At 69.9% G+C, this 57,671-nt stretch carries 35 protein-coding genes and 3 pseudogenes (1 of these 38 running past the window's edge); 21 read left to right on the top strand and 17 right to left on the bottom strand.

The genetic code is table 11. The annotated features are described in order from the left end of the window. From RM446_RS19350 to RM446_RS19325, 5 genes and pseudogenes are all read right to left on the bottom strand, one after another. Positions 1-1,242 carry the beginning of an ATP-binding protein gene (locus RM446_RS19350; RefSeq protein ID WP_311546830.1) on the bottom strand. The gene continues 1,389 nt to the left of window position 1, outside the view, so the window shows 1,242 of its 2,631 coding nt (coding positions 1-1,242); it begins with the start codon at positions 1,240-1,242; the stop codon falls past the left edge of the window. A 421-nt stretch (positions 1,243-1,663) separates the two neighbouring features. Further along, positions 1,664-4,183 carry a GmrSD restriction endonuclease domain-containing protein gene (locus RM446_RS19345; RefSeq protein WP_311546778.1) on the bottom strand — a complete coding sequence of 840 codons (2,520 nt, stop codon included), beginning with the start codon at positions 4,181-4,183 and terminating at the stop codon, positions 1,664-1,666. A gap of 69 nt (positions 4,184-4,252) precedes the next feature. Next, positions 4,253-5,962, bottom strand: a pseudogene (locus RM446_RS19340) (UvrD-helicase domain-containing protein); the annotation flags it as partial. Continuing rightward, complete coding sequence (locus RM446_RS19335; protein WP_398695512.1) at positions 5,961-7,088, bottom strand: serine/threonine-protein kinase; 1,128 nt, start codon at positions 7,086-7,088, stop codon at positions 5,961-5,963. The gene RM446_RS19335 and the pseudogene RM446_RS19340, both read right to left, overlap by 2 nt. Before the next feature lie 326 nt (positions 7,089-7,414). Then, a pseudogene (locus RM446_RS19325) lies at positions 7,415-8,285 on the bottom strand (tyrosine-type recombinase/integrase); the annotation flags it as partial. 1,123 nt (positions 8,286-9,408) lie between these two features. On the opposite strand from RM446_RS19325, the pseudogene RM446_RS19320 reads away from it, so the two are divergent. Then, positions 9,409-9,573 (top strand): annotated as a pseudogene (locus tag RM446_RS19320) (IS5/IS1182 family transposase); the annotation flags it as partial. A gap of 319 nt (positions 9,574-9,892) precedes the next feature. Here RM446_RS19320 and RM446_RS19315 read toward each other — a convergent pair. From RM446_RS19315 to RM446_RS19300, 4 genes are all read right to left on the bottom strand, one after another. Further along, the gene (locus RM446_RS19315; RefSeq protein ID WP_311546771.1) at positions 9,893-10,594 is read right to left on the bottom strand and encodes a response regulator transcription factor; all 702 of its coding nucleotides are present in this window, start codon (positions 10,592-10,594) and stop codon (positions 9,893-9,895) included. Beyond that, on the bottom strand, positions 10,591-11,730 hold the full coding sequence (locus RM446_RS19310; protein ID WP_311546770.1) for a sensor histidine kinase: 1,140 nt from the start codon (positions 11,728-11,730) through the stop codon (positions 10,591-10,593). Before RM446_RS19310 ends, RM446_RS19315 begins: the two co-directional genes overlap by 4 nt. Before the next feature lie 105 nt (positions 11,731-11,835). After that, positions 11,836-14,370, bottom strand: coding sequence for an ABC transporter permease (locus RM446_RS19305; RefSeq protein WP_311546769.1), 2,535 nt, complete (start codon positions 14,368-14,370; stop codon positions 11,836-11,838). Next, on the bottom strand, positions 14,367-15,077 hold the full coding sequence (locus tag RM446_RS19300; protein ID WP_311546768.1) for an ABC transporter ATP-binding protein: 711 nt from the start codon (positions 15,075-15,077) through the stop codon (positions 14,367-14,369). Before RM446_RS19300 ends, RM446_RS19305 begins: the two co-directional genes overlap by 4 nt. A 732-nt stretch (positions 15,078-15,809) precedes the next feature. On the opposite strand from RM446_RS19300, the gene RM446_RS19295 reads away from it, so the two are divergent. Together RM446_RS19295 and RM446_RS19290 are read left to right on the top strand one after the other, a co-directional pair. Then, positions 15,810-16,313 (top strand): hypothetical protein, encoded by a 504-nt coding sequence (locus tag RM446_RS19295; RefSeq protein ID WP_311546767.1) that lies wholly within the window; start codon positions 15,810-15,812, stop codon positions 16,311-16,313. Between the two features lie 751 nt (positions 16,314-17,064). Further along, a complete protein-coding gene (locus tag RM446_RS19290; protein WP_311546766.1) occupies positions 17,065-17,814 on the top strand; it encodes a metal-dependent hydrolase in 750 nt (249 codons plus the stop codon). A 148-nt stretch (positions 17,815-17,962) separates the two neighbouring features. On the opposite strand, the gene RM446_RS19285 is transcribed toward RM446_RS19290, so the two are convergent. Both RM446_RS19285 and RM446_RS19280 read right to left on the bottom strand, forming a co-directional pair. After that, positions 17,963-18,634, bottom strand: a complete 672-nt coding sequence (locus tag RM446_RS19285) for a LysE family translocator (protein ID WP_311546765.1) — start codon at positions 18,632-18,634, stop codon at positions 17,963-17,965. A 242-nt stretch (positions 18,635-18,876) separates the two neighbouring features. Then, positions 18,877-19,266: a hypothetical protein gene (locus RM446_RS19280; RefSeq protein WP_311546764.1), complete on the bottom strand. Its 390-nt coding sequence runs from the start codon at positions 19,264-19,266 to the stop codon at positions 18,877-18,879. Between the two features lie 214 nt (positions 19,267-19,480). Here RM446_RS19280 and RM446_RS19275 point away from each other — a divergent pair, with 214 nt between their 5' ends. Beyond that, positions 19,481-20,146, top strand: a complete 666-nt coding sequence (locus RM446_RS19275) for a response regulator transcription factor (RefSeq protein ID WP_311546829.1) — start codon at positions 19,481-19,483, stop codon at positions 20,144-20,146. Continuing rightward, positions 20,143-21,333 carry a sensor histidine kinase gene (locus tag RM446_RS19270; protein ID WP_311546763.1) on the top strand — a complete coding sequence of 397 codons (1,191 nt, stop codon included), beginning with the start codon at positions 20,143-20,145 and terminating at the stop codon, positions 21,331-21,333. The genes RM446_RS19275 and RM446_RS19270 overlap by 4 nt, the downstream gene beginning before the upstream one ends. Before the next feature lie 73 nt (positions 21,334-21,406). On the opposite strand, the gene RM446_RS19265 is transcribed toward RM446_RS19270, so the two are convergent. The 3 genes from RM446_RS19265 to RM446_RS19255 form a co-directional block, all read right to left on the bottom strand. Beyond that, positions 21,407-21,985: an NADAR family protein gene (locus tag RM446_RS19265; protein ID WP_311546762.1), complete on the bottom strand. Its 579-nt coding sequence runs from the start codon at positions 21,983-21,985 to the stop codon at positions 21,407-21,409. 131 nt (positions 21,986-22,116) lie between these two features. Then, positions 22,117-22,977, bottom strand: a complete 861-nt coding sequence (locus RM446_RS19260; protein WP_311546761.1) for a S1 family peptidase — start codon at positions 22,975-22,977, stop codon at positions 22,117-22,119. Between the two features lie 288 nt (positions 22,978-23,265). Next, positions 23,266-23,472 carry a hypothetical protein gene (locus RM446_RS19255; RefSeq protein WP_311546760.1) on the bottom strand — a complete coding sequence of 69 codons (207 nt, stop codon included), beginning with the start codon at positions 23,470-23,472 and terminating at the stop codon, positions 23,266-23,268. A 283-nt stretch (positions 23,473-23,755) separates the two neighbouring features. On the opposite strand from RM446_RS19255, the gene RM446_RS19250 reads away from it, so the two are divergent. The 5 genes from RM446_RS19250 (at position 23,756) to RM446_RS19230 (ending at position 32,039) form a co-directional block, all read left to right on the top strand. After that, positions 23,756-25,558, top strand: coding sequence for a DNA/RNA helicase domain-containing protein (locus tag RM446_RS19250; RefSeq protein WP_311546759.1), 1,803 nt, complete (start codon positions 23,756-23,758; stop codon positions 25,556-25,558). Positions 25,559-25,897: 339 nt separating this feature from the next. Then, positions 25,898-30,112: a BREX system serine/threonine kinase PglW gene (gene pglW / locus RM446_RS19245; RefSeq protein ID WP_311546758.1), complete on the top strand. Its 4,215-nt coding sequence runs from the start codon at positions 25,898-25,900 to the stop codon at positions 30,110-30,112. A gap of 197 nt (positions 30,113-30,309) precedes the next feature. Continuing rightward, positions 30,310-30,579 (top strand): hypothetical protein, encoded by a 270-nt coding sequence (locus RM446_RS19240; RefSeq protein ID WP_311546757.1) that lies wholly within the window; start codon positions 30,310-30,312, stop codon positions 30,577-30,579. Further along, complete coding sequence (locus RM446_RS19235; protein ID WP_311546756.1) at positions 30,572-31,180, top strand: DUF6879 family protein; 609 nt, start codon at positions 30,572-30,574, stop codon at positions 31,178-31,180. The genes RM446_RS19240 and RM446_RS19235 overlap by 8 nt, the downstream gene beginning before the upstream one ends. A 13-nt stretch (positions 31,181-31,193) precedes the next feature. Continuing rightward, positions 31,194-32,039, top strand: a complete 846-nt coding sequence (locus RM446_RS19230) for a DUF6082 family protein (RefSeq protein ID WP_311546755.1) — start codon at positions 31,194-31,196, stop codon at positions 32,037-32,039. 584 nt (positions 32,040-32,623) lie between these two features. On the opposite strand, the gene RM446_RS19225 is transcribed toward RM446_RS19230, so the two are convergent. Next, positions 32,624-33,286: a hypothetical protein gene (locus RM446_RS19225; RefSeq protein ID WP_311546754.1), complete on the bottom strand. Its 663-nt coding sequence runs from the start codon at positions 33,284-33,286 to the stop codon at positions 32,624-32,626. Between the two features lie 168 nt (positions 33,287-33,454). On the opposite strand from RM446_RS19225, the gene RM446_RS19220 reads away from it, so the two are divergent. From RM446_RS19220 to RM446_RS19190, 7 genes are all read left to right on the top strand, one after another. Beyond that, the gene (locus tag RM446_RS19220; RefSeq protein WP_311546753.1) at positions 33,455-34,270 is read left to right on the top strand and encodes a helix-turn-helix domain-containing protein; all 816 of its coding nucleotides are present in this window, start codon (positions 33,455-33,457) and stop codon (positions 34,268-34,270) included. Then, positions 34,263-34,451 (top strand): DUF397 domain-containing protein, encoded by a 189-nt coding sequence (locus tag RM446_RS19215; RefSeq protein ID WP_311546752.1) that lies wholly within the window; start codon positions 34,263-34,265, stop codon positions 34,449-34,451. Before RM446_RS19220 ends, RM446_RS19215 begins: the two co-directional genes overlap by 8 nt. A gap of 154 nt (positions 34,452-34,605) precedes the next feature. Next, entirely contained in the window at positions 34,606-38,322 is a 3,717-nt protein-coding gene (gene pglX, locus RM446_RS19210; RefSeq protein ID WP_311546751.1) for a BREX-2 system adenine-specific DNA-methyltransferase PglX, read from the top strand. 304 nt (positions 38,323-38,626) lie between these two features. Further along, positions 38,627-42,388 carry a phage resistance protein gene (locus RM446_RS19205; RefSeq protein ID WP_311546750.1) on the top strand — a complete coding sequence of 1,254 codons (3,762 nt, stop codon included), beginning with the start codon at positions 38,627-38,629 and terminating at the stop codon, positions 42,386-42,388. A gap of 43 nt (positions 42,389-42,431) precedes the next feature. Beyond that, a complete protein-coding gene (gene pglZ, locus RM446_RS19200; RefSeq protein ID WP_311546749.1) occupies positions 42,432-45,254 on the top strand; it encodes a BREX-2 system phosphatase PglZ in 2,823 nt (940 codons plus the stop codon). Position 45,255: 1 nt separating this feature from the next. Then, positions 45,256-46,593 carry a BREX system ATP-binding protein BrxD gene (gene brxD, locus RM446_RS19195; protein WP_311546748.1) on the top strand — a complete coding sequence of 446 codons (1,338 nt, stop codon included), beginning with the start codon at positions 45,256-45,258 and terminating at the stop codon, positions 46,591-46,593. Then, on the top strand, positions 46,590-48,749 hold the full coding sequence (locus RM446_RS19190) for a DEAD/DEAH box helicase (protein WP_311546747.1): 2,160 nt from the start codon (positions 46,590-46,592) through the stop codon (positions 48,747-48,749). Before brxD ends, RM446_RS19190 begins: the two co-directional genes overlap by 4 nt. A gap of 219 nt (positions 48,750-48,968) precedes the next feature. Here the strand turns inward: RM446_RS19190 and RM446_RS19185 are convergent, their stop codons facing one another. Further along, entirely contained in the window at positions 48,969-50,204 is a 1,236-nt protein-coding gene (locus RM446_RS19185) for an allantoate amidohydrolase (protein WP_311546746.1), read from the bottom strand. Between the two features lie 85 nt (positions 50,205-50,289). Further along, entirely contained in the window at positions 50,290-51,345 is a 1,056-nt protein-coding gene (locus tag RM446_RS19180) for an Lrp/AsnC family transcriptional regulator (protein ID WP_311546745.1), read from the bottom strand. A gap of 127 nt (positions 51,346-51,472) precedes the next feature. Between RM446_RS19180 and RM446_RS19175 the strand changes: the two genes are divergently transcribed. The 4 genes from RM446_RS19175 (at position 51,473) to RM446_RS19160 (ending at position 57,449) form a co-directional block, all read left to right on the top strand. Beyond that, on the top strand, positions 51,473-53,047 hold the full coding sequence (locus RM446_RS19175; RefSeq protein WP_311546744.1) for an AbgT family transporter: 1,575 nt from the start codon (positions 51,473-51,475) through the stop codon (positions 53,045-53,047). 104 nt (positions 53,048-53,151) lie between these two features. Then, positions 53,152-54,336 (top strand): amidohydrolase, encoded by a 1,185-nt coding sequence (locus tag RM446_RS19170; protein WP_311546743.1) that lies wholly within the window; start codon positions 53,152-53,154, stop codon positions 54,334-54,336. A gap of 12 nt (positions 54,337-54,348) precedes the next feature. Beyond that, positions 54,349-55,611 carry a Zn-dependent hydrolase gene (locus tag RM446_RS19165; protein ID WP_311546742.1) on the top strand — a complete coding sequence of 421 codons (1,263 nt, stop codon included), beginning with the start codon at positions 54,349-54,351 and terminating at the stop codon, positions 55,609-55,611. 446 nt (positions 55,612-56,057) lie between these two features. Beyond that, on the top strand, positions 56,058-57,449 hold the full coding sequence (locus RM446_RS19160; protein WP_311546741.1) for an FAD-binding oxidoreductase: 1,392 nt from the start codon (positions 56,058-56,060) through the stop codon (positions 57,447-57,449). The last annotated feature ends 222 nt before the right edge of the window (positions 57,450-57,671 follow it).

Here is a 57,671-nt window from a genome sequence, read left to right as displayed (position 1 = left end):
CAGGAACGATCTCACGAGATCGTGCAGGCGGTACTGTCCGGTCCGCTCCGCCCCCTCGATCAGGTGGCGGTCATAGAGGTCTTCCAACCGCTCGGTGGCGCATGAGAGGGGAAGATCGGCCAGTGCGGCAGCGGCGGCGGGCGTGACCACCGAGGCCGGGTGGTGCGCGATGAGCCGCGCGAACTTGCGAAGCTCGTCGGGAAGCTCGCCGTAAGAGAGCTCCAGCATGTCCTCGACCGGACGCTGGGACGCGGGCAAGCGATCGCGCAGGTCGGTCACTGTCGCCATGGGGCGGTGTGCCAGCCACGTGGCTGCGAGGACGAGGGCGAGCGGTAGGTTGCCCAGCGCCCGCACCACGTCGGCGATGGATTCGGAGTCCGCCTTTGCCGGGTGGTCGCCCAAAGCGTCGATGAACATCCGCTCGGCGTCGCTCTCGGGCGGGGGCGACAGCGAGACCGCCTGGATACCAGGAAGAGCCAGGCGGGCGCGGGAGGTGAGGATGAGAGCCGAGTGCCCCTCGCCCGCGAGTAGGGGTCGGGCCTGGTCGGCGTCAGCGACGTTATCGATCAGCACGAGCAGTCGGCGGCTGTTCAGCTCGGCCCGCCAACGCGCCTGGAGCGCCTCTTCCTGTGCGGGCAGCGCACTGTTGTCCTCGACTAATTGGAGCAGCAGGGCCCTGATCGCCTCAACGGGACGGTAGGGCTCCTGGCCGGACGTATGCGCGCGCATGTCGAGGAATAGCACCCCGTCAGAAAACCGGCTGCCGAGGTCGTACGCGAGCCGCACGGCGAGGCTGGTCTTGCCGACCCCGCCCATGCCGTCGATGGCGTAAATCTTGGCGGAGTTGCCACCGTCTGCATCGATATGGGCGCGCAACTGCGCCAACTCGGCCAGGCGGCCGGTGAAGCCGGGAAGCGTGGGCGGAAGTGCATTGACCGGACCCGTGTTCGGGCGTGCGCGGGGATAGCTATGGCTGTGTTGGTGCACGACCTCACGAACATGAGGGTCGTCAGTCGACCCATCCTGGGCGGCATCGGCGCTGTCGAGGCGAGGGACACGTTCGGACAGGTAGGCCAGGACAGCAGCGATGGCGAGGAGAACGACGAGTAGTCCGACGAGCCACCACAGGATCACCTGCTGGCCTGTGACGATGTTGGTCACCGCGCCGGCGAGTCCGGTGATGATCGAGGCCGCTGCCAGGAGCAGCCCACGCCGTCGGCCAGTGTCGCCTCGTGTCCGCATCGACACACCGGCTCCCTTCGCCTACGCCTTCACGTATTAGAGCACTCCGCGAGCGCACGCGTTCCCGGCCGTTGCGGTGCCGGATGGACGCCATGCGGCGGCGTCGACCGTCCGGCCGCGATGCGGTGCTGTCCCTATCGAATGTGTCGGCAAGGGTGCCTCGCGATGGCGGAGCCGTGTCGTCGGGACCACCGAATACGCGACACCGGTCAGCCCGCCCACAACTCGCTGCTCAGCCGGAAGCCAAACACCTCCCCCGAGCCGCGCCCAGCAACAACGTGTGCAGCAACGCCATCCGCCGGTGCCGGCTCGTGGTGCATCCACCACGAGCACGCCGGTGCAGCGGCAGTAGTCCAACCGGCAGGGTTGCAATGCCTGTTCCGAGCCGGGCCCTACCGGCCGCCGGCGGTGCAATCGCCCGTCATCGCCTCGCCTGGTCCATGAACCACATCAGCGCATCCCGGAGTCTGTCTGCGCCCCCGGCGGAAAGCGCGCTCATGGGGAAGCTCGGACGAAGGTCGAGTTTGACATCGGAGATGCCTACCTTCGGAATCAGATTCAGCAGGCCGAGCAACTCGCGGCGCAAGCTGATGTCGTCGAACGGCTCGCGCCGGCTCAGGTGCTGGAAGACGACCTCGACGCGGCCGCCCAGTGGATAGAAGACGACCGGCCACAGGTTGTGCTGCGCCGGTGTCTCCGCCCAGACGAGGGGGAAGCAACTGGTGTCGGTACCGCTGCCGTAGGTCACGGTTCCACCGCGGGCCTTCCAGTGGTCCAACAACGCGAGCACCGCTTCGGCGGTCTCCGGCGCCTGGTTCTCTCGCAGCAGCTCGTGAAACCTGTGCTCCCGCTCCTCCAGGGTGCCGTTCGTCCGCAACGGCGCGTCCTCGACCTCCGATGTGTCGAGTCCGATCAGGTCGGCCAGATCCGCCGCGGTCAGGCGCTGGGCCGGGTCGGCGCGGCCCTTGTCGTCGAACACCACGCCTTCCTCTTCGAGTACCTGTTTCGGATCGTCGGTGCGCCCGTCCAGCCACCGGAAGTCCGTGGCGATCATGCCTTTGGCGTTCAGCACGCGATAGGCGCTGGCGATGTCGGGTCGAGACGTGATGTGGCTGCTCACCGCCTGTGGATGACTACCGATGAGCTTGGCGAGGTCGCCGTAGGTCGTCCAACCGCCCGCGGGCAGTGCGGCCGCGGCGTTGTGCAACATCACCCATTCCGGGCGGTCGTCCACCAGCTTGGCCGCATCAGGCAGCGGTCCCGGCCACAGGCTCTGGGCCCTGCAGGCCAGATCATCGGCGCGGTCGGATATCTGCTGGGCTCCCCACCGCGGCGCCGCGGCGATCCGGTGGTTCATCGCGAGCGCACTGGTGGCGAATATCTGCTGCTTGCGCTCGAAGGGATCATTGGACAGGCTCGCGTTCTGCCCGGTCAGGGTGATGTTTCCGAGCGTGTGCAGCAGGCGTTCGTGGACCTCCTTGGGATCTTCGCCGGGAGAGTCCGCCGCCAACTGGTCGAGCCATTCCCGCGTGGGTGTCTGCGGCATGACATGCTCGATCGTCAGTGCCGCGTTGAGGAAGTCGACCGGCTCCGGAGAGTCGTAGCTCTGCTCCAGGCGCCGCAGCACGAACGTGCGCTGGTCGGCCCGGCCCTGCCAGTAGAACGGCCGCTGCCGGATCGCGTCGCGCAACTGCTCGTCCGACGGCCAGTAGTGCCGTTTGCGGGACAGGTAGAGCCTGACCGCTTCCGCCGCGGGCCGACCGTCCTCAAGCTCCCGCGGGGCCGCGTTGAAGATGCGGTTGAGGTTGTTGGTGTGGATGCCGCAGAGCATCCGGCGGACCATGAAGCTTTCGACGTATCCGAGCGCCTCGACGACCTCTCCGCGGGTGGTCTCCCCCCGGTCCGCCAGGTCCAGCAGGTGCAGCACTAGGGGATAGGCGGTCTGTCCGCCCCACGCCTTCAGATGGCTCAGCGGGGCCTTCAGCTCAGCGGGAGCGCGGTCGGGATCGATGATGCTTTGCAGCCGCTCCCCGCGGCGCTTGAAATTCTGCAACTCCGCGCGCAGCCCGTCCTCGCCGCCCGCCTTCACCAACTCGGCGAAACGCTTCTTCTGATTGGCGTAGATGTCGCCCTGCTTCACCTTGTCCTTGCCGCCGATCACCAGATCCAGCCAGAAGAGCTGCACGAGGTCGGTCGGCCCGAGCATCCGCTGCAGCGGCAGCCAGATGTCGTCATACACGTGCTGACCCTGCTGGGGCAGCAGCATGAAGATGTGGTTGCGCAGCAGATCGGCCTGCGTGAGCTTGACACCCGTGTCGTTGAGCGACTCGAAGATCCGGTAGACGTTGTCGGCCTTGTCCGCGGTGATTTCGACGACGGACAACCGCGCGCTCAGGACGGATTCCATCCGGGCCGCGTATTCGGGGGTGACCTCGGCGCCCGCCAGCTTGGAGCTGAACGAGCGGTAGGCCTTCCCGATGGGGTCGGCGCCCCCGGCCGTGGCGTTGCGCTCGATGCAGTCGACGAAGGCCTGCCGGTCGGCCTGGGTGGGCAGCAGCCGGTAATGCGCCGAGCCGGACTGGAACTTGTTGATCAGGTACTTCTCGTTGATGCGGTCGCAGGCCTGGGAATCGTCGCGCGCGAGCCGGTCACGCACGGCACATAGCGCGAGGAGGATAGTGGTGAGGCGCTGCTGACCGTCCACGACGACCCATTCGGGGAACCCGCCGGCCGACAGGTCCTTGGGCGCGAGGACGAGGGATCCGAGGAAGTGCGGAAGGCGGTCCGCGGCATCCTGCGGTTCATCGGCGAGTTCGGCGATGTCGTCCCAGAACCGGTCCAGCTCCTTGCTCCCCCAGGTGTAGGGACGCTGGTACAGCGGCACCTGGAACTGCTTCTCACCCTGCAGGAGTGAAGCCACATTGTTCTCTTTGGCGTGCATGGGGGTCTCCTAGCAAAGAGGGTGTCCGACCACCGTGCGGGCGGCCATACGGTCGGGACGACTGCCGCGTCAGAACAGGGCGCCGCCTGGCGAGAACAGGGCGCCGTCTACCGGGGCGTCGTCGGGGGCGGCGTTGCCGGGGAGGAACGGGCTCGGGGTTCCGTGCCAGGTGATGGTGAGGGTGTCACGGGCGCGGGTGGCGGCTACGAAGACGAGGGAGCGGGCCCGTTGGACTTCCCGCTGGTAGCGGGTTGTGTCGTCACGATGCTGCTCGACGTGGCGGCCGGGGACGAGGCCCTGGGCGACTCCGGCGACGGCCATCCGGCGGTACTCCAGCCCCTTGAAGCGGTGGAGGGTGCCGACGTGGACCGCGTCGTCCAGGCGCGGACCCTCCGGGCCGATGCCCGCCGCGCGGATGCCCTCCTGGGCGAGGCGCCGCTCGACCTCGCCGACCATGTCGCGCGTCGGGACGGCCACGCCGATGGACGTCTGCTCCTGTTCCTCGGCCTCCTCCCCGTCGCCCCCCGCGGCCTCCGCTGCGGCCGCGGCCCGCTCATGGTCCTCCCGCTGCCAGGCCGCCACCGTCTCGGCGAGCGCGTCCAACTCCCCCTGCCAGGTGTCGAACCCGCGCATGTCGGGCCGCGGCCCCTTCAGCAGGGAGCGGTAGCCGCCGAGCGTCTCGGTGTTGTCGTCGAGGTTGTCCCACTCTTCTTCGCCCAGCAGCCCGAGCGCCGCACCGAGGATCTGCCGGGTGGTGCGGTAGCTGAGGGTGAGCCGGGCCGAGCGGCCGCGGATGTTGATGCCGAGGCTGCTCAGCGACGCGTAGTTGTCGTAGATGCGCTGATGGGTGTCGCCGACGAGGAAGATGTCGTTGTCGTCCGCGCGCACCAGCGCCCGCAGCAGCTTCCAGTGCGCCGGGCTGAGGTCCTGCGCCTCGTCGACGACGACATGCCGGTAGGGGTAGCGCAGGTTCGCCCACGACTGCTCCAGATGCTGGAGCATCTGGGCGCCCTCGCGCTCCTGGCGCTCCTCGAACGCCGCGATCTTCATCGCCTGCTCAGACTGGATCCGTGCGGCCAGCTCCGCGACTTGGCGGTGGGTCCACAGCCCTTTCTCGTCCAGCCGCATGCTGAACCGCTCGGCGAGCTGCCAGATCTCCGCCCGTTGCGCCCGGCTGATCCGCTTGCCGCGCCCGGCCCGGCGCGCCCGGAAGTAGTCGGCGCGCGAGTTGATCGCCTGGCCGAGGATGACCTGGTTCCACTCGGCGTGCAGGAACTCCGGGTCCCACTGGCTCTCGCCCAGTTCGGCGAGCATGTCCTCCCACTCGCGCAGGGCCTTGCCGTCGTCGATCCACCGGCGCTGCCCGGTGCGGCCTGTCTCGGCGACGATCTGCGTGGCGAGTTTGTCGATGTTGACGATCTCGACCCGGTCGACGACCGCCTGCCCGCCCAACTCCAGCAGCCGCTTGCGCAGGTCGGCCGCGAGGTTCTTGTTGAACGTCGTGAGCAGGATCTGCTTGGTGTGGCCGAGCGGCAGGCGCTCGGCGAGGTGGGCGACCCGGTGCAGGGCGACGATGGTCTTGCCCGTCCCCGGGCCACCGCTGACGCGGGCCGGTCCGCGGTGGTCGCGCCGGGCCAGTTTGTGCTGGGTCGGGTGCAGGAAGACCTTCCACCGGCTGAACCGGTCCTCGATGGCCACCTGGATGTCCGTGTCCTCGCTGGTGACACGCGTCGCCGGGCGGGCGAGCGCCGCGGTGTAGTCGGATGTGTCCACCGGGTCACGCGTAGGCGCGGCGCAGCCGTTCGGCTGTCCTCACCACGACCGGGGTATTCGGCATCTGCGACCTGGTGCGGCCGACGTGGCGCGGGCGCCGCACGGGGCGGGCGATGACCCTGTCGTCCGGCTCGTCGGCGCCGGGCACATAGGTCTCGCGGGCCAGCGCGGTACGGGCAGCGGCGGGCGAGCGGCCGGAAACGGCCAGCCGCTCGGCGAGGAGCCGGCGCACCTCGGTCAGCGGCGGGCGGCCGGCGGGGGCGTGCGCGAGCATCCGGGCGATCAGCGGGGAAAGTTCAGCGGGGGCGCCATCGAGGTCGGGAGGAACATCCTCGCTGGTCAGAGCTGCGATGACGGCCGGGATGGCAGGGCGCTGGTAGGGGTAGTGCCCAGTGGCGGCGTAGAGCAGGGTCGCGCCGAGCCCGTAGACGTCGGCGGCGGCCGTGACGTCGGCGGGAGAATCGGCCTGCTCGGGGGCCATGCAGACCGGGGTACCCACGGTCGCGCCGGTGGTGGTCAGCTCGCCGCCGGGACCGCCGAGGGCGACGAGACCAAAGTCGATCACGCGCGGGCCTTCGGGGCCCATTAGCACGTTGCTCGGTTTCAGGTCGCGGTGCAGCAGGCCGGCGGCGTGAATCGCGTCGAGGGCGTCGGCGAGGACCAGGCCGAGGGCGGCACCCGACTCCGCGCCGAGCGGGCGGTAGCGCTGCACGTAGTCCCGCAAGGACAGGCCGCGGACGAACTCCATGGCCAGCCACGGCGGATCGTCGTCGGGAGAGGCGGCATCAAGCAGCGCGGCCGTGCCGGGGTCCTGCACCATCTGCATGGCCGCGATCTCGCGCGCGAAGCGCCCGCGGAGATCCTTCCGCTCGGCGTGCGCGTCGAGCAGGACTTTCACCGCGACGTACTCACCGTCCTCGGTGAAACCGGCGTAGACACGACCCATGCCGCCTTCACCGAGCCGACCGCGCAGCGTGATACCACCCAGCGCGCGGGGATCGGCGGGAGCGAGGTCTTCCACGGGATACCTGCCAATCGGGCGGGGAAACGTGGTGGCCCCGGCGACAGCGCACTGACCCCGGGACCGGCATGGGAAAGACTCTAGTGGTGCATCCGGACATGGCGCTGCCATGCCGACAATCATCCAGGGTGGCCCCGAGTCGACCGGGGGACTCGTGCACCCCGAAGGGTGCACCACATTGCCGAAGGTGGTGCACTACCAGGGTGCACATCTCGCTATCCATCCCGGCGCAACCGCGCGCAACCCGATCCACACCTCGCCGACAGCCTGGGGATACTCGCATTCCCGCAGGTCAACGAATTACCACTGGGCCCTTCGATCCCCGTCATCCGCTCCAAAACGGACAAAAGCCAGGTCAGACGGGGTTTCCCGGAGACCTGGCTTTCTCTTTTTCAGGGGGCTTGAGACGGCCCGCGTGCCAGTTTCTTGCCAGAAGCTCAGACGGGCGCTCCGGCGGCCGGAGGGTCGTCCTCGTCGCCGTCGTCGGTGGCGTCACCGTCCGTGGAGCTGTCGGAGTCACCCGAGCGCTTCAGCTCATCGGCCGCCCGCTCCCCCAACACGTCGGCGATGTCCCGACCCCGGTCGTCACGCGCGTGCAGGTAGACCTGCGCGGCGCGGGTGCTGGAGTGCCCCATTCGGTTCATGAGTTCCGCAGGAGGCACCCGCTTCCGCCGCGTAGGTGTTGCCGGTGTGCCGAAGGTCGTGCAGGTGCACGTCTTCCAGACCGACCGCTGCGCAGGCGTCCGCCCAATACTTCGAGAAGTTCGCCCGCCGGAGCTGGTTCCCCTTGACGCCGACGAAGACGAACCCGTTGGGACCGGGCGCCGAGTAGTCGCGCAGGTGGCGTTTCAGGTCATCGATGATGAGTCCAGGCAGCGGGACCGTGCGGAAGCCCGCCTTGCTCTTGGACTTTCCGGGCAGCAGCTCAGAGACGTCGTAGACGGTTTCGCGGATGGTCACCGTGCGCGCGTCCACGTCGAGCCAGCGCCGCCGCAGGCCCGCAAGTTCGCCCCAGCGCAGACTGCCGAACGTCGCCAGGAGCACGAGCGCGCGGTATCGCGGGTTGATGGCGTCGGCGAGCTTGAACACCTCGGCGACCGACAGGACCGGGCGTTCCTCGGCGTGCTCTTGGCCGGCGCCCTCGATCTGGCAGGGGTTCGTGCGGATCAGCTCATCCCGAACGGCGGTGTTCAGGATCGACCGCATGAGCCGGTACGCCTTGGCAACGGTGGGTTTGCCGACCTTGGACTTGCGCCGAGCGGTGCGCCACTTGCGGACGTGCGCCTCTTTGATGTCGCTCAGCGCCATGTCACGTCGAGCTGGGCGCGGCGTTTGAGCGCTTCGCCGACCGCGCGGAGTAGGCGGTGTTCGCGCGGCGGGACGTCGGGATCGGTCGGACGGGCGAGTTCCCAGGCGTGGTTGCCGGATGAGACCGTTGCGAGCGAATATGACAGGAATTACGTCGGAGATGCCGTCGGTGCATTCCCATCCCCGGGCTTCGAGAAGTTGAGTGATTTTTGTGCGAAAACTCATGCCCCTGCGCCTTCCTTCCGGGTGGGCAATTCTGTTCAATATCTTCGTTGAGTTCCCCGAGGCGAAACCTCCAACCCCTGATGAGTACGATATTTACCTATGTCAGGATATTCTCTCAATTCAAAGAATTACGTACGGTGTCGATGGCTGGAAAGTGCAAACGGTGGGTGATTTGATCGATCTCGGCTGGTACCCTGATGGTGACCCACGGGGAGTTTATCGACTGTCTCTTGTTCGTAGAACCTGGGACGACGTTCCAATCTCATTTGAGCACAGAGACTGTTATGTAATCGGAAGGGCGATTGACGCAGTAATGCGGATGCTGGTCGAGGGGAAATCGCCGGAGGCGATTGTCCGAGTGCTCCGGAATCCACGCTTCCTCGGGGCAGAATGATCAGACGGCCCTGTTCCGTCAGCGCATATGCGAGACAGCAAGGTCGACCAGGAGATCGTTTGCCACGTAACTGCCAACGTGCGGCAGTAAAGCTCTTGCAAAGAGTATCGGCAGCGGTTGGGAGTTGGTCGCCGCGCTGAACCACCGTTCAGAGTTTGAGGACTTCCGCGTACGGTCCGAATTCGGAGGCGAGGGTGAGGCGGCCGAGGTTCTGGTATTCGCGTTGGACGGCGTGGATGAGGTTGGTCGTGGTGACCGGGTGGCCGGAGTCGGCGGCGAAGTAGGCGGCGGTGACGGCGATCGAGCGGACCCGTCAGTTCCAGGGTCATTGCAAGATCGAGATCTGTCCGGGTTGATCACGTGAGGCCGAGCGCCGACAGTGAGCTGATTTCATCCTGAGCGTCCAGGTCACAGCCCCGTACCGGCCCTACGAAACCGCCCCTGACACAAAGAAGCCCCTGGTAAATGAGTTAACGACCAAGTCAACCCGAACCAGGGAATCCGATGCTGTTCTACTGTGCATGCCTGCCGTTGTCACGCCGGACGCTGAACCTCGCCGCACGCACCATCCGCGCCCACCGGCACGCCATCGGATCTCGATGGCGCCGACTGGATGCGGGCCAGCAGGCCCTGCTCGTCCTCGTTCACCTACACAAAGGCGAACACTTCTTCGGCACGCTCGGCGCGGCCGTCCAGGCCACCCGCTTCGTCGTCCTGGCCACGCATCCCACGCTGCGGGAGGATTCCGACCGCATCGACGACGCCGAGGAGGCACTCGATGACAGCGTCGCCGTCGATGATCCACGGGTGGCTCACGTGGCCCTCGAGCGGCACGCCTTCGAAAGTAGCTACCACCGAGGCGTCGCTGCCCACCATGCAGCAATCGACCTTCGTATGGATCGTCGAGGAGGACGACTCCTCCAGTAAGGAGCAGATCGGCCGAACCGTCGAACGCGTCTGTTGCGTCCATCGGCCACCGCTCGCGATGTCACTCGCCGGGGCTGACGAGTCCGGTCTCGTATCCGATGATCACGAGCTGGGCGCGGTCGCGCGCGTTCAGCTTGCCGAGGATGCGACTGACGTGCGTCTTCGCCGTGAGCGGCGACATGTAGAGCGACTCGCCGATCTCGGAGTTGGTCTTGCCACGTGCGACCTCGGCGAGTACTTCGCGCTCGCGCTCGCTCAGAACATCGAGAGGACCCGAGTCGCCGGGACGAATGATCGGTCGGCGAACGACGTCGGCGACCAACCGCTTCGCCATCGCCGGTGAGATGAGGACGTCACCGTCGGCGGCGGCGGCGACAGCCTCGAGCAGGAGTCGCGGTGGGGTGTCCTTGAGCAGGAAACCGGAGGCACCGACTCTGAGTGCCTCGTAGACGTACTCATCGAGCGCGAAGGTGGTGAGCACGAGCACCTTGGTGGCGCTGAGCCGTGCATCGCCGCAGATCGCTCGCGTCGCGTCGAGCCCGTCCATGCGAGGCATGCGGATGTCCATCAGGACGACGTCGGGTCGTGTCCGCCGGGTCTCGGCGATCGCCTGCGCGCCGTCGCCGACCTCACCGACGACCTCGATGCCGGGTTCGCTGGCGAGCAGTGCTGCGAACCCGCGGCGCACCAACTCCTGGTCGTCGACGAGCAGCACGCGGATGTCGCGCCTCGCCACGGCAGGCGCGTCGAGCCGAGGGGTCATGCCTCCCACCCGCCGGGTACTTGGTATGGCACGAACGCGTGCACCGTGAACCCGCCGTTGTCGGTGGGTCCGGCGTGGACGGTGCCACCGAGGAGCTCCGCTCGCTCGCGGATCGCGACCAGACCGATGCCGGTGCCCGGTGTCGCAACGCGTGCGGTGGCCGGGGCGTCGTTCGACACGGTGACGTGCACGCCGCCGTCTGCGTGCCGGTGCCGGACGATCGTGGGGACGTCGCCGGCGTGGCGGGCGACGTTGACCAGGCACTCATGCACGATGCGGTGCACCGTCACCACGGTGCTCTCCGCCACGCCCGCAGGATAATGACCGTCCTCGACCACCTCGACCTCCTTCGAGTGCCCGGCGGCAGCGACGACGTCGCGGAGAGTGGCGGTGGCCCCAGGTATCGGGCGAAGCGGGACCGACTCGTCGGACCGGAGGAGGCCGAGGAGCGATCTCAGCTCGTCGAGCGATCGCCTGCCTGCGTCGTTGATCTCGACGAGCGCAGTGTGAGCGGCGGCGGGATCGCGCTCGAACCCGTGGGCGGCGATGCCGGACTGCACGGTGATCGCCGACAGCGAATGGGCGACGATGTCGTGCAGGTCGTACGCGATGCGAAGGCGTTCCGCCTGGAGCCGCTCGGCGACCTGGCGTTCCAGTCTGTCGGCTCGCCGCCGCAGGTTGGAGCGGCGGGCGTCGGCGGCGGCGATCGGGAGTAGGAGAATGCCTGAGTAGGTGACCCATTCGAACCAGAACGGCTCACCACCGGCCTGCGCCCCGAAGCCGGCGACGACGAATGCGGCGAACGATCCGAACCAGATCGCAGAGCGATCGTCGCTCCGGCGCACGAGGCGGAACAGCGCCAAGGCGAACATCGGTCCCAGCGCGACCGGGCTGGAGGTCCATGCGAAGGCGACAGCGGCCAGCACACCGATCGCCACGACGGTGACCCGACCGAACCGACCGGCGACGATGAGCAGCACTGCGGCGACGGCCGCGATCGCGATGCCTGGGAGCCGCCGTCCGGCCAGGACGTCGGGATCGAGGGCGAACACGCCGATCGACACCGCCAATGCGGCGACGAGCGCAGCGAGATCGGCGCGACCGGTGCGACCGGTGCGGTGATCCGTATGCGTCATAGCACCATCATCGTCGCGACCGATGGCGGGCGCGTACTCCGACGGGAGGTCTCTGCACCGGGACCGGTCGTGGGCCGCCCGGTCCAGGTGCTGGAGCGGGGGGCATCAGCGATCCCGGCTCACCAGGTCGAGCACAGGCATCCGGGAGACCCGGAACGCGGGCCACGCTGCAGCGACCACGCCCGCTGCGACTGCGACGATCAGCGTCGCCGCCAGACGGGGCCAGGGCACGACGACGGACGGGATCTCCGCGCCTCCAGTGACATCGATCATCGCCCAGCCGAAGGCGGCTCCGACGGCGACACCGATCGATGCCGCAACGAACGACAGGAGTGCCGCTTCGAGCCGCACGATGCGACGCAGCTCCCGCCGGGACGCCCCGACCGCTCGCAGCAGCCCGATCTCTCCCGAGCGTTCATTGATCGCGAGCGCCGTGGTGTTGGCGACTCCAAGAAGCGCGATGAAGCTCGCCAGAATGAGCATCCCGTCGATGAAGTTCCCGAACGCAGCGATCTCGCTCCCGCTGCTGGCGACGTGTTCTTGCCGGGTCGCCAGGAACGACCCGGGCGCGTCCCGGACCAGGGCACTCACGTCTTCCTCGGCGTCCGCCACCGCTTCGTCGGCGAGGTCGACGAACACCTGCGCATCGAGCAGACGACCGGCCGAGGCGTCGAGTGTCGCACGGTCGACGAAGTACGCTGGGGCTTCGAAACCGCCGGTGCTCCTCTGGACCACGGCGACGATCGGCGCTTCGATGGTCGATCGTTCGAACTCGACCTCCAGGGTTCCGCCAAGCAGCGCCGGGTCGTCACCGACTACGGCCACGCCTCCCGAGCTCAGATCGGCGAGGTCGCCGGCGATCGGGTCCAGGTCGTACATGGTGGGCAGTGCCGTCGGGTCGATACCGCCGATCGCCTGGGCTTTCCCTGCCACTATCCCTTCGGCGATCGACAGCGCAGTTACCGAGTCGACGTCGGGCAGCGCTGCCATCCGGTCGGCCAGGGTGGGGTCGATCGTCGAGAAGTCGGGTGTCGCCGACGTGACCACCAGGTCCGCCCGCAGTCCCTCACGGACGTCCGTTCCCACCGCGCTCGCCAGTGAGCTCGCGAAGATCGAGAACACCGTCACCATCGCGGTTCCGAGCATGAGCGCGAGCGCCGTCGATGCCGATCGCCGGGGGCTCGCAGCCAGGTTGGCCGCTGCGATCGAGCCGGACACGCCGGCGGCGCGGCGCGCCGCCGGAGAGCTCCAGCGTGCTGAGGCCTTCACGATCGCCGGGCCGCACAGCACGAGTGCCGGGACAATGGCAGCAGTGAGCGTGAGCCACACCGGGTTCGAGCCCACTACGGCCACGGCTCCTCCAGCGATCGCCGCCGCGGCGAGCACGAGTCCGCTTGCAGTCCGCGCTCGGCTCACGACCCGGGGTTCCGCCGCGCTCTCGCGCAGCGCCTCGATCGGTGGTGTCGCCGCCGCGCGGCGAGCCGGGATCCATGCCGAGAGGATCGTTGCGCCGACACCGACGGTCGCGGCGATCACGATCGAGGTCGGGCTCACGATCGTCGGCCCGGTGATCAGGCTGACCCCGGTGAGTGCGACGACCCAGCGCAGCGCGCCCACTCCCGCGACCCCGCATACGAGGCCGGCGAGCGTGGCGATCGTTCCGACGAACGCCGCCTCGATCACCACTCCGCCGAGCACTTGGCGTCGTTGCGCACCGATCGCACGCAGCAGTCCCGACTCCCGCCGGCGGCGGGCGACGGTGAGCGTGAACGTGTTGAAGATGATCGTCACGCCGATCAGGATCGCGACCACGGCGAAGGCCAGGAGGAACACGTTCAGGAACTGCAGCGGTGACGTCGCGGCGTCCTGCATCGTCCGGATGTAGTCGGGTCCGTCGACGACCTCGGCATCGGACAGCGCCGACAGCCGGCCGAGCACCTCGGTGCGGTCGGCACCCTCCGCGACGTCGACGAGCACCTCGGTCGGCGCCGCCAGGTCGAGCCAGGCGGACGCCGCTCCGTCGGACAGCAGAACCGTTCGCTGCAGCGGTGCCGCGTCCGCAGACGCGAACGTCGCGATACCGGTGATGGTCGCGTCGTGCATCCCCGTCGCGGTCAGGACCTGTACGACGTCACCCGGAGCCACTCCTGCGTCATCGGCGAGCGATCGATCGATCACGACCTCTCCGACCTCGGTCGGTGGTCGCCCGCTCGCGAGCCGGAACGGATTGAGCGCCGGGTCGGCGACCCAGTTGCGACCGACGTCGCTCGCCGTGCCGGTTCCGACCGTCGATCCGTCGACGACCAGCTTCGCGAAGCCGGCCCATTGCGAGGCGGCCCTGTCGACGCCGTCGACCGCCCCCACGCGCTCGGTGATGCCGGGATCCAGTGATTGCCGAACCGACCTGGCGGGATCTCCCGGTCCTCCGCCGGGCTCGCCGAGGGAGACGCCCTGCACCACGGCGTCCGTCCCGGCCAACGCTTCGGCGATATCGCCGACCGCTCGGCCGCGCATCGAGTCCGAGAGCACCAGCGTCGCGACGAGGAACGCCACCGACAGTGTGATCGCGGTGCCCGTGAGCAGGAACCGGCCCCGGCTCGCGAACACGCTCCGGGCCGCGCTCCGCACCATCTGGCTCATCGCCCCAGGCCCTTCATCACGTCGAGCACCGAATCGGCCGACGGGCGATCCAACACGTCGTGCACTCTGCCGTCGACGACGAACACAACGTGGTCCGCCCAGGCAGCGGCGTTGGGATCGTGCGTGACCATCACGATCGACTGATGATGCTTGTCGACCGCTGATCGCAGGTATCCGAGGATCTCCTGTCCGGACCGGGTGTCGAGGTTGCCGGTGGGCTCGTCGGCGAACACCACGTGCGGCCGGGCGACCAGCGCCCGGGCGACGGCGACGCGCTGTTGCTGGCCGCCCGAGAGTTCCGTCGGCCGATGATGCATGCGATCCCCGAGGCGCAGCATCGACACGACCTGATCGAGCACGCCATCGCTCGGCTGGCGGCCCGACAACGTCAGGGGTAGGCGGATGTTCTCCTCGGCCGTGAGGGTCCCAACGAGGTTGAGCGTCTGGAACACGAACCCGATACGTTCTCGGCGCAGCATGGTCAGTTCCCGCTCGTCGAGGGTCGACAGATCGGTGTTGCCGACGAAGGCGCGACCCGACGTCAGTCGATCCAGCCCGGCGGCGCAGAGCATCATCGTCGACTTTCCCGAACCCGACGGGCCCATCACGGCCGTGAACTTCCCCGCCGGGAACGCGATGGTGACGTCGTCGAGAGCGACGACGGCCGACTGGCCGGAGCCGTATCGCTTGACTGCGCCGACGAGCATGGCCGCAGCGTCATCAGCGTTGGATGACAGCGCGCTCGCGGACTGCCGATCGGCGACCGTGGAATCTGGATGTGGGGACACGAGACCTCCGATGAGTGGTTGGTGTCCACCACGTTGCCGACGGGCCGCCTGCGGCCGCCTCCACCCGCAGGAGGTGACGCGTACTCGCACGGAAGTACATGAGCGACCGAACGGCCGACCTTGCTGGCCGGCGATTCGGAGGAGTGCGACGGGTGGTCATGCTCGGCGACCACGTGTGGCACGACTGCTTCGACGTGGTCTGGTGCTGAACCGGCCGGTCGTCGCTGTGATCGCCGAGGATCGCGCGGGGGCGAGCAGCGGCCCTGCGACCAGGGCAGCCGCGGCGACCTGCCCGACGGGAGACGCGGCGTCCGCGGCAGGCACGGTGGCGAGCATGTCGCGCGCGTGCTGGAGCGGTAGAAGCCCGGAGTCCCGTAGCACCGACAGTTCGCGCACTTCAGCGAGCAGGGTTCGCACCGCAGCGCTTCTGCGAGCCGGTCAACGTGGCGGGGGGGTCGGTGGTGACGTCGTGGCATTCGGCGATGTCTTCGGGCAGATACTTCGCCAGGTAGCGCACGCACCGGTCGGCGTCCTCCGTGTTGGCACACCACGCCCTTCGCATCCCCCTGAGGGCCGAAGCGCGCCGCGTGCATCGGTTCCGCTTCGGGTAGGTTCTCGCGGAATGATCCCCCTTACCTGAGTGGAGCGCTCATGGGCGCGAAGCGGGACCGGCCGGGACCGCACAGGCCGACGACGGGTGAAGCCGCCATCCGCCGATCCGGGGCCCGTTCCCGCGCCCCGTGGCACCTGTGGCCGGTCGCCGGGGTGATGCTGCTGCTCGCCGGCGGCGGTCTCTGGGACTACCTCAATCTCATCGAGCCCAACACCGCCTACATCGAGGACCAGGGGTGGGGAGCCTCCGGGATCGCCTACTTCACCGACTACCCGATCGTCCTGCGGCTGCCCTGGACGACCGCGTTGGTCGGCGCAACCGCCGCGCCGGTCCTGGCGCTGTTCCGCTCCCGGCTGGCGGTTCCACTCGCCCTGCTCGCTGCTATTTCCCAGGTCCTGTTGCTGGTCAGCACGCTCGCTTTCATGGATCGGTTGGCGGCGCTGGGAACCTTCACGGCGTTCTTCGATTTCGGCGTAGCCGTCGTCTTCGCCGCCTTCTGGGGATACTGCCGCTGCTTGCGCGCGCGTTCCGCGCTGAGGTGAACGCCCGAGCGGCGCCTGTCCGCCACAGGCACCGGAGGCGAGGGACACCGTGGGAAGCGACATGACGTGAGCCCAGCCTCCAGGCGCAGCTCCCGCCGCCATGCGGCGACGCACCGCCGACTGGATCGACATGCTCGATTAGGGCCGCGTGGCATTACTGGCGGATCAGCCCGATCCGGGCGTGCAGGTCGGTGGAATCCAGATCGCCGATTTCGGTGCCTTTCCAGCGGATCGCCCCGGCATCAGGGGCGTACCACCGGAGATCAGGGTGGCCAGGGTGGCCTCGCACGACCAAATGATCTTGAGTACTTTTCCGGCCACTCCTAATCGACCATTAGGAGCAGCCCCCTCCTCCAGAAGACCGAAGACGAACTACTGAATACGGCTACTCATTCTGATCACGGCACCACAAAACCGATCCGGTCCGACACAAACTGCGGCTATCACGAGGTTATAACCGGATACCGAGTGCGCCGGCGCGGAAGTGATGATCATTCGTCAGAAAATGTCGCTGCCATGAGTCAGAGTGGTCCCTGAAGTCCAACCCATTGCATCGACCTCGGGATCTTCCTATGCCTCCTCGCAACTTCAGCGGCCAGTTCTCTGACTGGCCATCCTTGGTGACCTTCCTGGTCCTCCTCTTTCTCTTCATCAACATCATCCGCTGATCGTCCCGAAAACCCTCGCCGAGCTGCCCCATGAGCCGCACCGAGGGGGTTCCCCTCCCCTCCGCAATGCCTGGAGTCCAGTGATGATGGCGCCCTCCCACGCCGCGACCGGCCTGCTGACCGGGGTCCTCACGACCGCAGCGATGGCCCCCGTCATGGCCGTCGGCCCAGCCGAACTGCTCGCCGGCGCCGCCATCGGCGCCGGTGCCGCGCTGTTGCCCGACATCGATCACACCGAATCCACCGTCGCCCGCGCCCACGGCCCGGTGACCCGAGGGCTCGCTCACGGCGCGCGGTGGATCTCGGTCGAGGTCTATCGCCGCACGACCACCCCGAAGGACACGGCCGCCGACGGCGCGCACCGCTTCCTCTGGCATACGCCCGCCGCCGCTGCCGCGACCGGGGCGGCGGTCGGGCTGGGCGCCGCATTGAGCGGTTTCCTCCTCGGCATGGTGCTGTGGTTCACCCTCGGTCTGGGCCTGCTGGGCCTGGCCCAGAACCTCCGGCGCGGGCGCCGCCGCAAGCAGCTGATGAGCTGGCCTGTCGTGTCGTTCGTGTCCGCGCTCGGCGCCGCGGCACTGGTCTATGGCGGAGTCGCCCACGGTGCCCATGTCGGAGCCGTCGTCGCCGTGGGCATGCTCACGGGAGCGCTCGGCGATGGGTTGACCCGTTCCGGCGTCCCCTTGGCTTGGCCGTTCCTCGTCAACGGGCGCCGCTGGGCGATGATCGGAGTGCCCCGCAGTGCCCGGTTCTCCACGGGCACATGGCCCGAGCGCGTCGTCTGCTGGGGCTCCCTCATCGCTGCCTCCGTCACCGGCCTGGCCCTGGTATGAGCCGAATCCCACGCAGAGGCAGAGTCGCATTCACTGGTTCGCGCCGCCGACCCGGCGGGCACGGCGGTTTCTGCAGCACGCCAACGCCGCCCCGAGCCGGATCGGTGATATCGCCGCGGCCGCGCTCATTCCCATCGCGGGCACCGGGTCATCGGGGGGTGAGCAGCACCCGCCCGGCGAGCGCGAGCAGGACCGTCCCGGTGACCGCTTCGAGGCGGCGGCGGATCACGGGGCGCCGGAACCAGGAGCGCGCCCGCGCCACCCCCGCGGCCAGACCCAGGTAGAGCGCGGTCTCGACGGTCACCTGGAAGAGCGCCAGCAGGGCGGTCGCAGCCATGACCGGCTGGCCCGGCGAGATGAACTGCGGGTAGAAGGCGAACATGAACACGGCGGCCTTGGGGTTGGCGAGCTGGACGAGCAGCCCTTCGGCGAACGCCGCGACCGCCGACCGCGTCGGCGCGGTCGCCTCCTCCTCGGCGGGTTCCGCGGACTGATCGCCCTCTTTCCGGCCGGCGGCGAGCCGCCGCTCCTTGATCACGGAGATCCACGAGCGGATTCCCAGGTAGGCGAGGAACGACGCGCCGACGAGCTGGAGCACCAGGTAGGCGGTGCTGGAGGCCGCGACCAGAGCGGCGACTCCGGCGCCCGCGGCGATCGCCCACAGATAGATGCCGGCTTCCAAGCCGAGCACCGTCGCCACGCTCGCGCCGAACCCCCGTAGCGCCGCGCGGCGGAAGATCAGCGCCATCGCCGGGCCCGGGGAGGCGGATATCAGGAGTACGGCGACCAGAAACGCGGGGAGCACCTGGATGATCTCCATTCCCGATCTCTCCGTCGTCCGGTCGGCCGCGCTGATCCCGTTCGATCCTCGGTGGCGGCGCGAACACGGACAAGCACCTGACCGATTGCGGACACCGCGCCGTTCGCCGCCGTTCCGCAGACCCCGCAGGGCGCGGGTGGCGGGGGCGGATGCCTTTGTGCGGTTGTGCCCGGATCCGGGCACAACCGCACAAAGGCCGGGGGCCGAGCCGGATCGCGACCGGGCACCGGCCCCCGCTACCGCTACTCGGCGGGCTTGGCGGGCCCGGCGGGCTCGGCGGGCTCGGCGGGCTCGGCGGGCTCGGCGGCCTTGGCGGCCTCGGCGGCCTCGGCGGCCTCGGCGGGCTCGGCGGCCTCGGCGGGCTTGGCGTCGACGGGGGCCTCGCCCTCCTCGCCCTTGATGATGCGGATGCCGTCGCCATCCTTGATGACGTGGATCGGCTCGCCCTTAGTGGGCTTCTCTCCCCTTACGGCCTCCCCGGCCAGCTTCGCGGGCTTCGCGTCGACGCCCGCCGACACCTCCACGGTCTGCTGCTCCGGCGCGGTGCTGGAGGCGAACGCGGCGGCACCGCCGCCTCCGACGGCGATGGCCACACCGGCGGCGACGGTTGCGATCTTGCGGAAGGAGGACATGGGACATCCCGTTCTGTTCGGCTTGGAGTGCTCCGCGGAGCGTCCCGGGGGTCGTGCCACCGGGAGCGGCCGCCGTGGTTGGCTGCGACCGCCACGAGCAGTAAGCCAGTCGGGACTTATCGCCGGTGTTCGGCCGATTCCATAACTCGTCCATATGCCGGTTCCCCGATCATGCATGCGGAGGAGGTCCGGAGACGACGAGGAGGGAATCCGCGTGCGGGTGCTGGTGGCGGAGGACGAGGAGTTCCTCGCCGATGCGTTGCGGTCGGGTCTGCGCCGCGAGGGCATGGCGGTCGACATCGCGCAGGATGGTGACACGGCCCTGGAGGACATCGCGGTCAACGACTACGACGTGGTGGTCCTGGACCGCGACCTCCCCGGGGTGCACGGCGACGACGTGTGCCGCACCGTGGTGGCCGACCATCCCGAGTGCCGCATACTGATGCTGACCGCGGCCGATCGGCTGGCCGACAAGGTCGCCGGGCTGCGGCTCGGGTCGGACGACTACCTGGTCAAACCGTTCGACTTCCCCGAGCTCGTGGCGCGGCTGCACGCGCTGCGGCGGCGCTCCGTTCCCGCGCAGCCCCCTGTGCTGACCCGCGGCGACATCCGGTTGGACCCGGCCCGCCGCAGCGCCGAGCGCAGCGGCCTCTCCCTGTCCCTGGCGCCCAAGGAGTTCGCCGTCCTGGAGCTGCTCATGCGGGCGGACGGGGCGGTCCTCAGCGCCGAGCACCTGTTGGAGAAGGCCTGGGACGCCAACGCCGACCCGTTCACCAACGCCGTCCGCATCACCGTCTCGACGCTTCGGCGCAAGCTCGGCGACCCGCCCGTGCTGCATACCGCCACCGGCGCCGGCTACTACCTGAGCAGCGCGGCGTGAGCGCCTCCGGGGGCCTCCGGCGGAGCCGGCTGACCATCCGGACCCGGCTGACCCTGCTCTACGGCGGCATGCTGCTCGCTTTCGGCACCGTGCTCATCGCCATCCTGTACGCACTGATGTGGTACGTCCCGAGCTACAACCTCGCCGCGGCGACCGCTGTCGGCGTGACCGCCGAGGCGGCGCCGGCCGGACGCGCCCAGCCGAGCGAATACATCGGGGCGGGCGAGGCCGTCGCGATCACCAGCAGGCAGGACGTCCTCTCGGTCCTGCTGCAGCTGTCCGTCGCCGCCCTGGTCGCGATGACACTGATCGCGTTCCTGCTCGGCTGGTTCATCGCGGGCCGCATTCTCTCGCCGGTCCACCGGATGACCCGGTCCGCCGGGGTCATCGCCGGTCCCACCCTGCACGAACGGATCCGCCTCAGGGGGCCCCGGGACGAGTTCACCGACCTCGCCGACACCATCGACACCATGCTCGACCGCCTGCACGCCAGTTTCCAGGCTCAGGAGCGCTTCGCCGCCAACGCCGCACACGAGCTGCGCACGCCGCTGGCGACCACCCGCACCATGCTCCAGGTCGCCCGCGCCCACCCCGAGGACCACGACGTCGACGCCCTCACGTCCAGGCTTCTGGAGACCAACGAACGCAGCATCACGACCGTGGAGTCCCTGCTGACGCTGTCCAGAGCCGATCACGGCATCGACGCCGCGCAGACCGTCGACCTCGCGAAGGCGGCCGCAGACGCAGTGGAGCAGGTCCGCCAGGAAGCGGCGGACCGCCGGATCGGCGTGCGCAGCGATCTGCATCCGGTCGCGGTCGACGGCGATGCGGATCTGCTGCACCACCTGCTGATCAACCTGCTGCAGAACGCGATCCGCCACAACGACGCGGACGGTACCGCGCGGCTGGAGGTCTCCGCGCGGGAGGACACGGCCGTGATCACCGTGACCAACACCGGCGAGATCATCAACCCCGAACTCGCCGAGCGCCTGTTCGAGCCGTTCCACCGCAAGAGATCACGCACGCAGGCCACCGGCCACGGTCTCGGCCTCACTCTCGTCCGCGCCATCGCCCACAGCCACCACGGAACCGCCGACGGTACTCCCAACCCCGGGGGCGGGCTCACGATCACCGTCGTGCTGCCCGCCGCCGGGAACGCGCGCGGCGGCGTCCGTCACGCTCGTTGACGACGATCGCGTCGACCGAGGGGACGAGGCTGTCGGCGGCCCGGCGAGAAGCGCCGACCGCCCGGTCAGGCCGCTACTCTCCGGTCGCCAGGCGGGAGCGCGCCTCCATCAGGGCGAACCCCAGCAGGTTCCGACCGCGCCACTGAGAGGGATCGGTCGCGCGGTCGTCGGAGGCGGCGAGCCCGATGCCCCAGACCCGGTCCCGCGGGCTGGCCTCGACCAGGACCCGCCGGCTCGTGCCGAGCAGGTACGCGCGCAAAGCGGAGTCCTGCCCGAACTTGGCAACGCTGCCCGCGACGACCAGTTCGAAGCGAGCGGCGGCCCACCGTTCCTCGCCGAAGCCGCGAACCTGCCCTCCGAGCTTCTTGGCCTCGGCAGGGGTACGGGCCGCGAGTATCGCCGCGAACGACGCGTCGTCGCCGAACAGGCGGGCCTTGCCCGCCATCATCCAGTGCTCGGCACTGGAATATGCCACGCCGTCCACGGTGAACGGAGAAGGCCACCACTGGCTGAGCGCACCCGCACCGATCGAGCCGTCCCGCTGCGGCCGATGCCCCCAGAACATCAGCCACTTCGGCCGTGCTCCGGCAGCAACGAGTTCCGCGAGATCTTCCCGGGTGCGGACCTGGGACGGGGCCTCGTTCGTCTCCATGGCCGGAATCCTCGCAGCCGCCGCGGACACCGGGCGAAGGGATTTCGTTCGGTCCGCCCACGACCACCGCCGCCGACGGCGGGCGCGCGGCGGGGCCGTCCCGCCGCGCGCCCGCTCGTGCTCAGATCAGATCAGCGCACGACCCGGTCGATCCACCGGTCGTGGGCGCCGACGCTGGTGTAGATGTCGGGCAGCGCACCGCACGTGGCGCTGACACCGCGGCTGTTCACCCCGACGACCCGCCACTCACCGTAGACACGGCGCAGCAGGGGCGAGCCGGAGTCGCCGTAGCACGGGCCGCGGACGCCGTCCGGGTTGTCGGTGCAGACGTCGCCCTCGCGGACGCCCCAGGAGCCGTCGCCGGTTTCGTCCACCTGGCACCGGCTCTCCGAAGGCGAGACGAGGGTGGTGTCGAGCTGCTGCAGCTCTTCGGGCAGGTTCGCCGGGTCGTCGGTGTCGTCGTTGGACGTGTAGCCCCATCCGACCTGGCGCACTTCGGTACCGGGACGGGGGATGCGGCGCTCCAGCCCGGCCGGCTCGACGTCCACCGGAGAGTCGAGCTTGAGCAGCGCGATGTCCCGGCCTTCCTCGTGGTCGGTGTAGTAGACGTAGTCCGGGTGGACCTTGATGTCGTCGAGCTTGGCGACGGTCCCGCCCTCGGTGCGGTCGTTGGAGCCCAGCCGGACGTGGAAGATGTCCGGGTCGCGCAGCTCGTAGGGCTCGGAGCCCTCGCCCTCGGTCACCACGCAGTGGGCGGCGGTGACCATCCACCTCTCGTCGACGAGCGCCGCACCGCATCCGTGGTGGTCGGGGTTGCCGTCCCGCTCGTACTGCAGGGAGCCGACGAAGGGGTAGGGCTGGTCGGCGGGCTGCCCCCCGATGATCTTGGGAGTGGGCTGCTCGGCCGTTTCATCGGCATAGGCCGCTCCGGCCTGGGCCAGCGTGCCGAGCGAGACGGCCGCGGCGAGCGCCGCACCGGTCAGCGCGCGCATCCGTCCGCGCGCACCCGTCCGACTCGATTGAGTTGTCGCTTTTTGCACTATTACTCCGGGTTCCGTTTCGTACCGCATGACTCGCCATCGGAACCGGTGCGTCAGGGGCGCCGATGCGCGGGCGGCCCGGCCGACCGCGAGCTTGTGGCGCACGCGTCCGCCGGTGCCGCGCGGAACCGTACCGCTTTCCGGGCGATTGGTAAACGATTACCCGGTATGCGGCGGTCTCTGGCAGGTCAACGCGGAACCCCCGCTGTGTCGGGTCCGGACCGGCTGACTACCTCGCCGTCATCGACGGTGGCCAGGTCCGCCTCTGCCCAAGCGGCGGCAGGCGTGCAGACCCGGATGAGTGAGGGCATGGCGAACCGCGCCGACGACGATCTCGTCGACGGGTTCGGCATCGGCGATCGCGGTGGTCATAGCGGTGCGCTGCAGTCGGCGCGCCCTGGCCTCAAGCATGAGCGGAGCCCAGGTATGACCATTGTTCCAGGCCATTGCGCTGATCGTCCGCCGCGGTCGGATACTCGATATAGGCCGCTCTCGATCGATGTAGTCGCCGCCCTGCTACTCAAACGAGTATTTCCTGCTCCCCTCCCCGCTCTGTCCCGTACAGATACGTAAGTGTCATCTGCCCGGTATAAGGTTGACTCTCGACCTGACGCCTCAATCCACTACCCCCACCCCACGAAAGGTCCGCTCTGTGGGTTCGCGCTGCCTCTATCAAGGAACTGCAGATGAACTTGCTTCCGCAATCGCCGATGGGCGGTTCTTCATTGGGATGCAGCGGCGCTTCTTCGAGATCTTCGGGGAGTCGGCGGACAGCGGAGAAGCGCGATCGTGGCGCAACAGCATTCCCACCGTCGTCGAGCGACTGACCGCGGCCGGTCTGGGCGGAGTCCAGGTGCTGCTGGAGATGAGCAGCCCGCTCACCGATATCCGCATGGATATGGTCCTCGTCGGCTCGCGCCCCGGCGACGGGCGTATGTCGGTCGTCCTCGTGGAGAACAAGCAGTGGTCGCGGGTCGCCCCCGCATCCGACTCCGAGCTCGTCCGACCGGGCAATTCCCGGACCGGCATGCTAAAGGTCCACCCGGTCAACCAGGTCTGGGGATACCGCCAGGCCCTGCTCGACTTCATCCCGCTGCTACGCGACGCGGACGTGTTCTGCATAGTCAACATGCACAACGCTGACAGGGCAGTGCTCAACCCGATCACGCCGTCTGCTCAGCAACTGAGCGAGGTCGGCGAGATGCGCGGGTTCGCGCGTATGTACGGACACGGCGAAGAGCGTTTCTTCGAGAGGGCCTTGCGTGAGTTCCTCTCCGCGGAGAACGCGGACACCTATGCCCAGGAACTCATCGATGCCCCCGTGGCCCCGACCGAACCCCTCATGTCGGCAGTCAGCTCGGGAGTTCGGAACCGGTCCGTCTTCACTCTTTTGGACGAGCAGCGCGAAGCCTACGACTACGTCAAGTCCCGGGTCGCCAAGAGCAAGAAGAGCGACCACAAGGAGGTCGTCCTCATCGTGGGCGGTCCGGGCACAGGGAAGAGCGTCATCGCCTTGGAGCTGCTCGACTGGATCGGCCGGAACGGTCATCGCGCGGTCCACGCCACCGGCAGCAAGGCGTTCACCGTGACCCTGCGGACCAAGGCGGACGCCAAGAGCAGCCGGACTCGACAGATTTATCAGTACTTCAACAACTTCTCCGGTGCCGCGCCCAATGACCTCGACGCGGTGATCGCCGACGAGGCACACCGGCTGCGCTCCGCCGGGCACCGATCGAACGAGCAAGAGTCCCCGCAGGTGGAGGAGCTGATCCGAGCAGCGCGCGTCCCCGTGTTCCTGCTCGACGAATATCAGCGGGTCCGGCCCAGCGAGGTTGGGTCGGTCGAACTCATCACCAAGACAGCCGAAGCCATGGGGATCGGCGTCCACACCATCGATCTGCGGCACCAGTTCCGGTGCGGCGGGTCGCCGGAGTTCCTGTCGTGGACCGAGCGCCTCCTCGGCCTCGACGACGACGGCAATCCCCCGGAGCCTTGGCGGCCCCAAAGCGGCTTCGAACTACATGTGGCATCGAGTCCCAGCGCCATGGAGGAGTACCTTCGGGCCAGGCTGGACGAGGGATACAGTTCCCGGATCGCGGCCGGATTCTGCTGGCCGTGGAACAAGCCGCGCCCTGACGGGACGCTGATACCGGACGTGGTGATCGGCGATTGGCGCCATCCCTGGAACGCCAAGTCGGATCATCCTCTCGAAGGCGCGCCCTCGTCGTCCCTCTGGGCAACCGACGACGGCGGTTTCGACCAGGTCGGGTGCATCTACACCGCGCAGGGCTTCGAGTACGACTACGCGGGGGTCCTCATCGGGCCCGATCTCGTCTGGAACGGCACGGGCTGGGCCGCGAACCGGTCGGCCAACATGGACACCAGCATCAAGCGGGCTCCCGATTTCGACCTCCTGGTCCGCCACACCTACAGGGTTCTGGCGACCCGCGGGCTGCGCGGCGCTGTGCTGTACTCGACGGACCCGGAAACCAACCGCTTCCTGACTGAGGACCTCGGCGTTCCCGTCCTGTAGGCGATGCGGCGTCCCAGGCCGCTGAGGCGCCGGGCACCGGGCGCCGGAAGGAGGCGCCCGCCGCCGGAGGATCTCAGTTCCCGATGCCGGTTGACGCCTCCGCGCAGCGCCACGTGCGGGAAGCGGCACGCCCTCGCGGATGGCGGAGTCCGGTTGCCGTCCTCTCCTTCGGCCCATTGCCTCGGCCTGTCGTGCCACGGGGCGAACCCGGCCGACCGGCGAGAACCTCCGCGGCCGCGCCCATCGCATGGTTCGGCGTCGACGGAACGACGAGAACCTCCGCCTCGATCGCCTCTATCCTGGGCGCAGCGGTGGCCCCCGACCGGAAGGATGCGCGCGATGGCCGAGAGGTGGTGGGGAGAGCCCTCAGAGTTCGAGTGGGAGCAGCAGGGCCTCGATCACATCCGACAGCAGATGCCCGACCGCGAGCCCTACCGCGCGTGGCAGTGCTTCTCGTTCACCGCCCGGGGCGGGCGCGTGCGCGAGTGCGACCTGTTCCTGGTCGCGCCGCACGGCGTCTTCCTGCTGGAGCTGAAGGCCCACCGCGGCCGCGCCACTAACCGGGGCGGCACGTGGTTCTTCTCCAAGGACAAACGACCGTTCGACAACCCGCTGCACGCCACCGACCAGAAGTCCAAGGAACTGCGGAGCCGGTTCAAGTGGGCGGCGAACCATGTGGAGCCCGGGCTCAGCATCCCGTTCATCGAGGTCGGGGTGTTCCTCTCTTCTTCTGACCTGGTTTGCGACTTCGACGAGGTGCAGAGCGAGCGGGTGTTCGGCCGTGATGGCCTGGAGAACCAGACCGGCCTCGGCGGGGTGTGGAGTGAGTTCCTCAGCCGTCCCAGCCGCAACGGGCGTCCGTCACCCGCCTTCCTGAAGAACGTCCGGCGCCTGATGGAGGCGATCGGAGCGCAACCGATCGAGCGTGAAATCGAGTTCAGCCGCTACACGCTCGACAGCCGCACCCACGCCGCGGGCCCGACCTGGACCGACTACCTGGGCACGCACTCCGAGCTGCGCCGCAAGCGGGCCCGCGTCCGCATCTTCCACCATGACGACGCCGACACCGACGATGAGCGCGAGTCGGTCCGGCGCGCCGCCGAGCGCGAGTTCCGCTCGCTGGACGGCATCGCCCACGAAGGCATCGTCAGGGCCGAGTCCTACGGGATCATCGAGCACCGCGGCCCGGCCATCGCGTTCGCGCACAAGGACTCCTGGCAGCGCCTGGACCACTACGTGCGCGAGCACGGCGACAGCCTCGACTTCGGCACCCGGGTCGAGATGGTCCGCCAGTTGGCCGAGGCCCTCAAACACGCCCACGGCAACCAGCTCTTCCATCGCGCGCTGTCTCCCTGCAGCGTCTGGGTGGAATTGGACGGCATCTACCCGCGGCTGCGCATCGCCGACTGGCAGGTCGCCTCGCGCCAGCACCCGTCCTTCCGCTCGACCAGCAACGCGACCGCGCTGCTGGGCACCCGTGCGCTGACCGCCCATGTCGAAGAAGCCGCGCTGCCCTACCTGGCCCCCGAGTTCCCGGGGCACGGCGTCGACGCCCAGGCCATGGATATGTTCGGCCTCGGCGCCGTCGCGTTCCTGATCTTGAGCGGGCAGACGCCCGGAGACGACCCGGGCGAGGTCAGCAAGCAGATCCGCGAGCAGGGCGAGCTGACACCGGCAGCCGCCAGCGACGACGTGACTCCGGCCATGGACTCGCTCGTGCGCGCGGCCACCCGGTGGCGGCCGAACGAGCGCACCGGCTCACTGCGTACGTTCCTGCGCGGTCTCGACACGATCGACGAGCAGCTCAATCGCGCCGAGGTCGTCACCGACCCCCTGGTGGCGGTCAAGGGCCAGGAGGTCTACGACGGCTGGGAGGTCGCCAGCGTCCTGGGCAAGGGCTCCACATCGCGGGCGCTGCTGGTGCGCCGGCTCGGCCGCAACGCCGTTCTCGAGGAGCAGGTCTTCAAGGTCGCGCTGAACGAGGACTCCGCGGCCGGCAAGTTGCGCCGTGAAGCGGCCCAGCTCGCCTCACTGAACAACCCGCGGATCGTCGGGCTGGCCGCAGACGGCGTCATCGACATCGGCGAACGGACCGCGCTGCCGCTCGAACTCGCCGGCGAGTTCACGCTTGCCGAGTACTTGGAGAGCAGCCTGGGTGTGGTGGAGCTGCACCGGTTCGGCCGCCATCTCTTCGACCTGGTCGAGTATCTGGAGGGTCAAGGAGTCGTCCACCGCGACCTCAAGCCCGCGAACCTGGGCGTGCGCGAGCGCACCCGCAAGAAGGGCCTGGAACTGGTCCTGTTCGACTTCTCCCTCGCGGGTGTTCCTGTGGAGAACACCGCGGCCGGGACACGCGGGTATCTCGACCCGTTCCTGGAGGTGGACGAACCCAAGCGGCACTACGACGAGGCGGCCGAGCGCTACGCCCTGGCGGCTACCCTGCACGAGATGGCCTCGGGTGAGCTGCCTGTGTGGAGCGAGGACGGGGTGGACCTCGCGTTCCTGCCTCCGAAGACCGTGCGTCCGCGGCTGGCCGAGGACTCCTTCCCCGAGCAGCTCCGCGCCGCACTGCGCGTGTTCTTCGAGCAGGCGCTGCACCGGCATCCGCAGGAGCGGTTCGCGTCGCTGGAGTACATGCGCAACGCCTGGGAGCAGGTGTTCCAGTCCGCCGACGTCCCCGGCGGGTCGGCCGAGGACGAGGAGACCAGGCGCCGCAACGCCGAGTCCGCCACGGCGGAGACCCCGCTGCACCTGGCCGGGCTCAGCCCGCTCGCCCTGGACGCCGCGACCCGGGTGCTGCGCTGCGAGACGGTGGGCGATCTGATGGACCGCCCCACCGTCGAACTGCACCGCAGGCGCGGCGTCGCCTTCAACACCCGCAACGAGCTGGTCAGCATGGTCACCTCGTGGCGCAACCGGCTGGGTGTGCCCGAGCCGGACGTCCAGGTCAGCGCCAAGCTGCCACCCGGCGCCGACGACCGCGCCAAGCGCGAGGCCAGCCTGGACAAGGTCATCCGCCAGTTCGTACCGCGGGCGACCGAGGCCAACTCCTCCTGGGTCCGGGTGGTGCGCGCCCTGCTGGGCCTGCCCGAGTCCGGTCCGCGCCGCCTGGCCTGGCCCACCCTCGCCGAGGTCGCCGGGGAGCTGGGGCTGGACCAGGAGTACGTCGCCCGGCAGCTCGCCGCCGCCGACGCCTACTGGACACGCAGCTCGTCGCTGCTGGGGGCGGTGCGCGATGACATCGTGCAGATCCTGGCCGGCCACGGCCGGATCCGCGAGGTCCGCCAGATCGGCGAGGAACTGCTGGAGCTGCGCGGGACCGGGCAGGACACCACCGCCGTCCGCCTGGTACTGGCGCTGGCCGTGGTCCGGGTGGCGGTCGAGAGCGAAGGGCGGCGGGACAATCCCCGGTTCACGGTGCGCCGCCACGGGTCGCGGGTGCTGGTCGCCCAGATCGTCGACGACGACCCCACGGTTCCGGTGGAGGCCGACCTGCTCGACTACGCGGCGGCGCTGGGCGCGCGGGCCGATGACCTGGTCGACTTCGACGACGCCGCTCCGCTGCCCACCGCCGAGGAGGTGCGGGCCGCGCTGCGCGCCGTCGAGGTCGACGGTGTGGACGGGGGAGTCCGCCACCTCTCCGACCACGACCTCGTGCACCTGGCCGCCGCCGCGTCGGAGAACGCGCAGGTGACCATCCGTCGCGAGCTGTACCCCAAGAGCATGGGGCTGGACCGGGCGCTGACACTGGCTCAGGCGGTGGGCTACCTCGGGCCACCCGGGATCACGCCGCAGCAGGTGCGCGACCGCGTGAAGGCGCGGTTCCCGCGGCTGCCCGAGCCGACCGACGCCCAGCTCTGGGAGGTGCTGGCGGAGAAGCACCCCAAGCTGGTCGAGCAGCGGGACGAGCGGGGTGCCGCCACGTGGGCACTGCCTCCCGAGGTGACGACGCTCGCGCCGCCCTCGCACACGGCCGGGGCCGGCGCGGCCGTCTCGGACGCGGAGCAGGACCGCTTGCTGCGGCGACTGGCGCGGGCCGCGTCGCGGGGCGGCTACCTGGCGGTGAAGACGTGGCTGACCGACGCCGAGGCGGCGGCGGAGCTGCTGTCGGCGCGCGGCGACGTGGCGCCGTTCGACGTCTCCGCGGAGTTCGTGGCGGTGCTGAACAGCCTGATCACCGAGTTCGGCGGACCGCCCTGGAACGTGGTGCTGGAGGCGGACCGCGAGGGCGGCCCGGCGGCGTTCACCAACCTGGCCGCGGACGCCTGCGCGCAGCTCGGCGAGCGCATCCGCGCCGCCGGGGCCGACCGGACGGTGTTCCTGCACGGTGCGACCCCGTTGGCGCGGTATCCGGCCGGGCGCACCCTGCTGACACGGTTGGCCGGCGAGGCCCGGGAGAGCGGCACCGCACCGCACGGCCTGTGGCTGCTGTGCCCGATGCGGAGCCCGCAGGCACCGGCCGCGCTGGACACGGTTCCCGCGGGGATCATCACCGACGCGGAGCAGGTGCTGCTCCCGCGGGGGTTCGCCGCGGGGCAGGACGCCGCGGCGTAGCGGCCGCGGTGCGCGGGCGGCGGCGTACCGCTCGCGCCGTGGTCGGAGCGGTCGGGGTCGTTGGTCGGCGGGTGGGCGCCGATTTCGGCGGATGCCGACGCCCGCTGTCCGCCGGTGTCCGCACCCGGCCGCGGCGTTTCGGGCACGCAGCGTGAGGGCACTTCTAGCAGCCCGCCCATCGCGATCGAGGAGTCTCGATGCCCCGTCCGTGGGACGCCGACCCCAGCGCGGAGTTCCGCCGCCGGATCGGCCCAGCGCCCCTTTCCCTCGGCGTCACCAAAGCCGGCCCGGACTGCCCCGACATGTGGGAGCTCGACAACGGCGACATCGCCGTCATCGGCCGCGACGCGACCGACGCCTATCGGGGTCGGCTGCCCGACGGGGTCAGCGTCGGCGCCGACGAACGGCTCGTGGTGATCCCCCGCGTCACGTTGACCGCGGCGAAACCGGAGATCCCCGATGCTTGAGCGGCTGCGCGACCTGCCCGCTCGGCCGCTGGACCGCCCCGAATACCACGCCCAGTACTGGAGCGCCTACGAGCACGGCGGGGTCTTCTGGAAGCTCGAGCGGGCGCAGCACTTCGAGGAGCCCGGGGACGCCAGTTGGGAGGCCTTCGCCGCCGGGGACTGGGAGAAGTCCCTGGAGCTGAACGAGGCGGACCGATCCGACGCCCGGGCCATGGCGGCCAAGGACCGCGAGGTCGGCATGGAGACCCGGCGCATCCGGGTCGTGGAGCACCCGGTGGCGCCGTATCTGCAGTGGGAGATGCAGTTCCTGCGCCTGCTGGCCGAGGCCGGGCAGTCGCTGCGTGTCGTGCCGGCCGCGGCGGTGGCGCACCTGGAGGACCGGGCGCCGCTGCCGGAGGTGGTCGTGCTCGGCGGCCGGGTGCTGTTCCTGGTCCGCTACGACTCCGCGGGGCGGGCGTGCGGCGCCTGGCGGGTCGACGAACGCGACGCCATCGCCGCGGCCGTCGACGAACTGGCCGGGTTGTTCTCGTCCGGGGAGCCCCTGTTGGACTACTTCCAGCGCGACATCGCGCCGCTGCCCGCTCCCGCGGTCCGTCCGTGACGGGTGGGCCCGGGTGAGGGGAGGACCGCGACCGCGCGCGGCGCACGGCGACCGCGCCGCCGTCCGCGTACTCGCGCCCGTCGTCGTGGCGCTCCTGGCGGTGGTGGTCGTCGGGCTGGTCGTCCTTTCCCCGCTGGGGCTGGGGGCCGTTGAGAGCGTCAGCGACGACTGGGAGAGCCTGAGCTTCGTCGGGCAGACCTACGGCGCCGCCTCCGCGCTGCTCGCCGGGCTGGCCCTGCTCGGGGTCGTCGCGACGCTGGTGCTGCAGGCACGCGAGACGCGGATGTCGCGGGAGCTGGCGCTGCGGGACTCCAACAGCGAGCTGCTGCGCATGGCCATGGAGGACCCGGAGTACGCGCGGTGCTGGGGCGCGAACCTGCCCATGGCCGACCGGGCGGAGCAGCGGCGGAGCATGTACACCAACATGATCGTGTCCCAGTGGGAGATGGCCTACGACTCCCGCGCGATCGGCGACGAGCATGTGCGCGCGCTGGCCCGCGGCCTGTTCGCGGGCAGGATCGGCTGGGAGTTCTGGAACCGGGTGCGGGCGTTGCGGCTGCGCACGGCCGAGACCCGCCGGTCGCGAAGGTTCCACCGGATCCTGGACGAGGAGTTCCGGCGGAGTGTGGAGCCGCCGCCCGACGCGCAGGACGAGGGGCGGCGGCCCCGAAGGGCGCGCGGACGACTGCTGCGGCAGGCGTGGCCGGGCGTCGGCGCGCTGGCCGCCGGGGGTGTCGCCGCGGCTGTGCTGCTCGCCCGCCGCAGGCGGCCGCGCGGGCGGGGAGCCTGCGACGAGCGGGGCGATAGAGGCCGGCGGCGGGGGCCGCGGTTTCCGCCTACGGGGCGGCGGGTGTCATAGCCGGGCAGGGGGACGGCGCCGCGGGTCGACGGGCGCCGGGTTCGGCGTCATGGCCGGGACCGGCATCGGCCTGTGCGCCGGGGGCCAGTAGGCGTGCGGGGGCGGCGGCGCACCGGCGGCCCGCCTGGCTGCCGGGGGCGGCGCGGTTCCCTTGGGTGGAGGAGGGCGGTGGTCGGCCGCCGTGCTCGTCGCGGGTGCAGGCACGGGTGCCCGCACAGGTGCCGGGGCGGGCGTCTGCGCCGGTGCCTGCGCGGACGCCGGTGGGGAGGCGGGTCGGGGCGCGGGCGTGGAGGGGGGCGTGGACCTCGTCGGAGTGCTGCTGTCGGCGGCGGCCGCCGGTCGGTGTCCCGTCAGCATCGCGGCGATGAGGTGTTCGAGCGCCTCGTGTGTGGGGGCCTCCACGAGGCGGCCGTGCCCGGGGAGCAGGGCCCACCAGGTGCCGGTATGGGTGCCGTACCAGGCGGTGACGCCGGGGAAGAGCGCGTTGAGGCGCCGGGCAGCCGGGTGGATCGTCGGGGCTTGACGGCGCAGCCGCTGATGCACAGCGGGCGGAGCGGGCCGACTCGCGGCGGAAGGCGGGGTGCTCATCGGTCGCCCTCCTCGGTGCTGGGCCAGGTGCGGCCGGAGGCGTCCAGATGGCAGCCTTCGTGCGCGGCCGGGCGCAGGCAGGGTGCGGGCGCGGTGGTGTTGGGCGCTTGGGGCGTGCCGCGGCCGCAGTGGTCGCCGAGCAGCGCGGCGGCGCGGGCGAGGATCTCCAGCGCGGCCTCGCGGACGGCGGCGGGCCAGTAGGTGTCCTCCCGCAGGCTCGCGATGAGGTCGTCGGCCATCTGGTGCAGGCCGCGCGCCTCACGCAGGTCCAGGCGGCGGGTGGGTGTGCCCGTTTTGCTGCGGGTTGTTGGTGCCGAGGCGGGGCGGTCGCGGCGGTCGGGCTCGGCGGGGAGGTCGAGGTAGGGCCGCGTGCGCGGCGGAGGCGGCGCGAACTGCGTGAGCGCGAAGTCAAGCGCGGCCAGGTTGCTGGCGGCGAGGGCGGTGGACTCGTACAGGCGGTGGTGCGCCTGGTAGGGCGCCGGGTGGCCGGGTGAGTAGGTGAGCCGCCACAGCGCGCGGTGGCGGGTGTGCACCTCACAGAAGCGGTCGTAGTCGGGCGGGATGGCGGGTTGCGGGGGGATGTAGGGGCGGGGGCGGTCGGTGCGCGGCGGCCGGGACGGCGGCCCGGTCTGTACCGCGTTCTGGATAGGGTCGGACATGTCGTCAGCTCCTGTGTAGCTGGTGGCCAAGCCCCGGGACGGTGCCAGCCGTCGCCGGGGTCTTTTCATGCGTCCACTTTGCATCGGAGCAGGTGAGGTATCTATAGCGAACTGGATACCGGGCAATTTTGGGGAGAGGTGAGGCTCAGGGAGTTTTTCTGTGCTGAGATGACAACCATGAGTGGAGCAACTCAAGACGTGGCACGGCGGTTCGGGCGCGAACTCTCACGGCTGCGCGAAAACGCAGACATCACGCAGGCCAAGCTTGCGAAAGAGCTGGAGATCAGCTCTTCACACCTCTCGAATATCGAACGTGGCGAACGAACCCCCAAGGGCTCACTCATCGCCCAGGTCGACAAGGCCCTGTCAGCAGATGGACATCTTGTTCGACTATGGGAAGAACTAACGGGAAGCGGTCGATCGGTCTGGCTTGACGAGTTGGCAGACCTCGAACGGGACGCCACAGCGATCATGGAGTCCCAGACGATGATGTTTCCGGCCTTGCTCCAGATTGAGGCCTACGCGAAGGCCGCAGTCTGCACGCTTTCGCCGTGGATGACGCAGCACGAGATCGCTGTGAGCGTCCGAAACCGGATGGAACGTGCCGAACGGTTCGTTGCATCCGAGTCACCGATTCATTGGGCCGTGATCGATCACTCCGTGATCACTCGGAAGATGGGATCGGACGACCTGCATAGAGAGCAACTGTCACACATTGCCGACCTGATCAGCGACGAACGTGTCTCGCTGCAAGTGGTCTGCGGTCGGCACCCGGGGATGGCCGGACCCTTCAAGATCATCTCTCCCCCCGGGGCCTCCGATGTGGTCTATGCCGAATCCGCGCACTCTGGTCAGATCATCGACACCCCCGAGGATGTTCGGAGGTTCCGTCTCGTCTACGGTGCGATCCAAGCAGCAGCACTCTCGCCGGACGAGTCCGCGCGGTTGATCCTGAAGACGCTGGAAGGATTGGAACATGGGTGAGTTCGGAGCCTGGCACAAGTCCAGCTACAGCGGAGGGGGGCACCAGGACTGTGTGGAGGTCGCGGAGTCGCAGGAGCAGGTCAAGGTCCGCGACACCCAGAACCGAGGAGCTGGCTATCTGACCCTCTCTGCCTCGGAGTGGTCCGCCTTCCTCGCCGACGTGAAGGGCGGCTTGCTGTAGCGCCGCTGGCACACGCGAGGGGTCCGGGCGCCCCGGACCCCTCGGCAGGCGGTTTACCGGCTGGCCATGATCAGCCGTTCTGGTGACCACAAGCGCGGGATCCTCGACAATAGAGGGCGTACGTCATCCCTCCCCCGCGCTGCCAGGAGTCGCCGTGGTCGACCATGCATCCCTGCTCAAGGACTTGCAGAAGCAGGTCAAGCTGCTGGAACAGGACCTCCGGGAGCGCAGCGAGGATCCCACCGCCATCAAGGGGATCGGCGAAGACGGACAGGAAGAGTTCTTCGAGGACGCGCTGCGTCGCGAGCACACACGCGCCTTCGAGGCCGAGCGCACCGCAGCCACCTACGAGACCTGGCGGGACGAGCGGGTCACCCAGGCGGCGGCTTCCTGGGTGCTGGCGACGGTCTTCGTGCGCTTCTGCGAGGACAACGGTCTACTGGAGCACCCCTACATCTCCGGCCCGCGCGACGAGCGCAACCGCTACGACATCGCGCAGGAACTCAAGGATGCCTGGGTGCTGGAGTGGCGGGAGAAGGAACCCGACTCGCCGGAGCGCACCGACCGCGACTGGCTGGTGCACACGTTCGAGGAGATGAGCGTCTCCAGCATCACCGCCGGCCTGTTCGACCGCAACCACAACCCGATGTGGACCATCACGCCGTCCCACCAAGCAGCGAAGGCCCTCATCGACTTCTGGCGCGAGGTCGGCGACGATGGCCACCTGGTCCACGACTTCACCGACGAGACCTGGGACACCCGCTTCCTCGGCGACCTTTACCAGGACCTCTCGGAGTCGGCCCGCAAGAACTTCGCGCTGCTGCAGACACCGGAGTTCGTTGAGGAGTTCATCCTCGACTACACGCTCGAACCGGCCGTCAAGGAGTTCGGCCTCGACGGCAACCGCATCTACCAGGCGGAGAGCAAGGGCTTCCGCATGATCGACCCCACCTGCGGCTCCGGCCACTTCCTGCTGGGAGCCTTCCACCGCCTGCTCAACAAGTGGCGCGAGGCGGAACCGGGCGTCTCGGAGTGGGACCTGATCAGCCGCTCCCTACGCAGCATCCACGGAGTTGACAAGAACCCCTTCGCAGTGGCAATCGCCCGCTTCCGTCTCCTGGTAGCCGCCATGAAGGAAGGCGGCATCCACCAGCTCACAGAAAGCAACCCGGAGTGGCCAATCGTGGTAGCGGCCGGTGATTCCCTGCTACATGGTCGAGGGGCACCGGGCCGCAAAGGCGAGGTGACGACGCCCGACCGTGTTCACCGATACACAACAGAGGACGTCCCCGACTATATTAACAAGCACGATTTGCTCGGCGTAAATAGCTACCACGTGGTCGTGGGAAACCCGCCATACATCACGGTGAAGGATAAGAAAGAGAACGACAACTACCGGTCCAGGTACTCGAGTTGCTCTGGAACTTACGCTTTGTCCGTCCCGTTCGCAGAGCGGTTCTTCAATCTCGCAAAGCGAGCCGGTGGCGACAAGGTTGGCGCTGGCCACGTTGGACAAATAACGGCGAATTCCTTCATGAAGCGCGAATTCGGAAAAAAGCTGATCGAGAAATTCTTCCGAAACGAGGTGCGCCTGACGCACGTCATCGATACCTCGGGCGCCTACATCCCGGGACACGGAACACCGACTGTCATCCTCGTTGGCCGGAACATGCTCAACTCACACAAGGCGTCCGTCCGGGCCGTTCTGGGGATCCGTGGAGAGCCCCAGCAGCCGCAGCACGCCGCAGAGGGCCTGGTTTGGCGTGCGATCACGAGCCAACTTCACCAGCCTGGTTCGGAGTCAGAATGGGTCACTGTCACAGAATTCCCCTGGAAGAGTTTCATCTCCCACCCCTGGAGTCTTAGTGGCGGCGGATCCGGAGAACTCTTCTCGACAATCGAGGGCACTGACACCCTGAAGTCTAAAGTCCGAATCATTGGACGCACAGCACACACAGGCAGCGACGAATCCTACTTCGCCCCCGTGAAAACGTGGCACCGATATCAAGCACCACCTGAGAAAATCAAGCCTCTTGTAGAGGGTGAAACTGTACGCGACTGGTCAATTGCACCAAACACAGAGACCGTATTCCCCTACGGAAATAATCTCCAGCCAGAACTTGCTGATGATTTCACCTCGAGACACCTATGGAAGTTCCGTTCACTTCTAAAAACAAGAAGAGAGCCAGGAGGTACACATGAGGAGATCGGCCTGACCTGGTATGAGTGGAGCCGATGGCACCCGGAGCGCTTCAATATTCCACTAGGAATCGGAATGAGCTTCGTGGCCACCCACAATCACTTCGTACTCGATCGAGGCGAGAAAGTATTCAACAGGTCGGCGCCAGTAATTAAGCTTCCGAAATCTGCCACCAAGGATCAGCATCTGGAGATTCTCGGGGTACTTAATTCGTCTGCGGCGTGTTTCTGGATGAAGCAGGTGAGTCACGACAAAGGTAGCCAGTCCGGGACCGGCGGATTCATGCATGACGAGTGGGAGAGGTTCTATGAGTTCACCGGAACAAAGATCCAAAACTTCCCCCTCCCCATGTCTTTTCCCCTAGATCTCTCCAAGGAAATCGACTCCGGAGCCCAGCACCTGTCTCGCCTGGAGCCTTCTGCAGTTTCCGAAAAAAGCACGCCCACCCGTGACCGCCTCAATGAAACCCGCGATGAGCACATCGCCACCCGTCGCCGCATGATCGCTCTCCAAGAGGAAATCGACTGGGACGTCTACCATCGCTATGGCCTGATCTCTGACGAAGAGCACGCCGAGGTGGTCCTTTCCAGCAGCGCGACAGTCCCGGAGGTCGAGCTGGGCGAACGGGCCTTCGAGATTCTCCTCGCGCGGAACGTCCAGGCCGGCGAAACAACCACTGTCTGGTTCACCCGCCACCACTCAACCCCAATCACCACCCTCCCCTCCCACTGGCCGGAGGAGTACCGCAAGGTCGTCGAGAAGCGCATCGAGCTGATCACCTCCCGCAAGGACATCGGCCTGATCGAGCGCCCCGAGTACAAGCGGCGCTGGCAGTCAGAGCCCTGGGAAAAGAAGCAGAAGGCCGCCCTCAAGTCCTGGCTTCTGGACAAGTGCGAAGACCGCCGCTTCTGGTTCCAGACCGACGGCTTCGGTGAGGAGCGTCCCCGCACGCTCTCCCTCCGCGCCCTCGCCAACCGCGTTCGTGACGAGTACCCCGAAGCCGCCGACGTCGCCTCGATCTACGACCCCGACAAGGACTTCTCCGCCGTCATCGCGGAGGTCGTGCAGACCGAGCACGTCCCCCACCTCGCCGCGCTCCGCTACAAAGAGACCGGCATGGACAAGCGGCGCCAGTGGGAGTACGTCTGGGACAAGCAGCGCGAGGAGGATGCGCTCAACGCCGACCTCCCCGAGGGAGAGCCGGAGAAGCGCCTCAACATCCCCGTCCCGCCCAAGTACACCTCCGGCGACTTCCGCAAGCCGACCTACTGGTCCAACCGCGGCAAGCTCGACGTCCCGAAGGAGCGCTTCATCTCCTACCCCGGCGCCGAGGACGACGAGGACGGCACCCTCGTCCTCGGCTGGGCGGGCTGGGACCACGCCCAGCAGGCCGACGCGCTCGGCACGCTCGCGCACAGCCGCATCAACGAGCACGGCTGGGCCGACGACCGGGAACGGATGACGCCCCTGCTCGCCGGGATCGCCGAGTTGATGCCGTGGGTCCGCCAGTGGCACATCGAGCGCGACGAGTACGGCGAGACCCCCGCCGACCTCGCCGCCGAGGACCTGTCCACCCTGCAGAACGCCACCGGCATCACCGCCAGCGACATGGCCGACTGGCGCCCCTCTCCGGCCAAGCGCGGCCGGAAGGGCACCAGCAGCGGTGCATGACCCCGACTGAGCCCCAGCCGCCCGCACCGATCCCGCTCCCGGCGGTCACACTCCATGCCCGTGACCGCTGGGACAAGATCACCGCCGCGAATTCCGCCGGCGCCCGCCCTACCCCTTACACCACCCGCCCCCGCCACACCGCCCCCACCGGCCGCTACCGGTCACAACGGCTGTTCACAACCCTGTGTCGTGTCCGAGAGCTGCCCCATAGTGTTGATACCGAGCGCTCCCGCCCCCGCCCGGTATCGCTCCTTCGACGTTCTGACGACTTCCTGACGACGGAATCGGAAGGTGCCGCGCACAGATGACCGCTCCCCCAGCCCCCGGTGCGAAGCGCGTCCTCAGCGACCTCATCGAGGTCCCCGAGGAGATCCACGACGGCGATTTCGTCTTCAAGCTCGCCGCAGGCGTCGAGGAAGGCCAAAGCGAGGCGATCGCGCAGTACGTGATCACCGACCAGCTCGCCGAGTGCTTCAGCGAGGCCCTCGACGCGGTCAAGGGCTCGCTGGCGCAGAACCAGTCCCGCGCGACCTACCTCAACGGCTCCTTCGGATCCGGCAAGAGCCACTTCATGGCCGTCTTCAACGCGATCCTGCGGCAGAACCCGGCCGTGCGCGACATCCCGCGGATGCCCGCCCTCCTCGACCGGCACGAGAACTGGCTGAACGGCAAGCGGTTCATCCAGGTCAAGAGCCACCTCGTGGACGCCGAGTCGATCGAGTCCGCCATCCTCGGCGGCTACGTGCGCCAGGTCCGCGCCGAGTACCCCGACGCGCCGGTGCCGCCGGTCTACCGCGCCGACGGACTCCTCGCCGACGCCCGCAACCTGCGCGCCACCCTCGGCGACGACGCGTTCATCGCCGGGCTGCCCGCGCTGTCGGACGACGGCTCCGGCGACGAGCAGCAGTGGGGCCAGTGGGCCACCTCCCGGACGTGGACGCCCGAACTGCTCGACCAGGCGTTCGCCGTCCCCTCCGGGACCGACGACAAGGACGCCGCGCGCCTCCGCCTGCAGCTCGTCAGCGCCCTGCTCCACCACCACTTCACCCGCTACGCCGACACCGTGCACGGCAGCGCCGAAGCCTTCGTCACCATGGACGAAGGGCTCTCCATCATCAGCCGGCACGCCAAGGACGAGCTGGGCTGCGACGCCGTCATCCTCCTCCTGGACGAGCTGATCCTGCGCTTCACCCGCTTCATCGGCAAGGAGTCGGTGATCAACGAGGAGGTGCAGAGGGTCGCCAAGCTGGTGGAGTCCTCCGAGAGCCACCGCCCCGCCCCCGTCATCAGCTTCGTGCCCCGACAGCGCGACCTGCGCGAGCTCGTCGGGCTCGGCGCGGGCACCGCAGGCGTCGACCAGACCCTGAAGTACTGGGACGGCCGCTTCGGGCACATCAAGCTGGCCGACGGCAACCTCACCGAGGTGGTGCGGCACCGCCTGCTGCGCCCCAAAAACGACAGCGCCGCCGCCGAGATCGCGACCGCGTTCGAGAACACCCGCAACGCCAGCCCCGAAGTCAAGGACGCCCTGCTCGACACCGAGGGCGGCGACGCCGACTCCTGGGAGGACTTCCGGGCGCTCTACCCCTTCACCCCGGCGCTGCTGCACGTCATGGTCGACCTCTCCGGCGCCCTCCAGCGCCAGCGCAGCGCGCTGAAGCTGATGCGCCAGCTCATGGTCAACCACCGCGACAGCCTGCCCGTGGGCCAGCTCGTCCCGCTCGGAGCGCTGTTCGACGTGCTCGACGACGGCGAGGACCGCCCGTTCAAGGACGTCCTCAGCGCGGAGTACACCAAGATCAGCTCCTTCTACCGGCAGAAGGTGCGCCCCTGGCTGCTGCACCGCCACGACCTTCGCGACGCCGACGCCGCGAACCTCGACGTCCGCGCCCCCTTCCGCGCCGAGGACCTGCTGGTCAAGACGCTGCTGCTGTCGGGGCTGGCGCCCAACGTCCCGGCGCTGAAGGACCTCACCGCCAGCCGCCTCATCGGCCTCAACCACGGCATCGTGCGCGCCCGGCGCACCGGGCAGGACATCGAGCGGGTGGCGGACTTCTTCCGCGACCTCAACGGCCAGTTCGGCGAGATCCGGGTGGGCAACCAGACCACCAACCCCACGGTCTCCCTGAACCTGCTGCGCGTGGACACCGAGTCGCTGATGCGCCAGGTCTACAGCGCCGCCAACGACCACGCGCTCAACCAGCTGTTCAAGCGGCTGCTCTGGCAGGAGCTGGCCCTGGACGCCGGCGCCACCCGCACCGAGGTCGTCTGGCGCGGCACCCGCCGTGTCGTGGAGCTGGACTACGGCAACGTCCGCTCCGAGGACCGGCTGCACCGCGAGCGGTTCGTGCCCGACACCGCGGGCGCGCTGCGCGTCGTCGTCGACTACCCCTTCGACGAGGAGGACAAGCACCCGTCCGACGATCGCGAACGGATCGAGCGGCTGCGCGAGGAGTTCAGTGAGCCGCCCGCAACGGTCGCCTGGTTGCCGAACTTCCTTTCGCCCGCCCGCCTCGAGGACGCCCGGCGGCTGCTGATGGTGGAGAACCTGCTGCAGCCCGGCGTTATCGAGCAGAAGGCACCCGACTGGAGCTCCGAGGACCGCCGCGAGGCCGCCGCCCAGCTCGACAACCAGCGCGCCCAGCTCGAGACCCAGCTCCGCGGGCTGATGCGCGGCGCCTACGGGCTGGTCGAGCCGAACGAGACCGACTACACCTCCTTCATCGACAGCCACATTCACGCCTTTCCCCCGGCGGCGAGCATCAGCCTGGAGGCCGGCAGCCAGTTCCCCGCTGCGCTGGAGCGCGTCTGCGGGAAACTGCTGACCCACATGCACCCCGAGCACCCCGACCTCTCCTCCGGCGGCAGCAGCCGGACGCCGGTGCGCCGCCAGGACCTCTCGGCGGTGCTGGAGGCGGTCGAGGCCGCCCAGGCCGACCGGCTGCAGCGCTACGAGCCGCCGAAGACGGCGCTTCCGGTGCTGCGCCGCGTCGCCCACGAACTGAGGATCGCGCAGGTCAGCGAGGTCTTCGTGCTGCGCGACGACTGGATGACGGCCCTCGACAAGGCCGCGCGCAGCGCCCAGGCCGACACCACCGAGATCCGGGTCCGCCACCTCAAGGAGTGGATTCGCGACACCGCCGAAGGCTCCGGGCTGCCCGACGACGTGGTGGACCTGCTCGTCCTCGTCTACGCCATCCAGTCCGACCGGGCCTGGATGCGCGGCGGCAAGCGCTACACCGCGGTCGGTATCGGCCAGCTCGAAGGCGACATCGTTCTCAAGCGCCAGGAACTGCCCTCCGCCGGGGACTTCGAACGCGCCAACGAGCGGGCCAACGGGATCTTCAAGCTGCCGAAGCAGCCGGTGCGCAACGCGCGAGCCGTGCAGCGCCTCGCCGAGCAGCTCAAGGAGCAGGCCAACCGGTGGCAGGCCGCCACCGAGTCGCTGCTGACCGAACTGCGCAAGCGGGCCGCGCTGCTGGGGCTGGACGAGGACGCGCCGCGGATCGCGACGGCCAAAGCGACACACGACCTGCTCAAGCGCATGCGCGGCCTGGCCGACGACACCGAGCTCGTCACCGCCCTCGCCCGGGCCGAGCTGTCCCAGGAGCCCAAGGTCTACCGCGACAGCATGGACTCCGCCTCCGCCGTGGCCCAAGCGCTGGCGGCGGCGCAGTGGCAGAACATCGAGGCGCTCGCCGAACGCGCCGAGCAGGGCGGCGAGCACGCCGAGGAGGCGGCGCAGCTCCTGGAGGGTCTGCGGCAGAACGCCCGCAACAACGAGCAGCAGCGCAGGATCGCCACTGAGCTGGAGAAGGTCGGGCGGGAGGCGTTCTCGCTGCTGGTGCGCAAGCCGCAGCCGACCGGCCCGGGTCCGAAGCCGCCCGAGCCCGTCGACAGGCCGAACGGGAAGCAACAGGTCACCCTCCCGGAGACCGGCGAGCACACGGCCACGCGCCGCCTGTCCGCCCAAGACGACCCGGCCGACGTCATCCGGACGCTGCGGCAGGAACTCGGTGTCGACGCGGACGCCGAGATCGAGATCACCGTGCGGGTGATCAAGTGAGCAGGGCGAGCAGCACGGCGCACACGGCTCCGGGGAAGGCCCTATGACCGCGATCGACACCGCAGCGGAGCAGACCGTCACCGCCGACGCGGTCGCCGGCGCCCTGGTGCGCGCGCTGGAGCAGGAGGCCGACCGCGTCGAGCGCGGCCGACCGCGGTCCCGCGCGCGCACGGTCGCGCTGACCGCCGCACCGAAATGGGACGGACCGGAGGAGATCACGGCCGAGCACGAGAACAGGCACGTGCGGGTCCGCGTCGCGGCGGCTCCCACGGTGCTCGCCGTGCTCGACCGGCTCAGCCGACCACTCGACGGCGCCGACTACCAGGTGCTGCTGACCCCGTGCACCGGCGAGGAGCTGGGCCCCGCGCTGCTCGGGCGCCTGCTCGGCGGCGCCGTGAACCGCGTCAACAACTGGGAACTGCTGCTCAGCGAGCTGAACGCGTTCTCGCTTGACCCGCGGCTGTACTCGCGGCGGTGGGGCTGGCTCGCCGACGCCCTGCGCGACATCCGCGCCACCACCGCACTGAATGCCTCGGGCGGGCTGATCCGCCTCGAGGAGGCCCTGCGGGTCGTGACCGCCGTCCGGTTCGGCAAGGACAAGGACGACCGGATCGACGCGGCGGCGCTGCTGGACTGGACCCGCGACCACGCCCGCGTCGGACGCTTCGCCGAGCTGCGCGACGACGAGCGCGACGGCCTGCGCGCCGAACTGGAGGCCGCGGTCGGCCCGGTCGCCCGGGTGGTGTTCCTGCTGCTGGACAAGGGCCAGGTCTACGACGCGCTGCCGACCGGCCTGGTCCTCGCCGAGCTGCTGCGGGCACAACAGGCCGGCGGAACGGCCGCACGCGACGCGTGGCTCGTCGCCCGCGAGCGGTTCTTCGGATCCGACGCGCCCGACGAGTACACGCTCTCCCGCTTCGGCGACGCCTGCGAGGCGGCCGTGCTGCGGATGATGGACGGCGACGACCACCGCTCGGCGGCCGAGATCGGCGGGCAGGCCGAGCAGATCCTCGGCTCGCTGGGCGCCGAGTCGGTTGCCCGCGGCAGCGGCGTGCTGACCGCCGGTCTGGACGCGCGCCTGTCCGCCCTCGGCCAGGAGATCGCGAAGCTGCTGCGGCCCGACCGCGTCGACACGCTCGCGCCCCAAGACCTCGCCGACGTCGAGGACGCGTTGGAGAACCTGCGCCGGCACCGCAGATTCAGCAACGACGGGCACGACGCGGCGGCCGCCCTCGCGGCCGTCCGGCTGCTGCGCTGGGCCGCGGGCGGGCACTTCGACGTGCGGACCGTCGCCGAGGGCGCGGCCGCGCACATCGACGAGACCGGATGGGTGGACCGGGCGGCGACCACGGTCCGGTTCTCCCGCACCGAGGTACCGAGCCTCACCGACGCCTACACGCGGTTGTACGCGCGGGTGCGGCACCTGCGCGGCGAGTTCGACCGCTCCTTCGCCCAGCGGGTCGCGGCCTGGACCGGCTCCTACTCCCGGACCGACCGGCAGTTGCGCGCCGAGAACCTTCTGCACGCCGTCGCCCGGCCGCTCGCCGAGCACCAGGCGCCGCTGATCGTCGTCCTCGACGGGATGAGCGCCGAGGTCGCCGTGCAGCTCGGCGAGCAGATCGCCGCGCTGGGCCGGTTCGCGGAGATCGGCAGGGGGACAGAGGACACCGCGCGCCGGGAGGGGGCGCTGTCGACCCTTCCATCGGTCACCACGTGTTCGCGATCCTCGCTGCTGTCGGGCGCGCTGCAGACCGGCGGGCAGAGCAAGGAGCGCTCCGGCTTCACCCGCCTGTGGGGGCAGCCCGGATTCGGCGGCCGCGACGCCGCCCTGTTCTACCAGCGCGACCTCGACACCGCCATCGGCCAGAGCCTCCCGCAGGAGGTCGTCGAGGCGGTCGCCGCGCCCGAGACCGCGGTCGCGGCGGTCATCAACGTGGTGGACGACGCCCTGGCCAAGGACCGCGGCGACCCCGACCCCGAATGGCACCTGGAACGGCTCGGCAAACTGCTGATGCTGCTGGACGCGGCGGCCCGCGCGGGCTGCCCGGTCCTGCTGACCTCCGACCACGGGCACGTGTGGGACCGCGGAGAGAACCAGCGCACCCGCGACGGCGAGTCGGCCCGCTACCGCACCGGCACTCCCGAGGACGGCGAGGTCGAGGTCTCCGGGGACCGGGTGCTCGCGGGCGGCGGAACCGTCGTCGTGCCGTGGGACGAGCGGATCCGCTACACCGACCGCAAGGAGGGCTACCACGGGGGCATCTCCGCGGCCGAGGTCGTCATCCCGGTGCTGGCGCTGCTGCCGCTCGGCGCGCCGCTGCCCAAGGGCTTCTCGACACTGCGCACCGCCCAACTCGAACCGGCCTGGTGGAGCCGACCGCTGGCCGGATCGGCGCAGCAGCGCGCCGCCGAACCGCCTCCCGCCGCCCCGGCCGCCGACTCCCCGCCCAAAGCGGCGGCATCCGCCAAACGCGGCGGGCGCAGGAAGAGCCCTACGCCCGCACAGGACACGGTGCTGTTCGGCGAAACTCGGGACAGCAGGTCGCTGGGCACCCGGGTGATCGAGACCGACATCTTCGAATTCAGCCGCTCCCACGTGCATCGCGCGCCCGATGCGGCGAAGATCGCGAAGGTCGTCGACGCGCTGGCGGAGAGCGGCGGCGCGCGGCCGCGGCTCAACGTGGGCCACGTCGCCGCGGCCGCCGGAGAGTCCGCGACCGCCTACCGAGCCGTGCGCTTTCTGAAGATGGTGAAGAAGGTGCTCAACATCGAGGGCTTCCCCGTGCTGGAGCTGCCCGAGTCCGAACGCGCCGTGGAGCTGAACGTGGAACTGCTCAAGCGGCAGTTCCTGCCCGGAGGCGGGTGAGATGAACCAGGTCAGCGCGGTCCGGCGCGGCGAGGTGATCGATGCGCTGCGGCGGGGCACCGTTCCCCGGTCGGGGCTCGACCTGTTCGCGGTGGGGCTGGAGCGCTTCGAACCCGAGGTGGAGCGGGGGCTGGGTACCGCCGCCGCGGGCGGCGCCGGGTTCAAGGCGGTCCGCGGGGAGTACGGATCCGGCAAGACGTTCTTCACGCGCTGGCTGGCCGAGCGCGCCAAACGCGCGAACTTCGCGGTGACCGAGATCCAGATCTCGGAGACCGAGACCCCCCTCCACAAGCTGGAGACCGTCTACCGGCGGCTCACCGAGCGGCTGGCGACCGCCACCCAGCCGCCCAGCGCCCTGCGCGAGATCGTGGACAACTGGGTCTACACCCTGGAGGAGGAGGTCCTCGACGCCGGCACCGTTCCCGAAGGCTCCGACGGGCCCGACGAGCGGGCGCTGGCCGAGGCCGTCGGCGACCTGCTGGAGCGGCGACTGGCCGAGGTCGCGCGCAGCAACCCGGGGTTCGCGGCTGCGCTGCGCGGCTACCAGCGCGCGCAGGTCGAGGGCGACGCCGCGACCGCGGAGGCGCTCATCGCCTGGCTCGGCGGACAGCCCAACGTCTCCGCCGCCGCGAAGCGCTACGCGGGAATCAAGGGCGACCTCGACCACTTCGGCGCGCTCGCGGCGCTGCAGGGGCTGCTGACGCTGCTTCAGGGGTGCGGCCACCCGGGGCTGCTGGTCGTCCTGGACGAACTGGAGACGCTGCAACGGGCGCGTACCGACACGCGCGAGAAGTCGCTCAACGCCCTGCGCCAACTGCTCGACGAGATCGACGGCGGCCGGTTCCCCGGCCTCTACCTCGTCATCACCGGAACCCCGGCGTTCTTCGACGGACCGCAAGGCGTCCAGCGGCTCGCCCCGCTGGCCCAGAGACTGGCCACCGACTTCCTCGCCGATCCCGCCCACGACAACCTCCGCGCCGACCAGGTCCGCCTCACCGGCTTCGACCAGGACAAGCTGCACCGGCTCGGGGCGGCGGTGCGGGAGCTGCACGCCGAGGGCGCCGACCAGCCGCAGCGCGTGCGTGCCCGGGTCGACGACACCTACCTGATGGAACTGGGAGAGGCGGTCGCCGGTGAGCTGGGCGGGCGGGTCGGCGTGGCGCCGCGGCTGTTCCTGCGCAAGCTCGTGGACGTCTGCGACCGCGTCGACCAGGTCGAGGACTTCGACCCGCGGCGGCACTACCGGTTGACCGTCGACTCGGGCGACCTCAGCGAGGTCGAGCGCAACGCCCGGGCCCGGAGTGCCGCCTCGGCCGACGAGGTGGACCTGGACCTGTGAGCGCACCGAGCCACGACCTGGACCTGCTGCACCCGACGCTGGCCCACCACATCGTCAACACGCTCGGCTGGCCCGGACTGCGCCCGCTGCAGCGCGAAGCGCTCGCTCCGCTGGCCGAGGGCCAGGACGCGGTGCTGCTGGCTCCCACGGCCGGCGGCAAGACCGAGGCCGCGGTGTTCCCACTGCTCTCGGCGATGGCCGGCGGCTGGGGTCCGGGGGTCTCGCTGATCTACGTGTGCCCCATCAAGGCGCTGCTGAACAACCTGCTTCCGCGCCTGCAGGCCTACGCCGGGTGGATGGGGCGCTCGGTCGGGCTCTGGCACGGCGACGTCGCCGCCTCGGCCCGGCAGCGGCTGCTGCGCGAGCGTCCCGACGTGCTGCTCACCACCCCGGAGTCGCTGGAGGCGATGCTGGTGAGCACCAAGGTCGACCACTACGAGCTGTTCGGGCGGGTGCGCGCCGCCGTGGTGGACGAGGTGCACGCCTTCGCCGGCGACGACCGCGGATGGCACCTGCTGTCTGTGCTGGAGCGGCTCACGCGCCTGCGCGGCGCCCCGATCCAGCGCGTCGGGCTGTCCGCGACGGTGGGCAACCCGGCGGAGCTTCTCACGTGGTTGCAGGGCAGCGGTGCCAGCGCACGGCCCGGGAGGGTCGTGTCTCCCGAGGCGCCGCCCGCAGTGGTGGAGCCCGCGGACGATGCGACCGCCGTCGCGCCTCCTCCCGGCGACGTGGAACTCGACTACGTCGGCTCCCTCGACAACGCGGCCACGGTGGTCTCGGCCCTGCATGCCGGGGAGAAGCGGCTGGTCTTCTGCGACTCCCGACGGGTCGTGGAACAACTCGGCGCGGGGCTGCGGGCCCGCGGCGTCACCACCTTCCTCTCGCACGCGTCCCTGTCCGTCGACGAGCGCCGCCGCGCGGAGGAGGCGTTCGCCGATGCGCGCGACTGCGTCATCGTCGCGACGAGCACGCTGGAACTGGGCATCGACGTCGGCGACCTGGACCGCGTGATCCAGATCGACGCACCGGGAAGCGTCGCATCGTTCCTCCAACGCATCGGACGGACGGGGCGGCGCGCCGAGACCGTCCGCAACTGCCTGTTCCTGACGCTCACGGAGGACGGGCTGCTCAAAGCGGCCGGACTGCTGCACCTGTGGGGGCGGCACCGGGTGGAGCCGATCACGCCGACTCCCGAGCCGCGGCACATCGTCGCCCAGCAACTGCTCGCCCTGTGCCTGCAGGAGTTCGAGGTGGGCGAGCGGCTCTGGCCGGAGTGGTGGCCCGGTCTCGAGCCCTTCGGCCACGGCGAGCCCATCGTCGCGCACCTGCTCGCGGAAGGCTTCGTGGAGCGCGACGGCGGCATGCTGATGATCGGTCCGGAGGCCGAGCGCAGGTTCGGGCACCGCCACTTCATGGAGCTGACGAGCGTCTTCACCGCGCCGCCGGAGTTCACGGTGCTGCACGGACGCACCGAGATCGGTCGCGCCAACCCCGCACTGCTGGCCTCGCGCGAAGAGGGCGCCGGACCGCGGCGGCTGCTGCTCGCCGGGCGCAGCTGGGCGGTGACCTGGGTCGACTGGAAGCGCAGCCGGTGCTTCGTCGAGCCCGCCGACGACGGAGGGACGGCGCGCTGGGAGTCGACCGGGCATACGGGCGTGTCGTTCGACCTGGCGCGCGCCCAGCGGGACGTGCTCCTGGGCGCCGACCCGCCGGTGCGGTCGACGAAGCGCGCTGCGGCGGCACTGGCACAGGCACGGGAGCGCCACGCGGACCGCGTGCACCCGGACGGGACCGTGGTCACCCGGGACGCCGGCGGCGACCTGCGCTGGTGGACGTGGGCGGGGACGAAGGCCAACCTGACGCTGCGGGCGACGCTGAGCACCGGCGTGGACCCCGTGCAGCGGCCCAACGACCGCCGGCTGCGGCTCCAGGAGTCGGTCGAACCAGCCGGATGGGCCGCACTGCGCGAATCGGCGGTCGACCGGATCGCGCTGCCCGAGGTCGACCGCAAGGCCCTGGCCGGGCTGAAGTTCAACGCGGCCCTGCCCGACCACCTCGCCGAGCGGACGCTGGCGGCCCGCCTAGCCGACGTGCACGGTGCCCGGTGCGTACTGCAGGAGCCGACCAGGTTCGTCGTCGACACCGCCGACCGATGACGCGAGCCGCGCCCCCGGCCGCCGCTGACGGCGACCTCCGGGTGCAACCGCCTCGCGCCGACCCGCTACGCAGCCCCACTCCCGTCATCCGCCCCGCAGGCGAGGGTGCACCAGGGTGCACGGGACGGTTGTTGCCCACCCCGCGAACCCCCGCGCACTCCCGGGTTCTCGCCCGGTTCCCTGCGATTGCCGGTACCGCGGGCGGTGACGCACGGACGCCTACACCTCGGTCGGGCCGGCCAGCTCTGCCAGGACGTCGGCGAGCGCAGCGGCACCGGCGGCGCGGTCGTCGGGCTCGGCCCATTCCTCCGGGGAGTGGCTCACCCCGGTCGGGTTGCGAACGAACATCATGGCCGTCGGCACGTGTCCGCACAGCACTCCGGCGTCGTGGCCCGCGCCCGAGTCCAGGCGGGGAACGTCGCCGATGGTGGCGCCCAGCCGCCAGCTGAGCGCGCTGTCGAGGTGCACGGCCTCGGCGAAGGACTCCTCGACCACGTCCAGGCTGCACCCCTCCTCGGCGGCGGCGTGTTCGGCCGCGGCGCTGATCTGCTCGACGAGCCCGCGTACCTGGGTGTCGGTCGCGGCCCGTGCGTCCAGCCACGCGTCCACCGCCGAGGCGATCACGTTGGTGCCGCCCGGCCGCGGGTGCAACCGCCCCACCGTCGCACGCGCCCCCGGCACCGACTTCGCGATCCGCCGGGCGGCGAGAACCAGCTCAGCGGCGGGAAGGGCGGGGTCGCTGCGGTCGTCCATGCCGGTGGCCCCCGCGTGGTTGCCCTGGCCGCGGAAGCCGAACCGCCAGCGCCCGTGGCCCAGGATCGAGCCCGCGATCGCCAGCGGACGGTCGCGATCGGCCAAGGCCCGCCCCTGCTCCACGTGCAGTTCGACGAAGCGGCCGATGCGGCCCAGGGTCTGGGGGTCGGCTCCCAGCTCGGACGGGGCGAGACCGGCTGCGGCGACGGCATCGGCGAGGGTCGTGCCCTCGCTGTCGCGCGCTCGGCGGGCCAGGTCGGCATTGATCGACCCGGTCATCAGGCCGGACCCGAGGCAGGGAAGGCCGAAGCGTGTTCCCTCCTCCTCGGCGAAGGCCACGATCGCCAGCGGGCGCTCCGGCACGAAGCCGCGCTCCCGCAACCGCCCCACCGCGGCGAATGCGGCGGCGATGCCCAGAGGGCCGTCGTAAGGTCCGCCGCCGGGCACCGAGTCGAGGTGGCTGCCCGTCACGACCGCGTCCGGCCCCGGCTCCGGCCACCACGCCCACAGGTTGGCGTTTCGATCGGTCTCGACCGCAAGGCCGCGCCTACCGGCTTCTTCGGTGAACCACGTGCGCAACTCGCGTTCGGCACCGTCGAAGAGATGCCGCGACCACCCCCCGTTGGCCCTGTCGCGGCCGACGTCGTCGATCGCGCCGAGCAGGCGGTTGATGTCGCTCAGGTCGGAAGCGCTGTTCGTCATCGGGTGGACACGCCCTTCTGGTTCGGTGGATTCATGGCGGGGCGGTACCGGTTCCCGCGGGCGGCGGGCCCGGCCGGGCACAACGTCAGACCCGGGGCGGGGCGGGGGCAGCGGGGACGTCCCAGGCATCGACCGGAACCGTGCCGATGCTTCGCTCCTCGCGGTCGAGCAGCCGCCCCATCCGCTTGATGTGGCGAAAGGCGACCGCCCGGTCGACGATCGTCATCGCGGGCACGCGGCGGGCGAGCTCCATCTCCAGCCGCTGCAGGTCGCCGGCGGTGCGCAGCCACACGCTGAAGAGCAGGTTGGCGGGCCCCCCGGTCAGGGTCATGCACATGCGGGTCTCCGCCAGTGAGGCGACAAGCTGGGCGACCCGGTCGAGGTCGCCGGCGGCGACATCCGACCACACGCTGGCCGAGACGGGCCAGTCGGACAGGGGGCGCGCGATCTCGCAGCGGATCGAGAGGTGCCCGTCGACGATCAGGTGGCGCAGCCAGCGCCGCACTGTGCTCACGCCCACGCCCAGGTGCGCGGCGAGGTCGGTGTAGGACTCCCGGCCGTTGTAGGACAGGCGGGCGGCGAGCTCGCGGTCCCGGTCGGTCAGGGAGTAGCGGCTGTTGACCGTCGACGCCTTGGAGGTGCCGGACTCCTCCATTTTCGCCCGTTGCTGGGAGTCCAGGGCCCGCAGGTCCCAGCCGCTGCCCTCCGCATAGACCCGGGTCGCGATCTGGGTGCGGGTCTCACGGACGCCGGGCAGCCCTGCCAGAACGTCGAGCAGGAAGCCGGACAGTGCCGCCAGGTCGGGGACGAACACCGTCAGGTAGAGGTCCCGGTTGCCGCTCACGTGCTCCACCGTCGCCACCTGCGCCATCGCGGAGACCGCGGCGGCCACCTCCGATGTGCGCCCCGCCTCGCACTGGACGTCGATGAACGCGGTGCACAGGACGGTGTACTGGCTGGGACCGGGCGAGCAGGTGATCCAGGCGCTGCCGGAGTCGGCCATCTGCGCCCACCGCCGTGCGACGGTGACCGCGTCGACCCCCAGGGCGGACCCGATCCGCGACCAGGTGCCCCGGGGTTCAAGCTGCAAGGCGCTGACGATACTCAGATCCAGCTCGTCGAGGCTGGCATATTCCTGCATGGATCCGAACGTACCAAAAACATTCTGCAAATTTACTGACCTTGCTGATCACATAGCTCACCATAACGGGAAGTTTCGCCGACGTCCCCCTGTGCTCCCCCGGAGCCAGCCGAAGGAGCGATGACCCATGGCCGTCAAGGCAAAGAAGCGCGCGGACGGCGTGCTCGCGCGCCTGCTGGGCGGGATAGAACGGGCCGGCAACCGCTTGCCGCACCCGTTCATGCTCTTCATCTACCTCGCCCTCTTCATCGCGGTCGTCTCCTGGCTGGTGAGTCTCACCGGAGCCACGGTGGCCGACCCGGAGACCGGGGAGCAGGTGGCGGTCCGCAGCCTCCTCTCCGGCGAGGGCCTCGTTCACGTCCTGACCTCGATGCTCCCGAACTTCGTGGAGTTCCCCCCGCTGGGACTCGTTCTCACGATGATGCTGGGTATCGGACTGGCCCAGCGGGTCGGGCTGCTCGAGACGCTCATCAAGCGGACGATCCTCAAGGCCCCCCGGAAGGTGACGACGGCGGCGATCATCCTGACCGGAATCTGCGGCAACCTCGCCTCAGACGCCGCGTTCATCGTCATCCCGCCACTCGCCGCCGTCGTCTTCCTCCAGCTGGGGCGCCACCCCCTGGCCGGCCTGGCAGCGGGCTTCGCCGCGGTCGGGTCGGGCTTCTCCGCGAACTTCATGATCGCCGGCACGGACGCGCTGCTGTCCGGCATCTCCACGGAGGCGGCGGGGATCGTGGACGACAGCGTCACCGTCTCGCCGCTCGCCAACTACTTCTTCATGGCCTTCTCCGTGGTCCTGCTCACCTCCGTGGGCGTCTTCGTCACGCACCGGATCGTCGAACCGCGCCTGGGGGCCTATGAGGGCACCCCGGACGAGGACGGCGGGGCCGACCCCGCGCAGCCGGCGGAGGACGGCGCAACCGAAGCCGTCGAGGAGAACCCGAAGGCCGGCCGCGGGCTGCGCAACGCCGGGCTGGTCGCACTCGCCTACATCGCCGTGGTCGTGGCCGCCGTCCTGCCCTCAGGTTCCCCGCTGCGCGGAGAGAACGGCGCGATCCTGGAGTCGCCGCTGCTTGAGGGCGTCATCCCGATCCTGCTGCTGCTGTTCGTCGCCGTGGCCGTCGCCTACGGCACCACGGTGGGCGCCATCCGCAACACCGGGGACGTCCCGCGGATGATGGCGGAAGCGGTCCGGGACCTGTCCGGATTCCTCGTGCTGATGTTCGCCGCTGCGCAGGCCATCGCCTGGTTCGACTGGACCCGCCTGGGGCTGTGGGTGGCGGTCAACGGCGCCGTCCTGCTGGAGGGCCTGGGCATCGGCGGCCTGGTGGGCCTCGTCGCGTTCAGCCTGCTGACCGTCGTGCTGAGCATGCTGATCGCGAGCGGCTCCGCGCTGTGGGCCGTCGAGGCTCCGGCCTTCGTGCCGATGTTCATGCTGAACGGGATCAACCCGGCCTATGTGCAGGCGGCCTACCGGATCGCGGACTCCTCGACCAACAGCATCGTTCCGCTGAGCCCCTACATCGCCGTGATGATCGGGTTCATGCAGAAGTACGACAAGAAGGCCGGGCTGGGCACCCTCTTCGCCCTCATGGTGCCCTACACGGTCACGTTCTACGTGAGCTGGCTGCTGCTGTTCATCGTCTGGACCCTGCTCGGGATTCCCATCGGGCCCGGCGAGAGCCTGCACCTGCCGGAGTGACCCGGCGACCGTCCGGCGGGCCCGCCCCTGCGGGCCCGCCGTTCCCGAGCTCAGCCGAGGCGCTCGGCACCCGTACCCCACACTCACCGAAAGGCCCAGATCACGTGCCCGACCATTGTGGCGAACTGCGCAGCGTCCTCGACGGGCTCAAGCCCGCAATCCTCAGCGCGAGCCGGGAGATCCACGCACATCCCGAGGTGCGCTTCACCGAGCACCGTGCCGCAGCGCTGCTGGAGAGGGCCCTGGCCGCCGACGGCTTCGACGTCGAGTCCGGCGCCGCGGGCATGCCCACCGCCTTCGCGGCGACGGCAGGCAACAGCGATGATCCCGACGCGCCCACGATCGCGCTCTTCTGCGAGTACGACGCCTTGGAGGGCCTGGGGCACGGATGCGGGCACAACGTCATCGCGGCGGCGGGGCTCGGGGCGTCGCAGGCGGTGGCGGCGTGGCTGGCGCGGCACCCGGAGTTCCCGGGCACCCTCCGGGTGCTGGGCAGTCCCGCTGAGGAGGGCGGGGGCGGCAAGGCGCACCTGATCGAAGCCGGATACCTCGACGGGGTGGACGCCGCCCTCATGGTGCACCCCGCCGGGCAGGACCGGGTGCACATGGACGCGCTTGCCCGCGTCGCCCTGGAGATCGAGTTCCAGGGCCGCGCCTCCCACGCCGCCGGCGCACCGGAGCACGGCGTCAACGCCCTCGACGCGGCCAGTCTCACCCTCACTGCCATCGGGCTGCTCCGCCAGCAACTGCGCTCGGACTCGCGGGTCCACGCGATCGTCACCGACGGCGGCCAGGCGCCCAACATCATCCCGGCGCGGGCGGCGCTTCGCGTCTTCGTGCGTTCACCGGACGACGCGTACCTGCGCGACCGCCTCCTGCCGGCGGTGAAGGACTGCGCTCGCGGGGCCGCCCTCGCCACGGGCGCACAGGTGGAGATCACCCAACCCACCCCCGCCTACGCTGCGCTGCGGACCAACGGGGTGCTCGCACAGGTGTGTGCGGAGGGGTTCGGCGCAATCGGGCGCGCACTCGACGACACCGCCGAAGCCGCGGTGCTGGGGTCCACCGACATGGGCAATGTCAGCGCCGTCGTCCCCTCGGCCCACCCCTGCCTCGAACTCGCCCCCGGGCTGGTCCTGCACACGCCGGAGGCGGCCGAGGCCGCCGGCAGCGCTCCAGGGGACCGGGCGGTGCTGGACGGGGCACTGCTGCTGGCCGACTGCGCGACCCGGCTGTACGCCGAGACCGACCTCATCAGCGCCGCCCACGCTGCCCACCACTCGTCCTGACGAAGGAGACACGTGACCAACCCGTCCGCACCGGCGGTTCCGCCGTGCTCAGCCGACCGGATCCGCGACGACGTCGAAACCCTTGCCACCTTCACCGAACCGTCCCACCCGGGCTGGACCCGCCGCGCCTACTCCAAGGAGTACACGTCCGCCCGGGAGTGGCTCGCCTCGCGCATGGCCGACTGCGGGCTGCGGGTGCGGCGGGATGCGGCGAACAACCTCATCGGCACCTGTGCGGGCCGTGCCGGAGGACGTGCGCTGGCGACCGGCTCGCACACCGACACCGTCGAGGGAGGCGGACGGTTCGACGGCATCGCCGGTGTGCTCACCGCCCTCGAAGCGGTGCGCACGCTCCACGAGAGCGGTATCACGCTGCACCATGAGCTGCGCGTGGTCGACTTCTTCAACGAAGAGGCCAACGCCTACGGGTTGAGCTGCGTCGGAAGCCGCGCTCTGGCGGGGGCTCTGTCACAACGCGACCTGGCGCTCACCGACGCCACCGGCGAGAGCCTCGCACAAGGGCTCGCCCGCGCAGGGGGTGATCCCGCCTCCGTCGCCGACTGCGCCTGGACGGACGACGAACTCGCCGCCTTCGTCGAACTGCACATCGAGCAGGGACCGGTGCTGGAGCAGCAGGGCTATCCGCTGGCCGTCGTGACGGCGATCGCGGGAATCGACCGCCACCTCCTGGAGTTCACCGGGCAACCCGACCACGCCGGGGCGACACCGATGGACATGCGCCGCGACGCGCTGTGCGCGGCGGCGGAAGCCGTGCTCGCCGTCGAGGAGCTGGCTGGCGCCGACGGGAGCGTGGGAACCTCCGGGCGGCTTGAGGTGGAGCCCGGTGCGGCCAACGTCGTCCCCGGAACCGCACGCGTGTGGGCGGAGTTCCGTGCCGCCGACCGGGAGCGGCTCGACGCCGCCGCCAGCGGGCTCGGCACGGCGGCACGCGAGGCCGCGGCGAAACGGGGGGTGGAGGTGCAGGTGCACCCGCTGTCGTCGGTCTCACCGGTCGCCGCGGACCCGGGCGTGCAGGACGTCCTGGCGTCGGCGGCCGATCGCCACGGAATGGCCACACGCCGCCTCTTCTCCGGAGCGGGGCACGATTCCGCCCACATGGCGCTGCTGTGCCCCATCGGCATGCTGTTCGTGCCGTCGCACGGTGGCCGCAGCCACTGCCCGGAGGAATGGACCGACCCGGAGGATCTCGCCGCGGGAGCGCGTGCCCTGGCCCAGGCACTGGTCGACTTGGACCGCAGTGCCGACCGCGCGTGAGGGTCCCGGTGGCAGCGCCGCGGCCACGCCCCCGCCGAGCGGGCGCGGCCGCGATGGGACGGCGGATGCCGGACGGCGAATGCGGCGACCGCGTACGGTCGACCGCGACCGAACCGGCGGTCCCACGGGTGCGCACCGCCGCGGGCGGCCGATTCCGTCCAGTTCACCCGGCGCCGCTGTCGCGGTGCGGGCGGGACTCTGTACGGCGGCACGGTGCGCGGCGATTGCGGGGACGGCGGCGGCCGCGCCACCTCCGGGGAAACGCCGCAGCCGGGCCGGTCAAGTCTGCGCACGGAATGCGCAACCCCGTTTAAGTCTGTGACCAGGGGGTTTAGGCTTCAAGCGCCGGGCCGACACACGTGGCGACGGGGCCCGTCAAGGAGACCCCGCCGTGGTCGGGGACCGCGCGGCCCCCGGTCGGGTCCGGCCGGCGAAGGGAGTCCGCCATGACCCGGTTGAACAGCACATCGGTGGCCCACTCGGAGGTGGACCTCCTCCGGGAGGAGTTCGCGGGGGAGGTCGTGGAGGCCGCGGACCCCTCCTACGAGGAGTCGCGCGCCGTGTTCAACGCGATGATCGAGGCCCGCCCCGCCGTCATCGCCCTGTGCCAGACGGTCGAGGACGTCGCCCGTGCTGTCGCGTTCGCGCGGGATCACGGCCTGGAGGTGTCGATACGCGGCGGGGGCCACAGCGTCGCCGGCATGGGGACGACCGAGGGAGGGCTCGTTGTCGATCTGCGCCGCATGACCGCGGTGCACGTCGACCCCGAGGCGATGACGGCACGCGTGGCGGGCGGCGCCACGATGAGCCACCTCGACCGCGCGACGGAACGCTTCGGCCTGGCGACCACGGGCGGCCGGGTCTCCACGACGGGTGTCGGCGGGTTCGTGCTGGGCGGCGGAACGGGCTGGATCGACCGCAAGTTCGGGCTCGCCTGCGACAACCTCCTCGCGGCCGACGTGGTCACCGCCGACGGTGCGCTGGTCCACGCGTCGGCGGAGGAGAACCCCGAGCTGTTCTGGGCGCTGCACGGGGGCGGCGGCAACTTCGGGGTGGTCACCTCGCTCACTCTCAGGCTGCACCCGCTCCCCTCGATCACCGCGGCCCTGATGCTGTGGAGCCGCGACGCCGGACCGGATGTGGTCCGGGCCTTCCGGGACTTCGCGGAGCAGGCCCCGGACGAGGTCGGCGGGGGCGTTCTGTACCTCACCGGTCCTCCGGAGGAGTTCGTGCCCGAGCACCTGGTCGGCAGCCTGACGTGCGCCGCACTGGTGACCTACGCGGGCGACGAGCGGGACGGCCGCGAGGCCGTTCGGCCGATGCAGGAGCTCGGCCACGAGGGCGGGATGACCGCCCAACTGCCGTATGCAGAGCTGCAGTGCATGCTCGACGACCCGCCGGGACTGCGCAACTACTGGTCGGCCGAGTACCTCGGCGAGGTCCCCGACGAGGCCGTCGACCTCTTCTGCGCCCGGGCCGACCAGATGATCATGCCGTCCTCGTCACAGCACGTCCTGTTCCCGCAGGGGGGCCAGGTCTCCAGGCCGGACACCGACTACCCGCTGCCCTGGCGCAAGGCGCCCTGGTGCGTGCACCCGTTCGGGCTGTGGGACGACCCGGCCGACGACGAGCGCGGCAGGCAGTGGGCGCGCGACGTCCGCGCGGACATGCTCCCGTGGTCGATCGGCGCCGTGTACCTGAACTTCATCGGCAACGAGGGGGCCGAGCGGATCGTCGCGGGGCTCGGCGAGGACAACTACCGGCGGCTGGCGGCGGTCAAACGGCAGTACGACCCGGACAACGTCTTCCACCGCAACCACAACATCAAGCCGGCCTGACAGGCTCTCGCGCAACCGGCTGATCACCGGTCCACGGGGCCCGAGCCCGCCGATCTTGTAGCTATCGTGAAGGAAAACGATTTTCAGTGACGATGGCTACAAGCTGTGTGGGGCCTCCCTAGCGGTCGGCCGTACCGGGGGAACAAAATGGGTGCGTGGTTCCCGGGCTGACGCCGCTTGATCTTGGTGCGTACAGCCCGTCTACAAGCTTGGTGCGGGGAG

Source organism: Streptomonospora wellingtoniae (assembly GCF_031845375.1).
In the GTDB taxonomy this organism is placed as follows: Bacteria; Actinomycetota; Actinomycetes; order Streptosporangiales; family Streptosporangiaceae; genus Streptomonospora; species Streptomonospora wellingtoniae.
Note: the sequence above shows the minus strand (reverse complement) of the source record. Positions and strands in the feature narration are given on the sequence as shown.

Excerpts from the sequence above, each read along its gene's own strand:
- RM446_RS19345 (WP_311546778.1), bottom strand. The coding sequence starts at position 4,183 with ATGCACGCCAAAGAGAACAATGTGGCTTCACTCCTGCAGGGTGAGAAG.
- RM446_RS19335 (WP_398695512.1), bottom strand. The coding sequence starts at position 7,088 with ATGGCAGCGCCATGTCCGGATGCACCACTAGAGTCTTTCCCATGCCGG.
- RM446_RS19315 (WP_311546771.1), bottom strand. The coding sequence starts at position 10,594 with ATGACCCCTCGGCTCGACGCGCCTGCCGTGGCGAGGCGCGACATCCGC.
- RM446_RS19310 (WP_311546770.1), bottom strand. The coding sequence starts at position 11,730 with ATGACGCATACGGATCACCGCACCGGTCGCACCGGTCGCGCCGATCTC.
- RM446_RS19305 (WP_311546769.1), bottom strand. The coding sequence starts at position 14,370 with ATGAGCCAGATGGTGCGGAGCGCGGCCCGGAGCGTGTTCGCGAGCCGG.
- RM446_RS19300 (WP_311546768.1), bottom strand. The coding sequence starts at position 15,077 with ATGCTCGTCGGCGCAGTCAAGCGATACGGCTCCGGCCAGTCGGCCGTC.
- RM446_RS19295 (WP_311546767.1), top strand. The coding sequence starts at position 15,810 with ATGGGCGCGAAGCGGGACCGGCCGGGACCGCACAGGCCGACGACGGGT.
- RM446_RS19290 (WP_311546766.1), top strand. The coding sequence starts at position 17,065 with ATGATGGCGCCCTCCCACGCCGCGACCGGCCTGCTGACCGGGGTCCTC.
- RM446_RS19285 (WP_311546765.1), bottom strand. The coding sequence starts at position 18,634 with ATGGAGATCATCCAGGTGCTCCCCGCGTTTCTGGTCGCCGTACTCCTG.
- RM446_RS19280 (WP_311546764.1), bottom strand. The coding sequence starts at position 19,266 with ATGTCCTCCTTCCGCAAGATCGCAACCGTCGCCGCCGGTGTGGCCATC.
- RM446_RS19265 (WP_311546762.1), bottom strand. The coding sequence starts at position 21,985 with ATGGAGACGAACGAGGCCCCGTCCCAGGTCCGCACCCGGGAAGATCTC.
- RM446_RS19260 (WP_311546761.1), bottom strand. The coding sequence starts at position 22,977 with ATGCGCGCGCTGACCGGTGCGGCGCTCGCCGCGGCCGTCTCGCTCGGC.
- RM446_RS19255 (WP_311546760.1), bottom strand. The coding sequence starts at position 23,472 with ATGGCCTGGAACAATGGTCATACCTGGGCTCCGCTCATGCTTGAGGCC.
- RM446_RS19250 (WP_311546759.1), top strand. The coding sequence starts at position 23,756 with ATGCAGCGGCGCTTCTTCGAGATCTTCGGGGAGTCGGCGGACAGCGGA.
- pglW (WP_311546758.1), top strand. The coding sequence starts at position 25,898 with ATGGCCGAGAGGTGGTGGGGAGAGCCCTCAGAGTTCGAGTGGGAGCAG.
- RM446_RS19240 (WP_311546757.1), top strand. The coding sequence starts at position 30,310 with ATGCCCCGTCCGTGGGACGCCGACCCCAGCGCGGAGTTCCGCCGCCGG.
- RM446_RS19235 (WP_311546756.1), top strand. The coding sequence starts at position 30,572 with ATGCTTGAGCGGCTGCGCGACCTGCCCGCTCGGCCGCTGGACCGCCCC.
- RM446_RS19225 (WP_311546754.1), bottom strand. The coding sequence starts at position 33,286 with ATGTCCGACCCTATCCAGAACGCGGTACAGACCGGGCCGCCGTCCCGG.
- RM446_RS19220 (WP_311546753.1), top strand. The coding sequence starts at position 33,455 with ATGACAACCATGAGTGGAGCAACTCAAGACGTGGCACGGCGGTTCGGG.
- RM446_RS19215 (WP_311546752.1), top strand. The coding sequence starts at position 34,263 with ATGGGTGAGTTCGGAGCCTGGCACAAGTCCAGCTACAGCGGAGGGGGG.
- RM446_RS19205 (WP_311546750.1), top strand. The coding sequence starts at position 38,627 with ATGACCGCTCCCCCAGCCCCCGGTGCGAAGCGCGTCCTCAGCGACCTC.
- pglZ (WP_311546749.1), top strand. The coding sequence starts at position 42,432 with ATGACCGCGATCGACACCGCAGCGGAGCAGACCGTCACCGCCGACGCG.
- brxD (WP_311546748.1), top strand. The coding sequence starts at position 45,256 with ATGAACCAGGTCAGCGCGGTCCGGCGCGGCGAGGTGATCGATGCGCTG.
- RM446_RS19185 (WP_311546746.1), bottom strand. The coding sequence starts at position 50,204 with ATGACGAACAGCGCTTCCGACCTGAGCGACATCAACCGCCTGCTCGGC.
- RM446_RS19180 (WP_311546745.1), bottom strand. The coding sequence starts at position 51,345 with ATGCAGGAATATGCCAGCCTCGACGAGCTGGATCTGAGTATCGTCAGC.
- RM446_RS19175 (WP_311546744.1), top strand. The coding sequence starts at position 51,473 with ATGGCCGTCAAGGCAAAGAAGCGCGCGGACGGCGTGCTCGCGCGCCTG.
- RM446_RS19160 (WP_311546741.1), top strand. The coding sequence starts at position 56,058 with ATGACCCGGTTGAACAGCACATCGGTGGCCCACTCGGAGGTGGACCTC.